Source organism: Paenirhizobium naphthalenivorans (assembly GCF_007992095.1).
Taxonomy (GTDB): domain Bacteria; phylum Pseudomonadota; class Alphaproteobacteria; order Rhizobiales; family Rhizobiaceae; genus Allorhizobium; species Allorhizobium naphthalenivorans.
Map to the genome: position 1 here is coordinate 1 of NZ_BJZP01000001.1, position 55,474 is coordinate 55,474.

General features: G+C 60.8%; 55 protein-coding genes and 1 tRNA gene (1 of these 56 cut by a window edge). 31 read left to right on the plus strand and 25 right to left on the minus strand.

Annotation, left to right across the window (positions count from 1 at the left end):
- The first annotated feature begins 737 nt into the window (after positions 1–737).
- Positions 738–1,961 carry an aminotransferase-like domain-containing protein gene (locus RNA01_RS00005; protein WP_147177667.1) on the plus strand — a complete coding sequence of 408 codons (1,224 nt, stop codon included), beginning with the start codon at positions 738–740 and terminating at the stop codon, positions 1,959–1,961.
- 82 nt (positions 1,962–2,043) lie between these two features.
- Here the strand turns inward: RNA01_RS00005 and RNA01_RS00010 are convergent, their stop codons facing one another.
- Positions 2,044–3,951 carry a CASTOR/POLLUX-related putative ion channel gene (locus RNA01_RS00010; RefSeq protein WP_147177669.1) on the minus strand — a complete coding sequence of 636 codons (1,908 nt, stop codon included), beginning with the start codon at positions 3,949–3,951 and terminating at the stop codon, positions 2,044–2,046.
- A gap of 332 nt (positions 3,952–4,283) precedes the next feature.
- On the opposite strand from RNA01_RS00010, the gene RNA01_RS00015 reads away from it, so the two are divergent.
- Genes RNA01_RS00015 through RNA01_RS00025 form a run of 3 tightly spaced genes read left to right on the plus strand, consistent with a single transcriptional unit; the run spans position 4,284 to position 7,987 of the window.
- Complete coding sequence (locus RNA01_RS00015; RefSeq protein WP_147177671.1) at positions 4,284–5,264, plus strand: ABC transporter substrate-binding protein; 981 nt, start codon at positions 4,284–4,286, stop codon at positions 5,262–5,264.
- Positions 5,265–5,276: 12 nt separating this feature from the next.
- Complete coding sequence (locus RNA01_RS00020) at positions 5,277–6,971, plus strand: ABC transporter permease (RefSeq protein WP_147177673.1); 1,695 nt, start codon at positions 5,277–5,279, stop codon at positions 6,969–6,971.
- Complete coding sequence (locus RNA01_RS00025; protein WP_147177675.1) at positions 6,959–7,987, plus strand: ABC transporter ATP-binding protein; 1,029 nt, start codon at positions 6,959–6,961, stop codon at positions 7,985–7,987. Before RNA01_RS00020 ends, RNA01_RS00025 begins: the two co-directional genes overlap by 13 nt.
- 30 nt (positions 7,988–8,017) lie before the next feature.
- On the opposite strand, the gene RNA01_RS00030 is transcribed toward RNA01_RS00025, so the two are convergent.
- The gene (locus RNA01_RS00030) at positions 8,018–8,389 is read right to left on the minus strand and encodes a DUF4189 domain-containing protein (protein WP_147177677.1); all 372 of its coding nucleotides are present in this window, start codon (positions 8,387–8,389) and stop codon (positions 8,018–8,020) included.
- Positions 8,390–8,551: 162 nt separating this feature from the next.
- Between RNA01_RS00030 and RNA01_RS00035 the strand changes: the two genes are divergently transcribed.
- From RNA01_RS00035 to RNA01_RS00080, 10 genes are all read left to right on the plus strand, one after another.
- Positions 8,552–9,658, plus strand: a complete 1,107-nt coding sequence (locus RNA01_RS00035; RefSeq protein ID WP_147177679.1) for an endonuclease/exonuclease/phosphatase family protein — start codon at positions 8,552–8,554, stop codon at positions 9,656–9,658.
- The gene (locus tag RNA01_RS00040) at positions 9,655–10,398 is read left to right on the plus strand and encodes an NUDIX hydrolase (protein ID WP_147177681.1); all 744 of its coding nucleotides are present in this window, start codon (positions 9,655–9,657) and stop codon (positions 10,396–10,398) included. Before RNA01_RS00035 ends, RNA01_RS00040 begins: the two co-directional genes overlap by 4 nt.
- A gap of 75 nt (positions 10,399–10,473) precedes the next feature.
- Complete coding sequence (locus RNA01_RS00045; RefSeq protein WP_147177683.1) at positions 10,474–11,391, plus strand: PhzF family phenazine biosynthesis protein; 918 nt, start codon at positions 10,474–10,476, stop codon at positions 11,389–11,391.
- A gap of 125 nt (positions 11,392–11,516) precedes the next feature.
- A tRNA-Lys gene (locus RNA01_RS00050) sits at positions 11,517–11,592 on the plus strand.
- Between the two features lie 601 nt (positions 11,593–12,193).
- Positions 12,194–14,716 (plus strand): mechanosensitive ion channel domain-containing protein, encoded by a 2,523-nt coding sequence (locus tag RNA01_RS00055; protein WP_431308586.1) that lies wholly within the window; start codon positions 12,194–12,196, stop codon positions 14,714–14,716.
- Between the two features lie 120 nt (positions 14,717–14,836).
- Positions 14,837–15,100 (plus strand): hypothetical protein, encoded by a 264-nt coding sequence (locus RNA01_RS00060; protein ID WP_147178230.1) that lies wholly within the window; start codon positions 14,837–14,839, stop codon positions 15,098–15,100.
- Between the two features lie 302 nt (positions 15,101–15,402).
- Positions 15,403–16,224: a response regulator gene (locus tag RNA01_RS00065; RefSeq protein ID WP_147177687.1), complete on the plus strand. Its 822-nt coding sequence runs from the start codon at positions 15,403–15,405 to the stop codon at positions 16,222–16,224.
- 117 nt (positions 16,225–16,341) lie between these two features.
- Positions 16,342–17,679 carry a diguanylate cyclase gene (locus RNA01_RS00070; protein ID WP_147177689.1) on the plus strand — a complete coding sequence of 446 codons (1,338 nt, stop codon included), beginning with the start codon at positions 16,342–16,344 and terminating at the stop codon, positions 17,677–17,679.
- A 96-nt stretch (positions 17,680–17,775) separates the two neighbouring features.
- The gene (locus tag RNA01_RS00075; RefSeq protein ID WP_147177691.1) at positions 17,776–18,702 is read left to right on the plus strand and encodes an ABC transporter ATP-binding protein; all 927 of its coding nucleotides are present in this window, start codon (positions 17,776–17,778) and stop codon (positions 18,700–18,702) included.
- Positions 18,699–19,460 carry an ABC transporter permease gene (locus tag RNA01_RS00080; RefSeq protein ID WP_147177693.1) on the plus strand — a complete coding sequence of 254 codons (762 nt, stop codon included), beginning with the start codon at positions 18,699–18,701 and terminating at the stop codon, positions 19,458–19,460. The genes RNA01_RS00075 and RNA01_RS00080 overlap by 4 nt, the downstream gene beginning before the upstream one ends.
- 6 nt (positions 19,461–19,466) lie before the next feature.
- Here RNA01_RS00080 and RNA01_RS00085 read toward each other — a convergent pair whose 3' ends face one another.
- The 3 genes from RNA01_RS00085 to RNA01_RS00095 are packed head-to-tail and all read right to left on the minus strand — an operon-like array spanning position 19,467 to position 21,209.
- Positions 19,467–20,168 (minus strand): TIGR02281 family clan AA aspartic protease, encoded by a 702-nt coding sequence (locus RNA01_RS00085; protein ID WP_170253324.1) that lies wholly within the window; start codon positions 20,166–20,168, stop codon positions 19,467–19,469.
- Complete coding sequence (locus RNA01_RS00090) at positions 20,165–20,386, minus strand: DUF1289 domain-containing protein (RefSeq protein WP_147177697.1); 222 nt, start codon at positions 20,384–20,386, stop codon at positions 20,165–20,167. The genes RNA01_RS00085 and RNA01_RS00090 overlap by 4 nt, the downstream gene beginning before the upstream one ends.
- Positions 20,387–20,426: 40 nt before the next feature.
- The gene (locus tag RNA01_RS00095) at positions 20,427–21,209 is read right to left on the minus strand and encodes an adenosylcobinamide-GDP ribazoletransferase (RefSeq protein WP_147177699.1); all 783 of its coding nucleotides are present in this window, start codon (positions 21,207–21,209) and stop codon (positions 20,427–20,429) included.
- A 128-nt stretch (positions 21,210–21,337) separates the two neighbouring features.
- On the opposite strand from RNA01_RS00095, the gene cobT reads away from it, so the two are divergent.
- Positions 21,338–22,357 carry a nicotinate-nucleotide--dimethylbenzimidazole phosphoribosyltransferase gene (gene cobT / locus RNA01_RS00100; RefSeq protein ID WP_147177701.1) on the plus strand — a complete coding sequence of 340 codons (1,020 nt, stop codon included), beginning with the start codon at positions 21,338–21,340 and terminating at the stop codon, positions 22,355–22,357.
- Entirely contained in the window at positions 22,350–22,754 is a 405-nt protein-coding gene (locus RNA01_RS00105) for a diacylglycerol kinase (protein WP_147177703.1), read from the plus strand. Before cobT ends, RNA01_RS00105 begins: the two co-directional genes overlap by 8 nt.
- On the opposite strand, the gene RNA01_RS00110 is transcribed toward RNA01_RS00105, so the two are convergent.
- Together RNA01_RS00110 and RNA01_RS00115 are read right to left on the minus strand one after the other, a co-directional pair.
- Positions 22,755–23,720, minus strand: a complete 966-nt coding sequence (locus RNA01_RS00110; RefSeq protein ID WP_147177705.1) for an endonuclease/exonuclease/phosphatase family protein — start codon at positions 23,718–23,720, stop codon at positions 22,755–22,757.
- 106 nt (positions 23,721–23,826) lie between these two features.
- Positions 23,827–25,362 (minus strand): sensor histidine kinase, encoded by a 1,536-nt coding sequence (locus RNA01_RS00115; protein ID WP_147177707.1) that lies wholly within the window; start codon positions 25,360–25,362, stop codon positions 23,827–23,829.
- Here RNA01_RS00115 and RNA01_RS00120 point away from each other — a divergent pair.
- The 4 genes from RNA01_RS00120 (at position 25,331) to RNA01_RS00135 (ending at position 27,905) form a co-directional block, all read left to right on the plus strand.
- The gene (locus tag RNA01_RS00120) at positions 25,331–26,053 is read left to right on the plus strand and encodes a thermonuclease family protein (protein WP_147177709.1); all 723 of its coding nucleotides are present in this window, start codon (positions 25,331–25,333) and stop codon (positions 26,051–26,053) included. The two genes, RNA01_RS00115 and RNA01_RS00120, sit on opposite strands and share 32 nt — an antisense overlap.
- Before the next feature lie 21 nt (positions 26,054–26,074).
- On the plus strand, positions 26,075–26,686 hold the full coding sequence (locus RNA01_RS00125; protein ID WP_147177712.1) for a glutathione S-transferase: 612 nt from the start codon (positions 26,075–26,077) through the stop codon (positions 26,684–26,686).
- Positions 26,687–26,698: 12 nt separating this feature from the next.
- Positions 26,699–27,352: a uracil-DNA glycosylase family protein gene (locus tag RNA01_RS00130; protein ID WP_147177714.1), complete on the plus strand. Its 654-nt coding sequence runs from the start codon at positions 26,699–26,701 to the stop codon at positions 27,350–27,352.
- A 64-nt stretch (positions 27,353–27,416) separates the two neighbouring features.
- A complete protein-coding gene (locus tag RNA01_RS00135; protein WP_147177716.1) occupies positions 27,417–27,905 on the plus strand; it encodes an Lrp/AsnC family transcriptional regulator in 489 nt (162 codons plus the stop codon).
- Positions 27,906–27,915: 10 nt separating this feature from the next.
- On the opposite strand, the gene RNA01_RS00140 is transcribed toward RNA01_RS00135, so the two are convergent.
- The 8 genes from RNA01_RS00140 to RNA01_RS00175 all read right to left on the minus strand — a co-directional run bounded on the left by RNA01_RS00140 (position 27,916) and on the right by RNA01_RS00175 (position 34,072).
- Positions 27,916–28,608 carry a DNA alkylation repair protein gene (locus RNA01_RS00140; protein ID WP_147177718.1) on the minus strand — a complete coding sequence of 231 codons (693 nt, stop codon included), beginning with the start codon at positions 28,606–28,608 and terminating at the stop codon, positions 27,916–27,918.
- The gene (locus RNA01_RS00145) at positions 28,605–29,477 is read right to left on the minus strand and encodes an NAD(P)-dependent oxidoreductase (RefSeq protein ID WP_147177720.1); all 873 of its coding nucleotides are present in this window, start codon (positions 29,475–29,477) and stop codon (positions 28,605–28,607) included. Before RNA01_RS00145 ends, RNA01_RS00140 begins: the two co-directional genes overlap by 4 nt.
- Positions 29,478–29,566: 89 nt before the next feature.
- The gene (locus RNA01_RS00150) at positions 29,567–29,833 is read right to left on the minus strand and encodes a hypothetical protein (protein WP_147177722.1); all 267 of its coding nucleotides are present in this window, start codon (positions 29,831–29,833) and stop codon (positions 29,567–29,569) included.
- An 83-nt stretch (positions 29,834–29,916) separates the two neighbouring features.
- The gene (locus tag RNA01_RS00155; RefSeq protein WP_147177724.1) at positions 29,917–30,732 is read right to left on the minus strand and encodes a class I SAM-dependent methyltransferase; all 816 of its coding nucleotides are present in this window, start codon (positions 30,730–30,732) and stop codon (positions 29,917–29,919) included.
- Positions 30,733–31,082: 350 nt separating this feature from the next.
- Positions 31,083–31,349, minus strand: coding sequence for an usg protein (locus tag RNA01_RS00160; RefSeq protein ID WP_147177726.1), 267 nt, complete (start codon positions 31,347–31,349; stop codon positions 31,083–31,085).
- Between the two features lie 207 nt (positions 31,350–31,556).
- Positions 31,557–32,387, minus strand: a complete 831-nt coding sequence (locus RNA01_RS00165) for an ABC transporter permease (protein ID WP_147177728.1) — start codon at positions 32,385–32,387, stop codon at positions 31,557–31,559.
- Positions 32,384–33,187, minus strand: coding sequence for an ABC transporter permease (locus RNA01_RS00170; protein ID WP_147177730.1), 804 nt, complete (start codon positions 33,185–33,187; stop codon positions 32,384–32,386). Before RNA01_RS00170 ends, RNA01_RS00165 begins: the two co-directional genes overlap by 4 nt.
- Positions 33,188–33,295: 108 nt before the next feature.
- A complete protein-coding gene (locus RNA01_RS00175; protein ID WP_147177732.1) occupies positions 33,296–34,072 on the minus strand; it encodes an ABC transporter substrate-binding protein in 777 nt (258 codons plus the stop codon).
- Positions 34,073–34,441: 369 nt separating this feature from the next.
- On the opposite strand from RNA01_RS00175, the gene RNA01_RS00180 reads away from it, so the two are divergent.
- Entirely contained in the window at positions 34,442–36,601 is a 2,160-nt protein-coding gene (locus RNA01_RS00180) for an OmpA family protein (protein ID WP_147177734.1), read from the plus strand.
- A 75-nt stretch (positions 36,602–36,676) separates the two neighbouring features.
- Here the strand turns inward: RNA01_RS00180 and mobB are convergent, their stop codons facing one another.
- The 5 genes from mobB to moaA all read right to left on the minus strand — a co-directional run bounded on the left by mobB (position 36,677) and on the right by moaA (position 41,136).
- Positions 36,677–37,201, minus strand: coding sequence for a molybdopterin-guanine dinucleotide biosynthesis protein B (gene mobB, locus RNA01_RS00185; protein WP_147177737.1), 525 nt, complete (start codon positions 37,199–37,201; stop codon positions 36,677–36,679).
- Complete coding sequence (mobA, locus tag RNA01_RS00190; protein ID WP_147177739.1) at positions 37,198–37,827, minus strand: molybdenum cofactor guanylyltransferase MobA; 630 nt, start codon at positions 37,825–37,827, stop codon at positions 37,198–37,200. The genes mobB and mobA overlap by 4 nt, the downstream gene beginning before the upstream one ends.
- A complete protein-coding gene (locus RNA01_RS00195; protein ID WP_147177741.1) occupies positions 37,824–39,044 on the minus strand; it encodes a multidrug effflux MFS transporter in 1,221 nt (406 codons plus the stop codon). Before RNA01_RS00195 ends, mobA begins: the two co-directional genes overlap by 4 nt.
- Before the next feature lie 43 nt (positions 39,045–39,087).
- Positions 39,088–39,999 (minus strand): DMT family transporter, encoded by a 912-nt coding sequence (locus tag RNA01_RS00200; protein ID WP_147177743.1) that lies wholly within the window; start codon positions 39,997–39,999, stop codon positions 39,088–39,090.
- 147 nt (positions 40,000–40,146) lie between these two features.
- The gene (gene moaA, locus RNA01_RS00205; protein WP_147178231.1) at positions 40,147–41,136 is read right to left on the minus strand and encodes a GTP 3',8-cyclase MoaA; all 990 of its coding nucleotides are present in this window, start codon (positions 41,134–41,136) and stop codon (positions 40,147–40,149) included.
- A gap of 207 nt (positions 41,137–41,343) precedes the next feature.
- Between moaA and RNA01_RS00210 the strand changes: the two genes are divergently transcribed.
- Positions 41,344–41,697 (plus strand): gamma-butyrobetaine hydroxylase family protein, encoded by a 354-nt coding sequence (locus RNA01_RS00210; RefSeq protein ID WP_147177746.1) that lies wholly within the window; start codon positions 41,344–41,346, stop codon positions 41,695–41,697.
- Between the two features lie 25 nt (positions 41,698–41,722).
- On the opposite strand, the gene RNA01_RS00215 is transcribed toward RNA01_RS00210, so the two are convergent.
- Entirely contained in the window at positions 41,723–42,190 is a 468-nt protein-coding gene (locus tag RNA01_RS00215; protein ID WP_147177748.1) for a MarR family winged helix-turn-helix transcriptional regulator, read from the minus strand.
- Positions 42,191–42,237: 47 nt separating this feature from the next.
- Here RNA01_RS00215 and RNA01_RS00220 point away from each other — a divergent pair, with 47 nt between their 5' ends.
- The 3 genes from RNA01_RS00220 (at position 42,238) to RNA01_RS00230 (ending at position 44,731) form a co-directional block, all read left to right on the plus strand.
- On the plus strand, positions 42,238–43,176 hold the full coding sequence (locus tag RNA01_RS00220) for an alpha/beta hydrolase (protein WP_147177750.1): 939 nt from the start codon (positions 42,238–42,240) through the stop codon (positions 43,174–43,176).
- A gap of 50 nt (positions 43,177–43,226) precedes the next feature.
- On the plus strand, positions 43,227–43,835 hold the full coding sequence (locus RNA01_RS00225; RefSeq protein WP_147177752.1) for a pyridoxamine 5'-phosphate oxidase family protein: 609 nt from the start codon (positions 43,227–43,229) through the stop codon (positions 43,833–43,835).
- 95 nt (positions 43,836–43,930) lie between these two features.
- Positions 43,931–44,731 carry a M15 family metallopeptidase gene (locus RNA01_RS00230; protein WP_170253310.1) on the plus strand — a complete coding sequence of 267 codons (801 nt, stop codon included), beginning with the start codon at positions 43,931–43,933 and terminating at the stop codon, positions 44,729–44,731.
- Between the two features lie 15 nt (positions 44,732–44,746).
- Here RNA01_RS00230 and RNA01_RS00235 read toward each other — a convergent pair whose 3' ends face one another.
- Positions 44,747–45,814, minus strand: a complete 1,068-nt coding sequence (locus RNA01_RS00235) for a GGDEF domain-containing protein (protein ID WP_147177754.1) — start codon at positions 45,812–45,814, stop codon at positions 44,747–44,749.
- 222 nt (positions 45,815–46,036) lie between these two features.
- Complete coding sequence (locus RNA01_RS00240) at positions 46,037–47,644, minus strand: fumarate hydratase (RefSeq protein WP_147177756.1); 1,608 nt, start codon at positions 47,642–47,644, stop codon at positions 46,037–46,039.
- 177 nt (positions 47,645–47,821) lie between these two features.
- On the opposite strand from RNA01_RS00240, the gene RNA01_RS00245 reads away from it, so the two are divergent.
- Positions 47,822–48,385, plus strand: coding sequence for a hypothetical protein (locus RNA01_RS00245; protein ID WP_147177758.1), 564 nt, complete (start codon positions 47,822–47,824; stop codon positions 48,383–48,385).
- 7 nt (positions 48,386–48,392) lie between these two features.
- Here the strand turns inward: RNA01_RS00245 and fumC are convergent, their stop codons facing one another.
- Positions 48,393–49,784, minus strand: coding sequence for a class II fumarate hydratase (gene fumC, locus RNA01_RS00250; protein WP_147177760.1), 1,392 nt, complete (start codon positions 49,782–49,784; stop codon positions 48,393–48,395).
- A gap of 155 nt (positions 49,785–49,939) precedes the next feature.
- Here fumC and RNA01_RS00255 point away from each other — a divergent pair, with 155 nt between their 5' ends.
- From RNA01_RS00255 to RNA01_RS00270, 4 genes are all read left to right on the plus strand, one after another.
- Positions 49,940–50,272 (plus strand): ArsR/SmtB family transcription factor, encoded by a 333-nt coding sequence (locus RNA01_RS00255; protein ID WP_147177762.1) that lies wholly within the window; start codon positions 49,940–49,942, stop codon positions 50,270–50,272.
- An 11-nt stretch (positions 50,273–50,283) separates the two neighbouring features.
- Entirely contained in the window at positions 50,284–50,778 is a 495-nt protein-coding gene (locus RNA01_RS00260; RefSeq protein ID WP_147177765.1) for an arsenate reductase ArsC, read from the plus strand.
- Between the two features lie 44 nt (positions 50,779–50,822).
- On the plus strand, positions 50,823–51,869 hold the full coding sequence (gene arsB, locus RNA01_RS00265; protein WP_147177767.1) for an ACR3 family arsenite efflux transporter: 1,047 nt from the start codon (positions 50,823–50,825) through the stop codon (positions 51,867–51,869).
- A 327-nt stretch (positions 51,870–52,196) separates the two neighbouring features.
- Positions 52,197–54,071, plus strand: coding sequence for a L,D-transpeptidase family protein (locus RNA01_RS00270; protein ID WP_147177769.1), 1,875 nt, complete (start codon positions 52,197–52,199; stop codon positions 54,069–54,071).
- A gap of 44 nt (positions 54,072–54,115) precedes the next feature.
- Here the strand turns inward: RNA01_RS00270 and gph are convergent, their stop codons facing one another.
- Positions 54,116–54,790: a phosphoglycolate phosphatase gene (gph, locus tag RNA01_RS00275; protein ID WP_147177771.1), complete on the minus strand. Its 675-nt coding sequence runs from the start codon at positions 54,788–54,790 to the stop codon at positions 54,116–54,118.
- A gap of 162 nt (positions 54,791–54,952) precedes the next feature.
- Between gph and rpiA the strand changes: the two genes are divergently transcribed.
- Positions 54,953–55,474, plus strand: partial view of a ribose-5-phosphate isomerase RpiA gene (rpiA, locus tag RNA01_RS00280; protein WP_147177773.1) — the 5' portion only. Its footprint extends 177 nt past the window's final position; the window shows 522 of its 699 coding nt (coding positions 1–522); the start codon lies at positions 54,953–54,955; its stop codon lies beyond the right edge, outside the window.

The window sequence follows — 55,474 nt, forward strand, 5'->3', positions numbered from 1 at the left end:
GCTTTTTCGTTGGCTGCTCAGCAGCCGCTGTCGGCCCGGATCGACTTGATGAAGGCGCGGCCATCTCGGTGGGTGGTGGTGACGGTGGTGCGGCCATCGCAGACCCTTTCGCCGTCGCGAAATCGATAGGACGAGAAACCTGCGGTCGGCATGCACGCGGCTGTCGCGCAATGTCCTCATGCCCGTGTTGGTTTCTTCGGTCGGCACGAGCTGCACTTCATCGAAGCGGACCTTGGGATCGGCGAAATCGGCGTTTCCCGCCAGGCAGATGTCCTCGTCGAGCTTGAGGATATAATATAGCCGGGTTCGGGCGTGTCGCCCTTCTGGACATCCTCGAAGTTCGGCGGTCCCGGAAAGATGTGATGGGTGAGCACGCCGCTGAGGCTCGACGGCTGGCTTTTGGCGAGGTCGAAACAGCCGGCAAACGCAGATGTGGGGAATAGCGATGCGGCCGTCAAAATGAAAACCGAAAGCCTCTTTTGCATCTTTTAGCCTCCGTGTTGCGCCGTCGCTTTTCTAGCACCTTTGCAACCGGATCGCATCCGCTGCCCAAAGACGTGGCACACGACCGAAATCGACGTAATCTTGCTTCGTGGATACTCCGAGAGAGGGATTGTTGCGCAACTCGCATCCGTTTTTCTGGTAAAGTTTCAAAATACGATAGGTCAGTATTGTTGACATATCGAGCTATTCATGGTTATCTGAGTGTATTCTAAAAACACTTCGAGGAAACTCCCGTGCTGAATTGGGACCATATCTTCGCGACGCGGTCGTCGCGCATGCGTGCATCCGAAATCCGAGAACTACTGAAGCTTCTTGAGCGTCCGGACATCATCTCGTTTGCCGGCGGCATTCCCGATCCGGCACTCTTTCCCGACGAGGCTTTCAAGGCGGCTTATGCCGATATCTTTAGTTCCGACCAGGCTGCGGCAGCACTCCAGTATTCGGTGAGCGAGGGCTACAAGCCACTGCGTGACTGGCTGAAGGGCGAGATGGCCAAGATCGGCATTCCGTGCACGGCCGACAACATCTTCATCACCTCCGGCTCACAACAGGCGCTGGACTATCTCGGCAAGCTGTTCCTGTCGCCGAAGGATACGGCGCTGGTTGGCTGGCCGACCTATCTCGGCGCGCTTCAGGCCTTCAATGCCTATGAGCCTAATTACGACCAGCTCACACTCGGCAACCGTACGCCGGAAAGCTACAGGGCGGCAGCGGAAAACCTCGGCGGCGAGGTGAAGTTCGCCTATCTTTCCGCCGATTTCGCCAATCCCACAGGCGAGACCGTCGACCTCGACGGACGCCGCCGCCTGCTCAAGCTGGCCGATGAACTCGATATCGCCATTATCGAAGATGCCGCTTACCAGTCGCTGCGCTATGACGGCGAGGCGATCCCGCCGATCCTGGCGCTGGAGATCGCCAAAAAGGGCTCGATCGAGAACACTCGCACGATTTACAGCGGCTCCTTTTCCAAGACGCTGGCGCCGGGCCTCCGGGTCGGCTTCGTGGTCGCGGCAATGCCGGTTATCCGCAAGCTCGTGCTGATGAAGCAGGCCGCCGACCTTCACTCGTCCACCATCAACCAGATGGCTGTCGCCCATGTCGCGACACGGCATTTCGACCAGCAGGTCGCCAAGATTCGCGCCGCCTATAGCGCGCGGCGCGACGCCATGCTGAAGGCGCTGGAGAAATATATGCCGGCCGGCACGACCTGGACGCGGCCGGAGGGCGGAATGTTTATATGGGTGACCTTGCCGGTGGGAATGGATGGGGCCGAACTGCTGGCGCGCTCAATCGAAACCGAGAAAGTGGCCTTCGTGCCGGGGCAGGCGTTTTTCGCCGACCGCTCGGGCGCCAATACGCTCAGGCTGTCGTTTTCCTGCGCCAATGAGGCGGTGATCGACGAGGGCATCAAGCGGCTCGGCCGGCTGGTCAGCGGTGCAATGGCCGTTGCGGCTTGAGCGGGTAGGCAGTCATCCAGTGAAGGTGTAAAGGGCTGCCGCTGACCCGGCGCCTGCTTCGCTCCCGGGGTAGCGCCGACCCTTAATCGGGCGCCAGTACAATGACCATATCCTGGGCGCTATAGCTCAGCATTTCCGAACGGGACGGGTTGACGGTCACACCGCCGAGATTGCGGTGATCCGCGTCGTCCTCGCGCTGGCGGCGGTAGCCGATGGCGATTTCGCCGCGCCGGAGGGCCGCGAGCGCGATGGTGAAGAAGTTCACCGGGCGGTCGATGGAGACATAGTCACTCATCGGGCGCATGTAGATCTCCGAACCGTCCTCATCGAGCAGTTCGGCGAAGATTGCCGCCATGAAGGCGTTCTCCGAGGCTTGGGCGAGCATCAGGCTGACCAGCTTGTTGCTGACGACGAAATCGTCGGCACGCGTCACCTCGGCAAGTTCCCTGTTCCTGACATCCGTCATCTCGCTGACGACGTTGATGTGGAGGCCGGCGCCCTCGGCGATCTTGCGGATGTGCAGAAGGGTGATCAGGGTCCGGGTGTCGGCCGACTGCATGGTCATGTGGTCGCTGTAGCCGAGCACCAGCACATGGTCGAATCCGGGGATGTTCAGCCCATCGAGAGCGACGCGGCTGCTGGTGTCAATTACATGGTGCTCCATCGCCATATTGCCGTTCGGCAGGCGAAGGCCCGCGATGTCTGCCTCAAACTCGGGCGTGTCCGCGGCGATCGTCAGGTGGGAGCCCGGGGCGACGTACCGGCAAAGCTCGGTGGCGATGATCGGGCCGCGTCGGTTCCAGCCGAGAATCAGGGTGCGTTCCGGGCCCAGAGGATGCTTCACCGGCGGCAGAATGGCATCCTTGGCGAAGTTGACCTCTTTACCCCATGTGCGGATCGAGGCGTCATCCTCGGCGATGATCACGGCGCGCTCGCCTGGCTCGATGACGCGGTTCGGAGCCGGGTTGAGATGGACCTTACCGGCGCGGTCGCAAAGCCCGATCAGCGTGCAGTTCTCATAGGTCATGACGCCGGCGGCAAAAGGTTTGCCTTCCAGCGCCGGCTGCTCCAGCGTGTAGATTTCGCATCCATCGAAGTCGAGCAGTTCGGTGTAGACGGCGGAAAGGCCGGATTGGCGGCTGGTATGGACGACGATGCGCGAAATCAGGTCATCGGCCAGAACCATCTGCATTTCCTTGCCGCCGACGATGCAGGCGACTTCGGCATTCTGCGCATCGCGGATCTCTGCGGCGATCATGTAGGGTTCGGGTCGGCGGTGCGGATCGTTGACCAGCGCCAACACCGACTTGATAACCTGCGAATCCGGATCCTCGTCGTCCGGCGATAGCACGATGATCGAGCGCGAGTCTTGCGGATTGACGATGGCGAGGTCGTAGAGATCGGTGGGATCGCCATTGCGACAAACGACCTTGGTGTTTTTCAGATCGCCGACCTTGGTGGCGATCTCGTCCTCCATCTCGACCTTGTCCTTGTTCGCCATGATGACGATGCGCGGGCGGCGCCGGCTCTGGTTGGCGATCACCAGTTCGGAAATGACATCGAAAATCGACGAGGACCAGTTGAGGATGATGGTATGGTCTTGTTCCAGGACGCGCGAGCGGCCTTTGCGAAGTTCGTCGAGCTTGCTCTCCAAGCCGGAGCTTAGCACACCGATCAAGGCCGAGAACACGAAGATGCCGGCGATTGTCACGAACAGAGATACGCCGCGGAACGGCCAGCCGACGTCACCGCCCATGGTGCCGGCGTCCATGGTTCGCATCAGTGATTCCCAGGCGCCTTCGACGAAGCTGACCGGTTCACCGCCGTCGGGGGCAATGCCGGTGAGGGCCAGGAAAAGGGCGGCGACCAAAATGACGACGAGCGAAATCACACTAAGCCAACCGATCAGTGCGATGGCGCCGCCAGCCATGCTTTTGTCGAACTCATAGCGTAGCCGCGCCCGCAAATTACTGCCGCTATTCTTCGTCATATTATCGGTCTGTCCTTGAAAATACTGTAATTCCGCATTGCAGGAATTGCGCCTCGCCGCAATAACCAAGCGTGAGAGAGCGGTATATGACCGATAAAAGTCTGAAAAAGAGGGTCTATCTGCCAGGTTTGCCGAACATTTCTCGTTCGGGGCGAGCCGCCCGCCAGATGTGACGATGGAGATCGGCGACCGGTGACTGGAGGATCATCATCGGTCGGCCAGGCTACGAAAAGCGGCGAGGGCGCCGCTCGGCGGCAAACGAGCCTGAGTGTCATTTGCCTGTTATATCCCGGCACTAAGCAGCGACCTCTTATCCACACGAGGACGTTCCGATGAAAATCATGCTCTCCGCCTTTACCGCTCTGGCCGCTTTTGGCTTCATGGTGGCCTCCGCCAACGCTGAAAACCTGGTGCTCTACACAAGCCAGCCCAACGCGGACGCACAGGCGACGGTCGACGGCTTCATGGCCGAAAATCCCGACATCAAGGTGGAGTGGGTGCGCGACGGCACGCCGAAGATCATGGCCAAGCTGATGGCCGAGATCGAAGCCGGTAACCCGGCAGCCGACGTGCTGTTGATTGCTGACACCGTCACGCTGCAGCGGATGAAGGAAGCCGGTCAGCTGATGGCCTACAAGTCGCCGGAAGCGGCAAATTACGACGCCAGCCTCTATGATGCCGACGGCGCCTATTACGCGACGAAGCTGATCACCACCGGCATCATGTACAACACGGCCGCCACGATGAAGCCGACCAGCTGGGCCGATCTCACCAAGCCGGAAGCCAAGGGCCTCGTAGCCATGCCGAGCCCCCTGACCTCGGGCGCCGCCCTGATCCACGCCCAGACCCTTGCCGGCGTTTCTGGTCTCGGCTGGGATTACTACAAGGCGCTGCAGGCCAATGGTGCGGTCGCCGCTGGCGGAAACGGTGCCGTGCTGAAGGCAGTCGCGTCGGGCGAGAAGGCCTATGGCGTGGTCGTCGACTACATGCCGATCCGCGAGAAGGCCAAGGGCGCCCCGGTCGAGTTCGTCTTCCCGACAGAAGGTGTCTCCGCCGTGACCGAGCCGGTTGCCATCCTGTCGACCACCAAGCATGCAGAGGCGGCCAAGAAGTTCGTCGACTATGTGCTGTCGGAAAACGGTCAGCAAGGCTTCCTCAAGCTCGGTTATATCCCGGCCCGCAACGGCATGCCGGTTCCGGAAGGCTTCCCCGCCCGCGACACGATCAAGGTCCAGTCGCTTGACGCCGCTGCCGCCCTCAAATCGAGCGAAGCCGATCTGAAGACCTTCTCGGGCATCTTCGGCACCAACTGATCGAACGGATCAATGCCGCAACCCCTTGCCAAAGCGAACAGCCAGCCCCGCTGGCTGTTTCCTTTTGTTGTCTCCTTCGTCGCCCTCTTGTGCGTCCTGCCGCTGGCGCGACTTGTCGCCGCCGGCGTTTCCACCTTCTTTTCCGGCCGGGCTCTGGACCTGCTGCTGGAGCCGGCCGTCTGGTCGGCGGCTGTCAACACGCTCAGCACTTCCTTTTTTGGCATGATCGCGGCCGTTGTCATCGGCGGGCTCTTCGCTCTTTCACTGACGCTCGCCGACGTGCGCGGCAAGTGGCTGATGAGCTTCCTCTTCATGCTGCCGACGATGATCCCACCGCAGGTCCAGGCGCTGGCCTGGGTTGGTATGTCCGGCCCGTCGAGCCCGCTCTTGAAGGCGCTCGGTATCGCGCCGCCAATGGGCAGCCCCCAGCCGCTCTATTCGGTTGGCGGTATTGCGCTACTCTACGGTGTGCAGCATGCACCTCTCGTCTACCTGTCGCTCCGGGCGGGGCTTCTGGCGCTGCCGCGGGACGGCATCGAGGCGGCCAAGCTCGCCGGTGCCTCGCCGCTACGGGTTCTGAGAGACATTATCCTGCCGCTGTCCCTGCCGGGCATCGTTGCAGGCGCGGCGATCGCTTTCGTTTCAGGTGTAGGTAATTTCGGCATTCCGGCGATCCTTGGAATCCCGGCGCAGATCTACACCCTGCCGACGCTGATCTACTCGCGTCTCGCCAGCTTCGGCGGTAGTACCTTCGGTGATATTGCGGTCCTGTCGGCGATGATCGGTCTGATGGCGGTGGCTGGCCTGCGTGTCCAGGAACGGGCGCTGAGGGGCAAGGACTACCGCGTGATCGGGCTTTCCGGCGCCGCTGCGACCTTCCGGCTTGGACGCTGGCGGCCGCTGCTCGAGGCCTTGCTGTGGATCCTGCTGTTCGTCATGCTGATCGCCCCCTTTGCTGCCCTTGTCTCGGCTTCGCTGGTGCCGGCTTATGGCATCGTGCTGACGCTCAAGACCGCCTCGTTCTCGGCCTACGAGGAAATCCTGTTCCGCCAGAACGTCACCCAAACCGCCTTTGCCAATTCCCTTTTCCTCGCGAGCACCACCGCGTTTGGCCTGCTGGTGATCGGGGTGCTGGCCGGTTACACCCTGACCCGCGGCGGGAGCCGCTGGACAGGCCTGCTGTCGGCGATGATCGAGATCCCCTATGCGCTGCCGGGCATCGTGATCTCGGTCGCCTTTGTGCTGCTTTTCGCCGCTCCACTGCCGCTCCTCGGCGTGACCATTTACGGAACGATCTGGATCATCCTCGCCGCGTATTTCGCCAGTTTCCTTGCCGTCGGGCTGAAACCGGTGGTGAGCGCATTGCGTCAGCTCGACCCGGCGCTTGAGGAAGCGGCCCGGCTGTCGGGCGCCAGTTTCTACCGGCGGCTGTTCGACATCATCGTTCCACTGATCGCGCCAGCCGCCGGCGCCTCGGTGATCCTGGTCTTTCTCATTTCCTGCAACGAATTGACTGTCTCGGCCCTTCTCTGGTCGGCCGGTACTCAGACACTCGGCGTTGCGATCTATAATCTCGATGACAGCGGCTCCTACGATCTCGCCTCGGCGCTTTCCGTTCTGGTGGTGCTGATGGTCGTGGTGCTGATGCTGCTGCTCGAACTCGTGGCGGCCCGGCTGCCGAAAGGAGTCGTCCCATGGCGAAACTGATCCTGCACAAGCTTTGCAAGGACTATGGCACCGGCAAGCCGGCGGTGAACGACGTGTCGCTGGAGATCCGCGAGGGTGGATTCCTCGCACTGCTCGGCCCGTCCGGCTGCGGCAAGACCACTGTGCTCAGGATGATCGCCGGTTTCGAAACGCCCAGCGACGGTTCCATCCTTTTGGGCGAGCGGGTGCTGGCGGACGCCAGCGGCGTCGTTCCGCCGGAGCGACGCAACATGGCCATGGTCTTTCAGTCCTACGCGCTGTGGCCGCATATGACGGTTGCCGACAATGTCAGCTATCCGCTCAAGGTCCGCGGCATTTGCGGTCAGAGCTATCGCGACAAGGTCATGGAGGCGCTGAAGGCGGTACGGCTTGAGGCTTATGTCGAACGGCGGCCGGCCGATCTCTCGGGCGGTCAACGCCAGCGTGTTGCGCTTGCCCGTTGCCTGGTGACGGCGCCGGATGTGGTGCTGCTCGATGAGCCGCTAGCCAATCTCGACCGGCACCTGCGCCAGGAAATGGAGGAGACTTTCCGAGAATTCCACGCCCGTTCCGGCGCGACGATGGTCTATGTCACCCATGACCAGGCCGAAGCCATGGCGTTGGCCACCGATGTGGCGGTTATGTCGGAGGGCAGGCTGTTGCAGGTCGCGCCGCCGGCCGAGATCTATGCCCGGCCGGAAGGCCGCCTCGTTGGCGGCTTGATCGGGCAGGGGGCGGTCATGACGCTGCCGGACAATGGCGGCGACCATCGTAATCTCGGCTGGGATGAGATCCTCGCCTTGTTCGTCGATGCCAGTGCCGGGCACCCGACCATGGAAATGCTGGTCAGGCCGCAGGACGTGGTGATTGGCGGCAGTGGTCTTCCCGCTGTGGTCGAGGGGGTGCTCTACGAAGGCGAACGCTATGCGGTCAGGTTGACGCTCGGCGATGGCCAGAGACTGAGGGCCTATAGTCGGACGGCCTGCGCCGAGGGCGAGCGTGTGGCGGTGATAATCAGTGCGGGCTGGCGCCTGTGAGCCGTCAGCCGGCTGGCTGTAGCGTGTCGACTATTGCGCGCCAGAGCAGACCCAGCGCGTCACGCGGCATTGCGCAGCATGCTGGTTACATACGCTGATCGCTTCCAGTTCGGCGCGCCGGCGATCTCCTCCCCATCCGGATCCCCATCCGCCATCCTGCCCGACGGCAAGCGCGCCGCAGCCGTTCTTGAACCAGATTGCCACGCGGCAACCGCTGGCGCGATTTGAGCATTCGCGCAAGGCCCGCCGCTCGGCATCGGCGCGCGTCGAAAAGGAATGCGACCAGCCGTCGGCGCGGGTGGAGGGTGAATAAGCGATCGCGCCGTAGCTGTCGGCAAAGGCCGCAGCCGGCGTCAGTATAGTGAAGGCGAGGACGGCAAGGCATGACTGTGGTTTGCGCATGTACAACTCCCCGGTTATGCAGATTGGTCTATCATAGGATGATCAACGGGTTGGGTGGAAGGACGTTTTTTGGGCGCCGCGTCCAACTGGAGGTGCGCCGACACTGGCGTGTCGCTGTTCATGCGCTAGGTTGGGGGCAACGGCACCGAGAGGACGAGAAGCATGGCGATCAGGCTGGGCACTTTCAACATAGAGAACTTGATGGCACGGTTCGACTTCAGCGGCTACCGCAATCAATTGCACAAGGACCGGGTGTTGCATCTGTTCGACGTGCGCAGTGAGGAAGACTATCAGCGGCTTGAATCGGCTCGGGTGATCGCCTCGACCGACGATACCCGCCAGCTCTCGGCGCTCGCCATCGCCGATTGCACCGCGGACATCCTCTGTCTGCAGGAGGTCGACAGCATGGAGGCGCTCAAGGCTTTCGAGTACGGCTACCTGTTTCGCATGGTTGGCTCCGGCTATCGCCACAAATACCTCGTCGAGGGCAATGACAGCCGGGGCATTGATGTCGGCGTGATGATGCGCGACGAGACGCATGACGGGGAGAAAATCGAGATCGTCGACATTCGCAGCCATGCGGCGCTGACCTATGGCGACCTCGATCTTTTCACGCCGGCGCTCGCGGCCAATGCGAAGCCCGACGACCGAATATTCAAGCGCGACTGCCTGGAGCTTGACCTAAGGATTGGCGGGCGGCCCCTGGCGATTTATGTTGCGCATCTGAAATCGATGAGCAACGGTCGCGACGGGATCGACGGGCGAAGCTACACGATGCCGGTGCGCGAGGCGGAGACCAAGGCCATCCGTCACATCATCGAAACGCGTTTCGGCAAGGGCGAGACGGCTGACAAGAACTTCGTCGTCTGCGGTGACATGAATGATTACCAGGCCCGCGTAGACGTGATCGGCGAGCGGCGTGGAGGGTATCATTTTGAGCCCAGCGGTGCGCTGCCAAGCGCGCTCGACGTATTCTCGCATGATGGTTTCGCCGAGAATGTCATGCTGCGGCGCGACCCGCTCGACCGCTGGACGCTCTATCATGCGCGCGGGCCAGAGGAGCAGCATCTCTGTCAGCTCGACTATATCTGGTTGTCGCCGGCGCTCGCCCGCCGGAACGCGGGCAGGGCGCCGGAGATCATCCGCAATGGCCAGCCGTTTCGCACGCCCTTTCCGCCCGGGCAGGCTGTGGATCGCTATCCGCGCGTCGGCTGGGACAGGCCGAAGGCGTCCGATCATTGCCCGATCGTCATGGAGTTGGAGCTTTGATCTTAGTGCCGGAAGACGTGCCGTCGGGAGGATTTCCGGCCGGAAGTGGCGTCTTCCCCGTGGGCGGGGTACGCCTGCGCGTGCTCGAAGGCGATCATCCTTTTCATCTGGCGAGCCGGGAGGCGGCCGCGGCGAACTGGCAGGCGGAGATCACCGCCAATCCGGCACTCTTCAACGGCCGTATGGTGTTCCAGCACCGTCTTTCGTTTTTCGATGGAATCGTTGTCGGTGAAGGCTATCTGGTGCCCTATTCGACGTTCCTGTGGTGGCGACGGCAGCCCGGCGGCGCGGGCGGGTTTCATGTCTTCGGCTTTCCGGTGATCGTCTCGGCCGATGGTGCGCTGATCGCGGTAAGGATGGCACGACATACCGCGAACGCTGGACAGGTCTATTTTGCTGCCGGGTCGCTTGATCCGAATGATATCGTCGAGGGCTATTGCGACATAGCCGGAAACATGGCGCGCGAGGTTTTCGAGGAAACCGGATTGAACCTTGCAGAGGCTGAAAGCGATGGCCGTTATTTCGCCACTTATTCCGGTCGGCGGCTGACAATCCTGCGGCTTTTTCGTTTCTCTCTCTCCTCCGCCGAGCTTCTGGAGCGCATCGCGGCGCACATGGCGGTTGACGAGGAAAAGGAGATTGCCGGCGCCGTTGCCATTCATAATGCTGATCCGACCGCCCATCCCTACAATCGGGCCATGTTTCCGGTTCTCGACTGGTTCTTTGCCAAGACGCGCTGACCATCGCTGGCTTGCACGGCAGGCGAAGGTCGGGCAGTCTCTCGGCCTTACGATCATCATCCTGCGGAGGGGCTTTTGGCACGGCACTATTCGATCTACGACGTTTTCACCGATCGCAAGCTGGCTGGGAATCCGCTGGCGGTGATTTTCGACGGCGAAGATCTTTCCGACGCGGCGATGCAGGCGATCGCGGCGGAGACAAATCTGTCGGAGACGGTTTTCGTGCAGAAGTCCGCCAATCCGGCGCATTCCGCCCGTATCCGCATTTTCACCCCAACCCGTGAACTGCCGTTTGCCGGCCATCCAACCGTTGGAACGGCGGTGGCGCTTGCCGAACGGACCTATGGCAGGGACAGCGGCGGGCTCGATCTCGTGTCGGTGCTTGAGGAGAACGTCGGGCCGGTGCGCTGCGCCGTGCGGTTGAGGGATGGAGAGGCAAGTTTTGCCGAGTTCGACTTGCCAAAGACATCGGTGCGCTACGAGCTTGGATTGGACCGACAAGGGATCGCCGACGCCCTTTCGCTGAAACTGGCCGATATAGGCTTCGAGAATCACGTTCCGTCGGTCTGGGGTGCCGGTGTACCGTTTCTCATGGTGCCGGTGCACAGTCTCAGCGCGGTCGAGGCCCTGGAATTTGATGGGCAGCTCTGGGAACGCATTGCCCCGCTTTGCGAGGGCGGACTGACCTCGGCCTATGTCTACTGCCGTGGTGGCGTGCATCATGCCGCCAGATTCCATGCCCGTATGTTCTCCCCCGACATGGGGATCTCCGAGGATCCCGCGACCGGTTCGGCGGTGGCGGCGCTGTCCGGTGCGATCCATCATTTCGACGGATTGCCCGATGGACATTACCCGATAATGGTCGAACAGGGCGTGGAGATGGGGCGCCCGTCCTATATCCATCTCCATGTCGACGCCAAGGATGGAGCCATCAGTCGGGCGCGGATCGGCGGGGAGGCGGTGCGCGTCGCGTCTGGAATTTTGGACCTTTGAAAATAAAGGGATTTTTCGTTTCTTTGAATTTTTTTTGAAAATCAGCGAAGTTTTTTGGATAGGGCGCTGGACAACATCGGAGATGCTGTTTATACGCCCTCTCACACCGCCGGAAGGCGCTGGTCGGGTGATTAGCTCAGTTGGTAGAGCAGCTGACTCTTAATCAGCGGGTCGTAGGTTCGAGCCCTACATCACCCACCATTTTCAATTAGATAGCGTTGCTGTTTGATCTAGTACCGTAAGGTGCGGGTCAACGCTTCGTTGTCTGACGCGCGATGCGCGCTACGCCCACCTTTTTCTGTCTATCCAGGACTGTCGTCAGCGTTGATGTCAGGCCATCATTATCGGCAGTGGCCTCGATTGGGAGGTTAGTGGGGCTGCGGATATGAACATCACCGGCGACGACAGAATCTCTGCGAACTGTGCTCCTGCACAGTTACGCGCGATCCTTTGGCCTTCTGCGGTTAGCCAGCAGCAGGAGCGGTTCCACCCAGGCTAGGTTCTATGGGGGGCACTTCAGCGCCTGTCGATCACCGGATGCTCGTTTGTTCCCGCACTGCCCGCCTATGTTCCGTCGACGTTCACGGTTTTGCCGCCAAACTTGGTCGTTCTGCCTGTGGAATGCTGTGGATAACCTGCTTAGCCGGCTTATGGGATGGGGTGAAGCCGAGACCATGGTTTTCGCCGGCTTCGTGTTGGCAATGGTTATGATCTGGGTGCCCGTGGGAGGCGAGGCGCTCGGCCGGGTCGGTTCACCATGAAGCGGGCCGTCGCGTTCTTTCTTTTGGCCAAAACACTGACTATGGTCCGCGCAGTCTCCCAATCAGCGCAAGGACAGATCTTGTTCCCCACCAGCCGTTTCCGCAGCCTCGTTCTTGCCTTGTTGCTGGCGATCCAGCCGCTGGTGCTCGCACACGGCATCACGCCGGTCTTCGCTCAGGACAGCCCACTGGCGCGCGATGAGGTCGTAGAACGGGCAAACACCCAGATTGCCGAGGCGGAGAAGGCGCTTGACGTGTTGCAGGGCCAGGTCGAGGCGCGCAAGAGCGACGAGGCGGCGCTTATCGACATCAATGTGAAGGCCGACGAGCTGATTCAGCAGCTGCTGAGCATTTCGGTCGATCTGCGCCCCCGGTTCAACGACGTCAAGGCGCGGCTTGCGCAGCTTGGTGAACCGCCGGCGCAGGGGCAACCGGCAGAGGCGTCCTCGGTTACCGAGGAGCGCGCACGTTTGAATGCGGTGCGCCTAGAGATCAATGCGTTGACTGGGCGAGCGGAGGACCTTTCAATCCGCGCCTCCAATCTTTCCAACAGTGTCACTGACCTCAGAAGGCAGCTGTTCACCGAACGGCTGTTCGAGCACACCGAAATCTCCGGCGCGGTGATCAACGAGGCTCTCGGCGCCTTCTCGACGGAAGTCAGCGATTTGACGCGCACCGTCAGCAGCTGGTTCTCTTTCATCTGGAAGTTCAAGCGAGTGCCGCTCGGCACAGCCGTCATGCTGTCTCTGTCACTGGCCCTTGTCTTGGCGGCTGTCGAATATCGCTTGTTCGGATCCTTAATCCGTCGTGATCCTGACGAGCCAAACCCGGCTTACATGAGCCGCTTCTCGGTTGCTTTCTGGTCGACCATCCTCCCGGCGATGGCGCTCGGTGCCTTCCTGATAGCGAGTTTTTTCTTTCTGGATACATTCAATGTCCTGCGGTCGGACATTGCGCCGATCGCTGCGGCGCTTTTCGGTTTTATCGGGTTGGTCTATTTCGTCGCCATGCTTGGTCGCGCCGTCCTTGCGCCCAAGGCGCCAAGTTGGCGGCTCGTTCGCCTGTCCAACAAGGGCGCCCGGGATCTGAATTTTGCCGTTCTGTCCATGGCCATCGTCAATGGCTTTGATTATGTACTCGGCACCATCAGCGAGACTATCAACTCTCCGGTGGTCCTTACCGTGCTCAAGAGTTTCGTCTCGTCGGTTGTCGTCGGGCTGATCATCTTTGTCGTGTCCTTCCTGCGCCCGGTGCTTTCCGAAAACGGCGATCCGGCGACGCGGGGCCGGTCGTGGCCGAAGGTGGTCGCTGTGACGCTGCGTCTGATTGGCGCGGGCCTCATTTTCCTGAGTGCCATCGGTTATGTCGGTCTATCCCGCTTTCTCGCGACGCAGATCGTGGTGACAGGCGCCGTCGCCGCCACGATGTATATCGGCATTCTGTCAGGCAAGGCGATCTCGGCACGCAACAAGTTCGGCGAGACGCGGGTCGGCAAATATCTTGGGACGCGCTTCGCCATGAAGCCCGTGGCGCTCGATCAGGCGGGCATTGCGGCTGGCTTGCTGATCTATGCTTTTGCGCTGTCAATCGGCCTGCCATTGATTTTGATGTCCTGGGGCTTCCAGCTGCGTGACCTGCAGATGTGGGCGGTCAATGTCTTCACCGAGATCCATATTGGTACGATTCGCATTTCGATCTTCGGCATTATGGGCGGCATCCTGCTGTTCAGCCTCGGTCTCGCCGTTACGCGCTGGCTGCAGAAATGGCTCGACGGCAATGTCATGGCCCGCTCCCATGTGGACGCCGGGGTCCGCAATTCGGTCAAGACCGGGGTGGGCTACCTCGGTACGGGGATTGCCGGACTGATCGGCATTTCGGCGGCGGGAATCGATCTTTCGAGTCTTGCGCTGGTCGCCGGCGCCCTGTCGCTGGGCATTGGTTTCGGCCTGCAGAACATCGTCTCCAACTTCGTCTCCGGCCTTATCCTGCTGGCCGAGCGGCCCTTCAAGGTCGGCGACTGGGTGGCGACCGGCACGACGGAGGGCTTTGTTCGCCGCATTTCCGTGCGCGCCACCGAGATCGAGACTTTCCAGCGCCAGTCGATCATTGTGCCGAATTCGGAATTGATAAACGCGCCAGTCGGCAACTGGACCCATCGCAACACGCTTGGGCGTGTCGAGGTTCCGGTTAGCGTTTCCTACGATAGCGACCCACGCCGGGTTCTGGATGTCTTGAAGGAGATTGCTCTCTCCAATTCGGGGCTGCTGCGCAATCCGGAGCCCGTTGCTTTGTTCAGCGGTTTTGGAGAGTCCTCTCTCGATTTCGAGCTTCGCGGCTTCGTCGGTGACGTCCTCGGCGGTTTGGCGGTGCGCAACGAACTCCGGCTGGCGATTTTCGAGCGGTTTCGTGCCGAGGGCATTCAGATGCCCTATCCACACCGGGAGGTGAGACTGCATCTGGACGAGGAAGCTCGCCGCATCCTGTCGGGGGATATGGACAGGAGTCCGCCGAAAAATGCGGCGGATTTGCGTGAGCCGCCGGATGATGACAAGATCCTGCCATGAACGGCACGTTCAGCCGGCGTTCAGGGGCGGCGGTTTAGAAGAGGGGCATGTCCTGTTCCAGCGGCGAGGATCGATGGAGCGGGCAAAACGAGAGGACGGCGCTTGAGCGCCGCAAGCGCAATGGTCAAGTTTCTAGCAGCGTCTGTGGTTTTCTTCGGTGCGGCCAGCGGTGCGTTCGCTGCATCGGTGTCGAATGTCGGCACAGGAGCAGTCGTGCTCGTGATCGTCGAAAATGGCAACCGCACCGAAGTGGCTATCGATGCGGGGGCATCCGAGACGATCTGCCCGTCGGGGTGTTTCGTGACGCTGCCGAACGGTGACCGCATCGGGCTGGAAGGTGGCGAGACTATCGAGATCCAGGATGGAGCGGCGACCATCAAGTAAGGTCAGCCTGCGGCTCACCACACCTAGCGCAAAACCAAGCGCTCGGCCTTCCGGGGTGCTTGTCTTTGCGGGTTAATCCTCGTTGACGATGGTAGGCGCAGTGTGTTCGAGTTCGGAGGCATGGCGCTTAGTCCGGTTGTTCCTTCTTTGAATGATCAATTGTCAAGAAAAGCGGAAGATCTGGCTGTATACCCTTTGTTTTTCAATAATAATCATGTGCTTTTCTCATGTGGGCCGGATTAACCGATCTGCAAGCTGGACGCACTAATGTGCCAGTAGTTCTCATAGTTTAAAGGCGCATCATGGCTTTCCTAGGTATTTCCGGAATGCAGTATTCTGGGGAAACGTTTCCGAATGTTCGCATCCTCGTCGGCGAGGATTCGAACGTCTTCACCTCCATGATCAGCGCCCGGATGAAGGAGCTTCTCGGCATTGATGTGGAAATCTGCCGAACCTTCGAGGATCTCCAGGCGGCGAACGAGTTGTCTGACGATGCCGTTACCCTGGCGATCTCCAATATCAACCTTCCGGGGGCAGAAAACGGCGAGGCTCTCGAGTACCTGGTCGATCTGGATGTTCCGGTGATCGTCTTCACCGGGACGTTCCAGGAGCAGACCCGCGAGAAGCTGCTGGCCCAGGACATCGTCGACTATATCCTCAAGGACAATATCTTCGCTGTCGAGATGCTGTGTGAGTCGGTCTATCGTTTCCTGACGAATCATCGCCATCATGTGTTGATCGTCGACGACAGTCCGACTGCGCGCGCGCTGCTTTCAAGCCGCCTGAAGCGCTACAATTTCCGCGTCAGCACTGCCGATAGCGGCGCCAAGGCGCTCGAGATCCTGAAGGCCAATTCGGACATCGGCTTGGTCGTGACCGACTATAACATGCCGGATGTTGACGGTTTCGAGTTGACGCGGCGTATTCGCGGGGCGCGCGGCAGCCATGAGTTGCGAATCATCGGCGTTTCGTCTTCAACCAACCGATTGCTGTCGGCCCGTTTCCTCAAGGTCGGTGGTAACGACTTCATGCTGCGTCCTTTCATCGACGAGGAATTCTACTGCCGTGTGAACCAGAACCTGGACACACTGGTGCAGATCAAGGCGGCGAATGGGCGAAAATAGCGCGCGCGATAGCGTCGCTGGGTTTTGGACTTTGTCCAATCCGGACGAGTTCCGGGTTGGTTCGCATATAGAATACCGTTGATCTTTAAAGCCAATTGTTTTTCGAAGGCGAGAATGATGTCTCTGTCCAAAGGGTCTTCACAGGAAGGACATGCCAAATCGCGCAAGCGGGCTCATGTTCTGGTGATCGAGGATTCACGTACCTTTTCATCGCTGCTCTGTCACCGTTTCGAAAAAGAGAATGGCTTGCTGACGACACACTGTGCGTCGACGAGAGACTTCCATGCTGCGGCAAAGACGGCCGAAGGGGAGTTCGATGTCGCCATCGTCGACCTCAATCTGCCGGATTCTCCCGATGGTCAGATTCTCGACGAAGTTGTTGCCATGGGAATTCCGGCGGTGGTGTTCACCGCTGACTTCAATCGACATATGCGCGAACGCCTGGTCGAGCGTGGTGTCGCTGACTATGTCATCAAGAACAACGAACGTGCCGTCGATATGGTGGTTTCCGCCGTCGAGCGCATCCTCTCCAACCGTCATGTGCGGGTTCTTGTTGTCGATGATGTCGCCTCGGCGCGTAAAATGTTGACCGACATGCTGGCTGTCCAGCAGTTCCAGGTGTTCGAAGCGACGACCGGGACCGAGGCGCTGGGTATGTTGGCCAACCATCCTGGAATCGATCTGGTGATTACCGACTACAACATGCCCGACATGGACGGATACCAGTTGACCCGTCGCATCCGGCGCGAGCATGGTTCCGACCGGTTAAGGATCATCGGCATTTCCTCCTCGTCCGACCGGCTGCTTTCCGCCAGCTTCCTTAAGGCGGGAGCCAATGATTTCGTCTATCGGCCGTTTGTGGTCGAGGAGTTGCAGTGTCGAATCGGCCACAATGTCGAGACGCTATCGCAAATGCGGCAGCTCCGTTTGGCGGCTTCCAGCGACTTTCTCACAGGTCTGCACAACCGTCGCTACTTCTTCGACGAGGGCCCGGCGCGGGTCGCCAGTTGCCTCGAGCGCGGCGAGTCCTGCAGCATGGCCATGCTCGACATCGACCATTTCAAGCGGCTCAATGACACCTACGGCCACGAGATTGGCGATCGTGTGTTGAAGGCGGTCGCCACATGCTTGTCGCGCCTGGTGAAGGACAGCGACTATCTCCTGGCGCGACTCGGCGGCGAGGAATTCGGCATGTTGCTCACCGGTATGGACGGTGAAGAGGCAAGCCGTTTTTGCGAGACGGTGCGCACGTGTGTCGCCGGCTTACGGGTTGCTGTCGATGAAAGTGATATCGCCGTGACGGCCTCGATCGGGGTTGCCGAGGTCGCGGGGCAAGAGAACTTCAGCAACTATCTCAACGCGGCCGATCAGTTCCTCTACCTTGCGAAGCGCTATGGTCGCAACCGCGTCTATTCTGACAATGCGCTGTTGAATATGGCCGCCGGCAGTCTCTGAACGCGGTACGTGACAAGAAATCGGCGCGACTCTGGCAAAAGCTGGCACAAGACCCATATAGGTCTGACAATCCTCCTTCCATCCGGAGCCCCGGGCATGGCCCCCATCATTTCCGTGAATTCGCTGTCGAAGACCTATGCCAACGGCTTCAAGGCACTCGACAATGTCTCGCTCGACATCGAGGAGGGGGAGATCCTCGCGCTGCTTGGTCCCAATGGCGCGGGCAAGACCACGCTCATCTCGATTATCTGTGGCATCGCCAATCCGAGCGAGGGCTCGGTCACGGTGGACGGACATGACGTCGTCAGGGACTTTCGCAAGACCCGCGGGGTGATCGGCCTTGTGCCGCAAGAGTTGACGACCGACCAGTTCGAGAGCGTGGTCAATACCGTGAGTTTTTCGCGCGGCTTGAACGGCAAGAAACCAAACCCGGCCTATATCGACGGCTTGCTGCGTGAACTGACGCTCTATGAAAAACGCAGCAATGCACTGCGCGAACTGTCTGGGGGGATGAAGCGGCGGGTGCTGATCGCCAAGGCGCTGTCGCACGAGCCGCGCATCCTGTTCCTTGATGAGCCGACAGCCGGCGTGGATGTCAGTCTGCGTAAGGATATGTGGCAACTCGTCAAGCGACTGAGGGAAGGGGGCGTCACCATCATCCTAACCACCCATTACATCGAGGAGGCGCAAGAGATCGCCGACCGGATCGGCATCATCGATCGCGGCAAGTTGATGCTGGTGGAAGACAAGAACACACTGATGCGCAAGCTCGGAGGCAAGCAATTGATCATCGAGTTACGCGAGCCGCTTGCCGAGGTTCCCAGCGCGCTTGGCGTTTGGAAGCTAACGCTTTCGCAAGGTGGCCGGCAGTTGGTTTACGAATATGACGAAGAGAGCGACCACGGCGGCATTGCGCAGCTTCTGGCGGAGGTCGAGGCGGCAGGGATCGTCTTTGCCGATATCGCGACCAGACAGACGTCGCTGGAGGACATTTTCGTATCGCTGATTGGAGAAGGTCGATGAATCTCGAAGCCATCAAGGCGATTTACTACTACGAGATGGCGAGGATGCGCCGAACCTTGCTGCAAAGCGTGGTGTCTCCGGTGATTACCACGGCACTTTATTTCATCGTCTTCGGCGCTGCCGTCGGTTCGCGCATGGAGCCGGTTGATGGGGTGGGCTACGGTGGCTTCATCACACCGGGACTGATCATGCTGACGCTGATCACCCAATGCGTGATGAACGGCTCGAGCGGCATCTATTTTCCGAAATTCACCGGGACGATCTACGAGATTCTCTCGGCTCCGATCGCCATGGCGGAAATCCTGATCGGCTATGTCGGCGCCGCGACGACCAAAGGCATGATGATCGGCTTGATCATTCTGGCGACTGCCGCCTTCTTCGTCGATCTGCGGATCGACCATCCGGTGCTAATGCTTGTCTTCATGCTGCTGACGGCCGTATCCTTCAGTCTGGCAGGCTTCATCATCGGCATTTGGGCGAAGAATTTTGAACAATTGAGCATGGTGCCGATGCTGGTGATTCCTCCGCTCACCTTCCTTGGCGGGACTTTCTATTCCATTGATGTGCTGCCCCCCTTCTGGCAGACGGTCAGCCATTTCAATCCGGTTCTTTACCTGGTGAGCGGTTTCCGCTGGAGCTTCTTCGGGGTCTCCGACGTACATCCGTTGATCAGTCTGGCGATGATCGGGCTGTTTCTTGCCGTTTGTCTCGGCTTTCTCTCGTGGGTCTTCCGCACCGGCTATAAGCTGAGGACGTGAACGGGATCAGTCACGTAGCCTGAGTTCGTCGCTCTGCATTTGCAGCGAGCCAAGGGTCGAGAGAAAACTCATGCCGAGCAGGCTCTGGTCGAGCCGACCCCGCTCGATGACCGCCGCCTGGACATTCTCGCGCATGATCGGGCCGAGTGCCAGTTGGCGAAGACGCAGCGGGGCGGCCATGGCACGGCCGTTGGCGGTCATGATCGTCTGGGTGAAGCTCAGATCGGCAGGGTTTATTCCGATCCGCATGGCATCCTCATAGCGCAGCGCAACCGAACTTGCGCCCGTGTCGATCAGCACGGATACGGGTACCCCGTTGATGGCGACGGAGGTCTCGAAATGTCCGCCCAGGGACTTATGCAGCATGACTTCGGAAACACCCTCGCTGGTGGTGACGACGACCGCTCGGCCTGGCACGAGGCCGGCGAGCAGCCGGTCGCCGATCGCCTGCAATTCAAACCGGTAGAGGTAGCCGGTGGCGAGCGCGAGCACGATCAGCAGCCACACCGCCAGTTGGCGAACGCTCTCACTGAGAGAGCGCCGGGAGGCGAGCAGCCCGACCGACAGCATCGCGGCGAAGGGCAGGAGGCGGATGAGGTGGCCAAAATCCTCGTTGTCCATACCAAAACTCTGGCCGCTGTCGTGGTTGAGGAAGAGAACAGTGAGGCCGAAGCCGAGAATGGCAAGTACGATGATCAGGCGCATCAGTTCGTCTCTTGTTCCCGTGCCATGCGAGCGCGGCGCGTCTCACGTCGCGGCTTGCGCTCGACGGTCTGGAGCCGTGCGGGGAGCATCTGCATGATCAAGCGCCGTTCGCCGTCACTATAGCTCATCCATCCGGCGATCTCGTCCCGTGTGCGGCCGCAACCGAAGCAATAGCCGGTTTTCATGTCGATCGAGCAGACGAGGGTGCAGGGCGATTCCATTCAGCGGCCTTGGTTTCTGGATGGGCTCTATATCGGGTTGTCAGCTCGCCATGGCAAGGGCAACAAGGCTCGCGATCTCGGCCACCTGCTGGGTTGCGCCGATCGTGTCGCCGGTATGGCCGGCGATGGCGCGGCGGACTCTGGCGGTAAAGGCGGCAACCGCGAGGGCAGCGGCAAGAATGGCGAGGAAATAGGCAAATAGCGAGGCGACCGGGATGAGCAGGATAGCGGCCAACGCCGCGCCGGTGATCAAGGTGCTGTTGAGCGACGAGCGCAAGGGGGCTCCCGCGCCGGCCGCAACGCCATTGGTGCGGGCCGGGGGCAGGGATGACCAATGCCAGACCATCAGCGCGCGGCTGAGTGCCGCTGTGGCCGGCAGGCACAACGCTGCGCTTAAGGGGGCTATATGGGTGGCAATCTCCGCGATCGCTGCTGCGCGCAAGCCGAAGGTGAGGACGAGCGCCACGGCGCCATAGGAGCCGATGCGGCTGTCTTTCATGATCGCCAGCGCATGGTCGCGGTCTCGTCCGCCGCCAAGCCCATCGGCGGCATCCGACAATCCGTCCTCATGCAGAGCGCCCGTGACGACGGCCTGCACGCCAAGGGCCGCAAATGCGGCGAGCAGCGGGCTAGCGTGGAAAACCAGCATGAGGCACAGCGCGGCGGCGGACGGAAGGGCGATCAGGGCACCCGCCAGCGGGAAGGCGCGCACGGCGCGCGACAGGTTTCCGTCGTGGCCCACGAAGATACTTGCCGGCACGGTAATGCGGCTGAGGAAGGATACCGCCCGGGCGGTGTCGGTCAGATAGTCGCGCCAATCCATCGGATCGGGTCACTCCATTGCAAAGACGACGGTGCGCACCGCTTTTTGGCTTGTTGCGGTAGGGCGCGGTCCGTATTAGAGGAGCCACAAAGCCCGATTTCGACGCAGATTACAAGGAAGCCTTCCTCATGACCGTGACCGGCCTGCCCTTCGATGATTTCCGCGCACTGCTGCGCGACCTGCCCGGTCCGAACACGGCGGCCCTGATTGCGGCCCGCGAGCGTGACAAGCAACTGACAAAGCCGGCCGGCTCGCTTGGACGTCTGGAAGAGATTGCCATGTGGCTCGCCGCCTGGACTGGACGTCCGCCGGCGGTGACGCGGCCGCTGGTGGCGATCTTCGCCGGCAATCATGGCGTCACCAAGCATGGCATCACGCCTTATCCGTCGTCGGTGACGCAGCAGATGGTCGAGAACTTCGCCGCCGGCGGCGCCGCGATCAACCAGATCTGTGCGACCTATGACCTCGGCCTGAAGATCTTCGATCTGGCGCTCGATTATCCGACCGGTGACATCACCTGCGAGGCGGCGCTTTCCGAGCGCGATTGCGCCGCGACCATGGCCTTCGGCATGGAGGCGATCGCCGGCGGCACCGACCTGCTGTGCATCGGCGAGATGGGGATTGGCAATACGACGATCGCCGCGGCGATTAATCTTGCGCTCTACGGTGGCCCCGCCGAGGAATGGGTCGGTCCCGGTACCGGATCGGAGGGAGACGTGCTCCTGCGCAAGGTCGAGGCTGTCAAGACTGCCGTCGCGTTCCACAAGGAACATCTCGACGATCCGCTGGAAATCCTGCGCCGGCTCGGCGGGCGCGAGATCGCCGCCATGGCGGGTGCTATCCTTGCCTGCCGTGTGGAGAAGATCCCGGTGCTGATCGACGGCTATGTCGCGACAGCGGCTGCGGCGATCCTCAAGGCCGCCAATCCCTCGGCGCTTGATCACTGCCTGATCGGCCATGTCTCCGGAGAGCCTGGCCACCTGAAAGCGATCGAGAAGCTCGGCAAGACTCCGCTTCTTGCGCTCGGCATGCGGTTGGGTGAAGGCACGGGTGCGGCACTTGCCGCCGGCATCGTCAAGGCCGCCGCCGCCTGCCATTCCGGCATGGCGACTTTTGAGACAGCCGGGGTGTCGACCAAGGATGGCTGAGGGAGCGCGTGACAAAGCCGCGGACGAGCAGGCCGCGGCGACGATCAAGAAAAACACCGGCGTCGCTCATTTTTTCGCGGCCGCCCGCTACTCCTTCCAAGGGTTCCGCCGTCTGATTGGTGAGTCGGCGTTCCGCCACGAATTGCTGGCGCTTGCTCTCGGACTCGCACTGTTTGCGCTGGTTGGCGCAAGTCTTGCCGAGTATGTCGGGTTTCTCGTGCTGATGCTGGTGCTGTTCTGCATCGAGGCGATCAATACGGCAATCGAGGAACTGGTCGACCGCATTTCGCCGGAAATCTCGACGGTCGGTCGCAATGCCAAGGATCTCGGCTCGTTTTCCGTGTTCTGCCTGCTGGTGGCCAACGGCGTCTATGCCGGTTATGTGGTCTTCTTCTGATCAGAAGTGGACCTTGGCGACGACCGCACGGTGGTTCGACGGCCATGGCGTTACGACGATGTCCGCGTCCGGCGATTTTTCTCCAACGACGGAAACGCTGAGCGTTTCCAGTTTTTTTCCGCGCGCAAAGATGTAGTCGATGCGATCGTGGTGGTCTTGTGGGTCGTTCGGTTCCGTTGTCGGGGTCCAGGTGAAGGCCGGCTTGGCCACTTCGTCGGGATAGGCCGCGCGCAGCAGATCGGTAAATCCGCCTTGCTGCTCGATGCGCAAGGCTGAGGGATATTTCACCACCATTGGCTGGTGGCCAGCCTTGACGGCCGCCTCGGTCCAGTCCCGGTAGGATGGCTCGCGGAGATCCCCGAAGAGGAAGACAGCGTCGGCGGCTTCGGTCCCCTTGAGTTCCTTCATCAGCAGATCCAATGCCGGGCCGCGTGCGGCTGCGGCAGCCTTGATGGCTTCGTCGGCTGTCTTGAGGAAGGGCGCCGAACCGTAGTCGATGCCGAGCAATTGGTAGGGTTGGTAGGGATAGTCCGTCAGTTGGATATTGAAGGCATAGATCTTGCGACCACCGACGTCGATCTCGGCCCCGAGATCATTGGCGGTCGGCTTGCCGATCGGATAGCGGCTGAGGATGGCGTTAGCCCACAGCGCCGGGTTGGTCTTCGTTTGCTCGTAATAATGGAAGCCGAGTGCCTTGGCGAGGTCGCTGGCGACACTCTCTCCGGTTGGCACGCAGTCGTCGGCATCACAGACGTCCGGTTCCGGCTTGGTTTCCTGGATGCCGATAATGTCCGCGCCTGAGGCCCGGATAACAGCGGCCGTCTCGGAGATGTCCTTGTCCTCGTTGGCGCCGCCGCCCCAGATATTGAAGCTCATCACCGTCAGTTCGGAGGGCGCGTCGGCAGCAAGGGCCGGTGTGGCGGCAAGCACCGTCGAGAATATAGTCGCACGCAGCAGTCGCGTCATGGGGGCATCCCGAATCCGTGTAGGTCGCCAGAAGATAGGCTGGATGAATGACGGACGCACGAAAGAAATCGGGCTGCTATGCCCTTGCCGAGGGGATGGATTGCCGTCAGGCGAACTGGCGCCGGCGCGGTTCGACCGCCCGGGTTTCGCTGACGGCCGGCAGGCTCTCCAGTACACGGCGCGCCGGCAGAATGGCGATGACCTCGGTTCCCTCGCGCAGCTTCGACTTGAGCTTGAACTCGCCGCCGTGCTTGGCGAGGATCGCCTGGACGATTGGCAGACCCAGTCCGGTGCCTTGTTCGGCGCTCTTGATGGCGATGGACCCCTGTCCGAAGGCGGAAAGCACGACCGGGATTTCCTCGGCCGGAATGCCCGGGCCGTTGTCGCGGATGGAAACGTATTGGCCTCCACCGGCCGTCCAGCCGACCTTGACGTGAACCTCGCCGCCCTTTGGGGTGAATTTGACGGCGTTCGACAGAAGGTTGAGCACGACCTGGCGCATGGCCTTCTCGTCGGCCCAGACGGCGGGCAGGTCAGGCTCCAGCTGCTCGCTGATCGTGATGTTCTTGGCCTTGGCGCGCAATTGCACCATGCCCACGCAATCCTCGGCTAGGTCGAGCAGCGATACCACTTCCTCGTTCAGTTCATACTTGCCGGCCTCGATGCGCGACAGATCGAGGATCTCGTTGATGAGGTCGAGCAGGTGCTGGCCCGAACGGTGGATATCGCCGGAATATTCCTTGTAGAGCGGATTGTTGAGCGGCCCGAGAACCTCGCCTGCCATGACTTCGGAAAACCCGAGGATGGCGTTGAGCGGCGTGCGCAGCTCATGCGACATAGACGCAAGGAAGCGGGACTTGGCGAGGTTCGCTTCCTCCGCCCGCCGTCGCGCCTCGTCGGAGAGCGATTTGGCGACCTCGAGCTCGGCGATGAGGTCATCCTTCTCCGTCTGGTAGGACAGGAGCTTGAGGTTGGCCTGGTGCAGTCGGCTGGTGATGTAGGTGAAGAAGACCAGTGCGGTGGTGAAGAGTGCCGCAACGGCAATATCAAGCGGTTGGCGGGAGGTCGTGGCATTATAGACGAGCGCGGCGACAGTCGGCAGGAACCCGACCAGCACGGCTTGGCGCAGCATCATGTTCGACATCGCCGTGACCGAAAGCACGATCAGGAGGGCTGCCCCCTTGTAGAGTACGAATGTGTCTCCGCCGCAGGTCGCGCAGGACTGGAGCGAGAAGAGGGCCCAGCAAGCACCCATGGCGGCCTGACCGAGGAGTAGCAGACGGTGCCACTTGATGGCATTGCTGGCGGAAAGGTCACGGTTGGAGGCGCGTTTGACGAGGATGATGTCAAGGGCGTGGACGGTGAGCGTCGCTAGCGCCCAGAGGAAAAGTGTCGGGTCGGGATTGATGTAGGCACCGAATCCGGTGACCATGAGTATGATGATCGGCATTACTGCCGCGCCCTGCAAAGTGGCGCCAATATGCATGGCGAGGATTTCGCTCTCGAACAGCATTGAGCCGGTCTTGCTCGACTGCAAGCGCTCACGCGTCGTGCGCACCGCTTTCGCCACGGCCTTGTTGCGGTGGTTTCGCGAGAGGTCGACGATATTCTTGTCTGTCGAGGACGGGACGCCTTTACTCATATGCCGGAAAATCACTCGTGAAAGATCAGGGAAATCTATCCGGTATTCCTTAAAAAGATACTGTCGAAAAGGATTTGTTTGCCATGATCGCCAAGGTTTCGTTGTTGAAATGGGCGAAAATGTGAAGCTTACCGGACGCGGTGCACACGATGCAATCGTCGGCTTTTCGATGCTGTTTCTCGGGCTCTTGATCGCGGCCAAGCTGCAGCAGCAGAACAGCCAGGTTCTTACCGGCCGTTTCGTCGTCATCGACGGGGATACGTTGGTGGTGGATGGATTGCACATCCGGCTTGAAGGGATCGATGCGCCGGAGATCGGCCAGATGTGCCATGCGGGCGGGCAAGTGACGGCCTGTGGTGACGCAGCGCGGCGGCGGCTGGCCGTCTGGGCGGCGCTGGACAAGTTTGCATGCGTCGGCGAGGATCGCGACCGCTACAATCGGCTGCTGGTCCGGTGCAGGGTTGGCGATACCAATGTCAATGCGGCGATGGTGCGCGAAGGACGTGCCGTGGCTTACGGCGACTACATGGCCGAAGAAGCGGCGGCAAGGCGGGACGGGAACGGCATCTGGGCTGGTGATTTCCAGCGGCCGCAGGACTGGCGGCGCGAGAAGCACCTGCCGGCGGCTGGGGAGAGTTACGTTCCCGCGGGATTTTGGGCTTTCGTCGGGCGCTGGCTTGGTGTCAACTGAGGCTAAACAACGGGAGGTTTCATGAAGCTCTATGACGGCGGGCGTGCGCCCAATCCACGGCGGGTGACGGTTTTTCTCAAGGAAAAGGGGATCGAAGTCGAGACGGTTCCGGTCGACATGGGCTCGCTCGGCCACAAGTCGGCGGAGATCACGACGAAGAACCCGCTACAGCGGCTGCCGGTCCTTGAGCTCGATGACGGCACGGTGATCTGCGAATCCGTTGCCATTTGCCGCTATTTCGAGGAGATCCAGCCGGAACCTGCGCTGTTCGGCATCGACGCCAAGGACAAGGCGCTGGTCGAGATGTGGAACCGGCGCGCGGAACTGAACTTTCTCGCATCGGTCGCCGCTGCCTTCCGCCACCTCCATCCGGCCATGGCCACCTGGGAAGTACCGCAGGTTCCGGACTGGGGCGAGGCGAACAAGCCCAAGGTGCTTGATTTCCTGCGCTTCCTTGATGGCGAGCTTGCAAAACGCGAATTCATCGCCGGGCCGCGCTACACGATCGCCGACATTACCGCGATGATCGCCTTTGAATTCATGAAGCCGGCGAAGATTTCCTGCCCGGAGGACCTCACCCATGTCTGGCGCTGGTTCAAAGCCGTGCAGGCGCGGTCGAGCGCGGCGCTCTGACCGGGCGTGACCATGCGTGACGGAGCAAGTGCCGGGATTGACGAAGCGCTTGACCGGCTGAGGTGCGCGATTGCGGCTTGCCGGATCTGCCGTGATTGCCCGGCGGGCGGGCCGCAGAACCGTCTGCCGCATGAACCGCGCCCCGTCGCCACGATCTCGGCGAGGGCGCGTATTCTGATCGCCGGCCAGGCGCCGGGACTCAAGGTGCACCAGACCGGCTTGCCGTTCAACGATGCCTCGGGGGACCGGTTGCGGCAGTGGCTGGGTGTGGACCGGGAGCTGTTCTATGATCGCGACCGTTTCGCCATCGTGCCGATGGGATTCTGCTTTCCCGGCTACAACGCGCAGGGCCATGACCTGCCGCCACGGGCTGAGTGCGCGCCGCAGTGGCGCGACATGGTGATGGCCGCCATGCCGCAGATCGAACTCGTGCTGGCGATCGGGCAGTACGCGCAGGGCTGGCATCTGGGCGACCGTCGGAAGAAGACGATGACCGAGACGGTCGAGCATTGGCGGGACTACTGGCAAGGCAATGTCGAAGGGCCGAAGGTTTTGCCGCTGCCGCATCCGAGCTGGCGTAATACCGGCTGGCTGAGACGCCACCCCTGGTTCGAGGCCGAAGTTCTTCCGATTCTGAGAGTGGAAGTGGACAAGCTGATCCAGTGAAACGATTTTCTTTGCTTTAATAAAATTCGAGCTATATCGAGAAAATTATTCGAAAGGCTTTGCCATGGACCGACTCGACCGAAAAATTCTGCGCATCCTCCAGGAAGACTCGACGCTGGCCGTTGCCGATCTGGCGAAAAAGGTCGGTCTGTCGACCACGCCGTGCTGGCGTCGCATCCAGAAGATGGAGGAAGACGGCATCATTCGTCGCCGGGTCGCGCTGCTTGATCCGGTTAAGGTCAATACCAAGGTCACCGTCTTCGTTTCGGTGCGCACCGGCAGCCACTCGATTGAATGGCTCAAGCGCTTTTCCGAAGTCGTGGCGGAATTCCCGGAAGTGGTCGAATTCTATCGCATGAGCGGAGACGTCGATTATCTGCTGCGCGTCGTCGTGCCGGACATTGCCGCCTATGACGCCTTCTACAAGCGGATGATCGCCAAGATCGAAATCCGCGATGTCTCATCGGCGTTCGCCATGGAGCAGATCAAGTACACGACGGAACTGCCGCTCGACTACATGTTGCTCGACAACCAGAAGAACGCCGAGGACTGACGCGGAGGCCTCAGGGCTTCAGGCGCTTGAGGATATTCTCGCTTTTCAGCTCGCGAACGGCATCCCTGCCGATCCAGCGGGCTGTTTTGTCGGTGCTTGCCGCAAGGCGTTCGGCCAGCGCCAGCGTCGGGCCGTAGCAGGCGCGATTGCGCTTTCCGATATTGCGCAGCGCCCAGTTCACCGCCTTTTTGACGAAATTGCGCGGATCTGTCGCGTGCTTTTCGATCAGCGGCAGATAGGCAAGCAGGGTCTCGTCCGGCTCCGTCTTGCGATGGACCGAGGCACCAGCGATCATGGCAAAACCCGTACGCCGCACATATTCGCGTGGATCTGCGGCGAATTCTTCGACCAGCGCCCGCCAGAAAGGCGTCTCGGTAAACAGATCTGCGGCGGTGTCGACCACTTCCCAGGAATTGAAATCGCCGGCCCAGGTCCGCGCCTCCTCGACCTTCAGCCGCTTTGGCTCGGCGGTGAGGATCGCCAGCATGCGCGCATCGCGAAGGCCGGTGCGCCACAGGGCAAGCGCTCTGGCGTGATCGCGCTTCACCTGCTTCACGACCGCCCGCATTTGCGGTGTCGTGATGCCCAGCGCGGTTGCAGTCTCGATGCCGTAACGAGCCATCCCCGCTATGTTCGCTTCGTTGCCGAGTGCGCGCAGATGAACGAGGATTTCTTCGACTGACGCGCCGGGCGTAAGCGTCATTTCTTTTCGAGCCGCGCGAGCAGGGAGGATGTATCCCAGCGATTGCCGCCCAGCTTTTGCACTTCGCCGTAAAACTGGTCCACCAGCGCAGTGACGGGAAGGGCCGCACCGTTGCGGCGGGCTTCCGACAGCACGATGTCTAGGTCCTTGCGCATCCAGTCGACGGCAAAGCCGAATTCGTACTTGCCTTCATTCATCGTCTTGTGGCGGTTTTCCATCTGCCATGAGCCGGCTGCGCCCTTGGAGATGACTTCTATAACCTTTTCAAGGTCTAGGCCGGCTTTCTTGCCAAAATGAATCCCCTCGGCAAGCCCCTGGACCAGGCCGGCGATGCAGATCTGGTTGATCATCTTGGTGAGCTGACCAGCGCCGACCGGACCCATCAGGCCGACCATGCGGGCGAAAGCATCAATCACGGGTCGGGCCTTGTCGAAAAGAGCCAGGTCACCGCCGCACATGACGGTCAGGACGCCGTTCTCGGCGCCGGCCTGACCACCGGAGACGGGGGCGTCGATGAAGCCGCAGCCCTTGGCGCTCGCTGCTTCCGCAAGTTCGCGGGCGACTTCCGCCGATGCGGTGGTATTGTCTATCAGGATCGCGCCTGGTTTCATGCCGGAGAGTGCGCCGTTCTCGCCGATCGTGACGGAACGCAGGTCGTCGTCATTGCCGACGCAGGTGAAGACGAAGTCGCAGTCGCTGGCGGCCTCTGCGGGTGTTGCTGCCGCCTGGCCGCCGAACTCGAAGACCCATTTCTCCGCCTTGGCGGCGGTGCGGTTGTAGACGGTCACGTCATGCCCGCCCTTCGTCTTCAGGTGCCCCGCCATCGGGTAACCCATGACGCCCAGTCCGATGAATGCCACCTTGGCCATATTTGTAATTCTCCTGCCTCGTGTTTCGTGCCGGCAGGATTAAAGCATCGCGCGGCGAAGGAAAAGCGTGTCGGGCGGACCGGCCGTCCTCAGAGGCCGGAAACTTTGAGAAGATAGGCGATCAGGTCGGCACGCACCCGCGGATCAGGCGCTTTGTGACCGGCGAGGAAGTGCTCCAGATAGGCGGTCTTTGCAGTCGCATCGGCGCCCGAAATCATCGGAACGATCCGGGCAACGGATCTGTGGCAGTGCGCGCAGGCTTGTGCATAGGCGGCTTCTCCCGCAGCGGGATCGCCGCCGGCTTTGGCCGGCATGGCAAGACAGAGAAGAGCGGCAAAAGGAACGATGCGGATCATGGCGGAGCCTCCGAGGAAATGCGACGGATCAGGAACCTGGCTGCCCGTCACATTCTCATCAACCGCGCCAGCCGGCAATCCGTTCAACGTTTCAGGCGAGCGATCACCAGATGCCCAGGCGTCGGATTGCCATCCTGCATGCGGACATTGATGTCGGAGATCTCGACGATCTCGAAACCGGTCGCGGCCAGGCGTTCGCGGACATAGGCTTCCGAATGAGCGAAACGCTGGTGGGGGCCGACCATGTAAGGTCGACCGGCCAGAATATCGTCGGGCAGTGTTTCCGACGAGAAAATGAACAGGCCGCCATCGGCCATGTTCTCGGCGGCGCCGAAGAACAGCGGTTCCAGCGCGCCGAGATAGGGCAGCACGTCGGTTGCGGTGATCAAGTCGAAAGCCTCTTCGTCATTGTCTTCGAGAAAATCCTCGACCTCGGCGACGTAGAGGGTCTCGTAGAGATCCTTTTCGTGGGCGATCTCAACCATGTTCTCGGAAAGGTCGATGCCGGTTATGCCGTCGACCATATCGCGCAGTGTGCCGCCGGTCAGGCCCGTGCCGCAGCCTAGATCGAGCATGCGCTTGAACGGGCCGAGACTGAGTGCCTGCAGCTTCTGGCGGACCATGACCGGCACCGCATAGCCGAGTTGTTCGACGAGAATGTCCTCGAAGGCTTCGGCGTGCTGGTCGAACAGGGTCTCGACATAGGCGTCAGGGGCCTTCGGTGGGGCTTCGCCCCGGCCGAGCGAGGCGATGCGGACGGATGCGCCGCCATGGTCTTCCGGGTCGATCGCCAGTACTTCATGATAGGCTTTGACGGCGGCGTCTATGTCGCCGTCTTTCTCTAGCGCGAGCGCCCGGTTGTAGGCTTCTGCCAGCGCATCTTCGTCGATCTTGGCCATGGAGAACTCCACTCGCGGCGCGCCGACAGCCGGCGCCCCTTTGGGCCAGCCTCTAAAGGGTCCTCCTGGTTTTGGCAATGCGTGCGGTGCGGAACGGAGAGCCTTAAGGTGCTTCGCTGACGCGCGGCGGGGCCCATGAAAGCAGGAAGGACTGGCGGCGGGGCTGGTGGATCGCAGAGGACTTTTCATCCAGAGGGCGGGTTCGTCTGCTCCTTCGGCGAACTGGTGGCCAACGTGACGCTCGGCTCCTTTCTCGGGAGATGCTTTCGATCGGTATTGCACGGGACCGTCGCTCCGCACCGCGAACCGGACGACACTGAGTTCGTCCGGAGCGAAGTGCTTGCTGAGCGTCAGTGCAGGATAAGTTCGCCCTTTAGCGCGCGCCATTCATTGGCGGCCACCAGTCGCTTGTGCACGTAGCTCACGGAATGCAGCGGCCCGTCGAGTTTCTCCTGCCAGAACTTGAGGAAGCCCTTCATTTCGGGGAAATCCGGCGCCAGATCATAGTGCTGCCAGACATAGCTCTGGAGCAGGGTCGGGTGGTCGGGCAAGCGATAGAGGATTTGCGCCGTCGTCAGGCCGTAACCCTTCAGCATCAGTTCCATTTCGTGGTTCATGACAACCTCGTCTTCGTTCCCTTATCCAGAGGACCGGAGCCGGCGGTGTTCCGCTTCGGCGGACCGATCGGCCGCGCCACGGGAGCGGCCTATCTGATAGGGAAACATTGCAAGGTTAACTGAAGCTTAACGTGCGGCTTTTCCGTTCGGAATTCTCAAGAGAAAACAGAGTGTTGGCAGCCTTCCTAGTGGAGTGCTGCCAACCGCCTAGCGCTTGAGGTGGCGCGTCAGGCGCGCTTCCATGGCCGCCCAGATATGGCGCATAGCCTCGACGATCGATAGATAGAAGATCGCTGCCCACAGATAGGCCTGGTAGTCGAAAGTGCGCGAGAACGTGTAACGGGTCTGTCCCATGAGGTCGAGAACGGTCACGACTGCCACGATGGCCGAGCCCTTGATCATCAGGATGATCTCGTTGCCGTATGGCCGCAGCGCCACGATCAGGGCCTGCGGCAGAATGATCTTGCGGAAGGTGATAAAGGGCCCAAGGCCCAGTGACTTGGCGCCCTCCGTCTGGCCGCGTGACACACTCTGGATCGCACCGCGCAGGATTTCCGCCTGATAGGCCGCGGTGTTGAGCGTCATCGACAGCAATGCGCAATACCACGCCTCGCGGAAGAACCACCACAGGCCAATCGCTTCGATTTGCGGCCGGAACGAGCCCAGTCCGTAGTAGATCATGTAGATCTGGGCGAGCAGCGGCGTGCCGCGGAAGACATAGACATAGGAATAGGAGAGAATGTTAAGGACCCGGTTCTTCGACATGCGGGCGAAGGCGATCGGGACGGAAAGAAGTGCGCCGCATGTGATTGAGGTGATGACCAGCGTCATGGTCACCCAAAGCCCGGACAGGTAGCGTGGTCCGTATTTGATGAATTTATCGGTGTCCCAGTTGCTGACCATCATATAGGCGAGTGCCAGCCCGAGGAGGAGCCAGAGCATCAGGCCGGCCAGTCCGAGGATTCGCGTACCGTTCAATGCGGTACTCTGTTGCGGCGGCGCAGGACGTGGGGGAATGAGGTGTGTGGCGTAGCTCATCGGCGGGCTCCGGCGCGGTTGCTCCAGCGATCGATCGCGCTGATGCCGATAGATGAGACCATGGCAAGGACGAGGAAGAGGGCGCAGGCGAGCAGATAGAAGAAAAAGGGCTCCTTGCTAACCTTTGCGGCGATGCCGGTCTGGCGCAGGATGTCGGAAAGTCCGATGACCGAGACGAGCGCGGTGTCCTTCAATAGGTTCATCCAGAGATTTCCGAGGCCTGGTAAGGCAATGCGGATCAATTGCGGCAGGATGATCAGCCGCATGGTCCGGGCTCGATGCAGGCCAAGCGCATCGCCGGCCTCATACTGGCCTTTTGGAATGGCACGGAAAGCCGAGAGCAGCACTTCAGAGCAATAGGAGGAGAAAACCACGGAGAGCGCGATCATGCCGGAAGCAAAGGCGTTGATCTCGATACGCTCATTGTAGCCGAACCAGGCAAGGATCGACTGGATGCCCATCTGCACACCGTAATAGACGATGAACAGCGTCAGCAGCTCGGGCAGGCCGCGGAAGATCGTCGTATAGATGCCGCCGGCAAGACGCAGGGTCTTTTCTTCTGATTGCATGGCCAAGGCGACCAGAAAGCCCAGCAGCAGTCCAATTGGCAAGGTTGCAAGGGCAAGGGATATGGTGACCTTGACGCCGAAAGCGATCTCATCGCCCCAGCCGCTCGCACCGCAAGCGACGATTGAGGAACTGCCAAACAGGGTGAAGACGCCGGCCGGACCGCATAGCGGATCGAAGACATACTGAAACCAGGTCCAGAACGACCCGAGGGCGGAAAATAATCCGCTCATGCTGAAATTCCCCTCTGCGGTTCGAGCCGCAAATTATTGTCGTTTGTTGTCAAACAGAAATGGCGGAAGTGCAAGCCTTCCGCCATCCGAGGCTCTGATTTTCGGCGCTTAGTCGCCGTAAACGTCGAAATCGAAGTATTTGTCGTTGATTTCCTTGTACTTGCCGTTGGCGCGGATCGCTTTGATCGCAGCATTGAACTTTTCAGCAAGTGCGGTTTCGCCCTTGCGGACGGCAATGCCGGCGCCCGGGCCATTGATTTCGACGTCAGGTGTCAGCGCCGTGGCGATCTTGCAGCAGGCGCCGGCCTCGGACTTCACCCATTCCGACAGAACGACGACGTCGTCGATGACGGCGTCGACACGGCCGCCTTCGAGGTCGAGCTTGTATTCGTCGGTGGTCGGGTAGAGCTTGAGTTCCGCGCCGGTGGCGTATTTTTCAGCATAGTTGGCATGGGTCGTGGAGGACTGGGCGCCGAGCACCTTGCCCTTCAGATCGGCCAGGCCGGTAATGGTTGAATCCTTCGGCACGGCAAGGGCCGGTCCGGTGTTGTAGTACTTGTCGGTGAAGTCGACCTTTTCCTTGCGCTCCGGCGTGATCGACATGGAGGCGATGATGGCGTCGAACTTCTTGGCCTGAAGCGCCGGGATGATGCCGTCCCAATCCTGGGTGACGAATTCACAGGTGACCTTCATTTCATCGCAAAGGGCCTTGGCGATGTCGATATCGAAGCCGACGAGCGTGCCGTCCGATTCGAGATTGTTGAAAGGCGGATAGGCGCCCTCGGTGCCGATGATCAGCTTTTCGCCTTCGGCCATTGCTGTGCCGGCAAAAAGCGACAGTGCGGCAATCGAGGCTGCGGCAAAGAAACGTGTCGAAATACGCATGAGATCCTCTCTGTTGGTTGTTCGCGCGGTTGTTATGATTCCTGCGCTGAACCGGGCAAGCGCGGCAACCCCGTGCCGTACCTTCGTCGATATTCCTACTCTTTCTCGCGGAAAATCAACTGCAAAGACATACGCTCGGCAAAAATTGTACGGCTGAGTAATAGCGGGAGCGCTTGGGATCGGGGTCAATGGATCGGAAAATGCACAGGCGGGGCGCATTTTTTTCGTTCAGCCAGGGTTAATTTAGGTAGCGCTAGCTTCTGCCCCGATCGGGGTGAGAGACTTGTGCGGCCTCAAAAAAGCCGCCTGTCCATTGGCTCCTGCAAGCAAGAATGTCCGCGTGGTTACGCGTTTCGCAAGGAAACGAATATGAATCTGAGATCCCGATTGTTCGCCACCGTCACGGTGCCGGTTTTGACGGCCGCCGCCATGGTCGAGCCAAGCGCGGCGGCCGCCGCCAGCCACGCGAGTTCGAGCTTGTCCACAGCCGTGCTGGTCGCGCAGACTGCCGTGACGTGCAGCGACGGAAGCCAGGCTGCCGATCAGGCGAGTTGCGATGCGATCGACGTCCAGCGTGTTGCCGAACAGCAGGCCGCCGATGAGGCGCAAAAAGCTGCCGAGCAACAGGCGGCGCAGGAAGCCCAGCAGGCCGCTGAGCAGCAGGCAGCCGAGGAGGCCCAGAGGGCGGCCGAACAGCAGGCCGCCGATGAGGCACAAAAGGCGGCCGAGCAACAGGCGGCGGAGGAAGCCCAGCGGGCCGCTGAGCAACAAGCAGCCGAGGAGGCCCAGCAGGCCGCTGAGCAACAGGCGACCGATGAGGCGCAAAAGGCAGCCGAGCAGCCGCAGGTGGAACAGCCGACTGCGGAAGCCGTGAGCTGTGCCGACGGATCGCAGGCGGCGTCCGCCGATGCTTGCCCTGCGGCAGAACCGCAGGCGCCTGCAGAAGCCGCGCCGGTTGATCAGGTGCCGTCGGAGAAAGCTCCGGCTGAAGAGGCTGCCCCGATCCCGCAGGCTCCGGTCGATGAGGCCACCCCCTCGGATCAGCCTGCTGCGGATCAGGCCCCGGCAGAAGAACCGGCCCCGGCCGAACAGCCGGCGGACAGTCCACTCACCAATGACGCGATGAAACCTGCGCCGGATTCGACGCAGGGCGACATGCCGGTCGAACCGCAAGCCCAGTCGGCGCCCGCGCCGGATCAGCAGCCCGCTGGTGAACAGGTTCTCGTTCCCGCAGTCGAGCCGCCGGCGGACGCGCCTATCGTAGATGTCATTGACAAGCGCAGCGAGGAGGACAAGCTGCAGATTGCTGAGGATCCGGCCAAGACCGCCGAGACCGTGGTCCTGCCAGTCGATAACGGTGCTGCCGTTCTCGACAGTGACAAGGACGCCGACAACACCGGGGGCGCCGACGTGCGCGATGCGCGCACCATGCTGCGTGAGGAGATCCCGGTTGTCGCCGCGCCGACAAGCGATGCCGAGGCCCAGGGAACGTCGCCGAGATTCGAACCGAAGGTGATGGAGGCCATCATTGGTGAAAAGGGCAAGACGACGGATACTGCCCCAACCTTCGACGTGCCGACCTCCGTCACCAATGTGATGAACGTGACCAATGTCACCAATGTGACGAACAATGTTTCCAACGTCACCAACCAGGTGAACCAAGTGAACGAGGTGCGCGTGATCGAAGAAACCGATAACCGCACAATCATCAACGTGGGCAACCATGAGGTGGTTCGCGGAGACGATCGTTCGCGTCTGCGCTATGATGAGGGGCAAACGTTTTACGAGGAACTCTCGCGAGGGCGGGTTCGCGAGACCATCGAACGTCATGACGGGTCGCGTCTGGTGACCGTCTACAACCGCTACGGAGACATCATCCTGCGTTCGCGCTTCACTGTGGGCGGTGACGAATATGTGCTGTTCTATGCGCCGGAGGCCGACCGTGCAGAGCCGCATGTCTATGTCGACGTCGGATCCAGCCTGCCGCCGATGCGGCTCAGCATTCCGGTTCAGGACTATATCGTCACCACCTCGAACGCACCCGATCGCGATTACTACGACTTCCTCGCCCAGCCACCCGTCGAGCGCGTCGAGCGCGTCTATTCGATCGAGGAGGTGAAGTCGTCCGCCCGTCTTCGCGACAAGGTCCGCCGTATCGACCTCGATACGATCACTTTCCCGTCGGGCTCGGCTGAGGTGCCGCTCGCCCAGGCGAAGACGCTTCGCCGGGTAGCCGAGGCGATGGAGCAGGTTCTTGCCAAGGATCCGGGCGAGACCTTTCTGATCGAAGGCCATACCGATGCAGTCGGCTCCGACCGGTCGAACCTGATCCTGTCCGACAAGCGCGCCGAGACCGTCGCCAACCTCTTGAGTGAAGTCTACGGCATCCCGCCGGAAAACCTCTCTGTCCAGGGCTATGGCGAGCGCTACCTGAAGATCCGCACGGCGCAAGCTGAACAGCAAAACCGTCGCGTCGCGATCCGTCGTGTGACCTCGCTGGTTCGTCCCGCTGCGGTGGATAACCGCTAATCAAAGCGGTCGGTATCAATGCAAAGGCCGCCGACGATTTCGGCGGCCTTCTCTACATTGCGGTTCGTTCGCCAATCAGGGGTTGAGTTCTGGCAGACCGGTGATGTGGGCGATGAAATCGGCGATCGCGTGGGTGTCGTCGAGATCGAAAACCGGTAGGTTCTTGTCCGCAACCGCGTGATCGGCGGCGATTGCGACGATGTATGGATCGGAGGGCGCGAGTGGTTCGCGATTTTTCGATTCAAGTCGACGGGCCTCGATCTTTGGCACTGGTTCGCGCTTGTAGCCTTCGATCAGCACGAGGTCGCAGGGGGCCAGCCGGGCGAGGATCTCCTTGAAGGTTGGCTCCTCGCGGCCACGCAATTCGTGCATGATCGCGTAGCGGGTGCCCGACACGATCGCCACTTCATGCGCGCCGGCGCCGCGGTGGCGATAGCTGTCGGCGCCGACCTTGTCGATGTCGAAATCGTGATGGGCGTGCTTGATGGTCGAGATGCGATAGCCGCGCCGGGTGAACTCATCGACAAGCCGTACGGCTAAACCGGTTTTGCCGGAATTCTTCCAGCCGGAAATGCCAAAGATGCGGGGGAATGTGGTCATCGCGACAGGACCTCGATGAAGCGCTCGGCCGTAGCGAGATCTTCCGGAGTGTTGACGTTGAAGAACGGGTCAAGGGTACCAGCCGGTGTGTCGACCAGGGCAAAGTCGATGGCGATCGCGGGGTGGCGGGCGATGTAGCTTTGCAGGCGGCGATTGTCCGACGAAGCCATCCAGCCTTCCAGATCGTCGGCAAGTGACAGCGGCCAGAGGGCGATGACCGGATGGATCTGGCCGGCGGACGAGGCAAGGACGATACGCGTGCGGTCGTCGGCTTGGCCTACAAGCCGCAAAACAAGGTCCGTTGGCAGAAAGGGTGTGTCGGCCGGGACGGTCAGCAGGTGGCCGGGCGCATCCGGCAAGGCCGCCGCATGGCGCAGGCCGGCCAGCACGCCGGCAAGAGGTCCGGGGCGATCCATATGCAGATCAGGGACAAGCGGAAGGTCGCGCACACCGGCAAAGCCCTCGCAGGCGTTGAGCGCCAGGCTTGACACCTGCGGCCGCAGCCGTTCCGCGATGCGATCGATCATCGGGCGGCCGGCAAGCAGTGCACTCGCCTTGTCACGCCCCATCCGGCGGGACAGGCCGCCGGCAAGGATAAGGCCTGGGGGATTGCCGTCGCCGGTCATCTCTCTTCGCTTCTCCAGCTGTCTGTCGGGTCAGAATAACGCAGCAAGAGGAGTGCCGCGAGTGCGAGTACGCCACAGGTCAGCATGACCAGCAACAGTGGCATGGCGCCTGTCTCGACGCTGAGGATCGCCGAGGCGAAAAGCGAGCTCGCCGCGCCGCCACCCATGGAGATCGCGCCGCTGAGGCCGGAGGCCGAGCCGGCAAGATGCGGTCTGACGCTGACGACGCCGGCATTGGCGCTCGGTAGCGTCAGGCCGTTGCCGAAGCCGACGATGACCTGCGGACCGAAGAAGGCAAGCGCCGATTTTGCGCCCGCCAGCAGGAGCAGCATCGGAACCAGCGTGCCAAGGATCAGTGCGAGGGTGCCGGCCAGCATCATGATGAATGTGCCGAAGCGTCGCGCGTAGCGGCCGGACAGGAAGTTCCCCATCATGTAGCCTGCGGCGATGAAGACGAACTGAAGTCCGAGTGTGCTCGGGTTCATCTCCAGCAGTGTCGCGCCGACGAAGGGCGCTCCGCCGAGAAAGGCGAAGAAGGCGCCGGAGGTAAAGGTGACGACGGCGGAATAACCCCAGAATTGCGTCGAGGCGAGCAGTCCGGGCCAGGCCCTGAACTGCGCCGAGAAGCTGGCGCTGCGATTGTGGTTGGTCTCGCCAAGGTCGGTCCAGACCAGGGCCAGAACGACCGCGGCGAGAAGGACGAGCGCTGCGAAATTGGCGCGCCAGCCGAAGGCGTCGCCGAGTACGCCGCCAAGTGTCGGGCCGATCATCGGCACGATCGTCATGCCCATGGTGACATAGCCGATCATCGAGGCGGCCTGCTCCATCGGTACCATGTCGCGGACGATGGCGCGCGACAGGACGATGCCTGCGACGACGGCGGTTTGCACCATGCGGGCGGCGACCAGGGTGTAGATGTCCGTCGCCAGCATGCAGACGAGTGAGGCGACCAGCAGCAGGCAGAGACTGCCCAACACGGTCGGGCGGCGACCGAATCGGTCGGACAAGGGGCCTATGACCAACTGGATGAGCGCCGTCATGGCGATATAGCCCGAGATCAGGATCTGGATCGTGCCGTAAGATACGCCAAAATCCTTGGCCATGCTCGGCAGCGCTGGCAGGAAGATGTTCATCGTCAGCGCCGAGAGACCGGCGATCGCCACCAGCGTGACGATATGGGGCGGAGACTGTCGGTCGAGAAAGCGTGCGGTCTTCAAGCTTTGGTTTCCTGCGTCAGCAACGGTCGCGCGGTTGTCGGTATCATGCCGCCGTCTCCGACGACGGGACCTGTCTGCTGGCCATCTCCGAGCGACGCTTGTTCTCTCGATAGAAGGCATAAAGACCCGAGCCGATGACGATCACCGTGCCTGTCGCCATCCACATGTCCGGAACCTCGCCGAAGAAGATCATGCCAAGCGTTACGGCCCAGAGCAGGCTGGTGTAGCGGAACGGGGCGATGAAGGAGATCTCGCCGGTGCGCATGGCCATGATGATCGCCAGATAGCCGATGGAGATCAGGCAAGAGGCAAGCAGCAGAATACCCCAAGTCGACACGCTCATTGGCTGCCAGCCGCCGAGCGGCCCGATCAGACAGCCACCGACGATAGTGATCCCAACCGCGGTGCTAAGCGTGACGGTAAGGGAGGAGATGCCAGGATCGATCCTCTTGGTAACGAGGTCGCGGGCGGCGGCAAAGAGAACGCTCAGCGACACGTAGAGCGAGGCCATGGTGAAGCCTTCCGGGCCGGGCCTGATGATGATCAGGACGCCGAGGAAGCCGATGCCTATGGCCATCCAGCGCCGCCAGCCGACGGGCTCACCGAGGAAGAGCGCCGCCCCGAGCGTCACCGCCAGCGGCAGGGACTGGAGGATCGAGGAGATATTGGCGAGCGGCATGACGCCCAGCGCGTTCAGGAAGGTCACTGCGGCCAGAGTTTCGAACAGCATGCGCAGCAGCACCGTGGGTTGCGTCAGCATGCGGATGTGGCCGATAGCACCCATATGGCGAGCCACCCCATAGACCAGGATCGTGGTGATCGCGCCGCGCACGAACATCAACTGGCCGACATTCATCAGCGGGGTTACCCCCTTGGTAAGTGCATCGTTGAACGTGAAGCCTGCCATCGCGAGCGCCATCAGCAGCGCTCCCGTCGTATTCTTGGACAATGCCATGCGCGGTGTTCCTGGACTCTGGGAGACCTGTTCTAACGGAAGCGGTGAGCGAGCGGTATCGCCTTTGTTGGCCGATGAACGGGCGGTCGCAAAAGCAATGTGCGACGTGTTTGGGGACTGTTGGGGTAGGGTGGGACGGACGACGATTTAGCCCCCGGTGACGCTCATGTGGCGGGCGACGGCCGGGCGGCGGTGATTCCGGTCTATGATGAAATCATGCCCCTTCGGCTTGCGTCCTATGGCCTCGTCGATCGCTGCCGAGACAAAGGCGTCGTCGTCGGAGGCACGCAGGGCCATGCGCAGATCGGCCGCGTCGTCTTGACCTAGGCACATGTAAAGCGTTCCGGTACAGGTAAGCCGCACGCGGTTGCAGCTTTCGCAGAAATTATGCGTCATCGGTGTGATCAGACCGAGCTTGCCGCCGGTTTCCTTCACCGCGACATAGCGCGCCGGGCCGCCTGTCGAGAGTGGCAGGTCGGTGAGGGTGAAGTCTTCCTCGAGACGTTGCCGCACCAAGGAGAGTGGCAGATACTGGTCGGTGCGGTCCTCACCGGTCTCGCCCATCGGCATGGTCTCGATCAGCGTCAGGTCCATGTCATTTGCATGGGCATAGCGCATCATCTCGGGGATTTCGTCCTCGTTGAAGCCCTTGAGCGCCACAGCATTGAGCTTGACACGGATCCCGGCGGCCTGGGCGGCGCGTATGCCCTCCATCACCTTGTCGAATTCGCCCCAGCGGGTGATGGTACGAAATTTTTCCGAGTCGAGCGTGTCGAGCGAGACGTTGATGCGGCGGACGCCGCAGCCGGCGAGCTCGGCGGCAAAACGCGCCAACTGCGAACCATTGGTGGTCAGTGTCAGTTCTTCAAGCGCGCCGCTGTCGAGATGGCGCGACAGACTACGGACAAGGAACATGATGTTCTTGCGGACCAGCGGCTCGCCGCCCGTCAGCCTGAGCTTCTTCACGCCTTTGGTGATGAAGGCGGAACAGAGCCGGTCTAGCTCCTCCAGCGTCAGTAGATCCTTCTTCGGCAGGAAGGTCATGTTCTCCGCCATGCAATAGGTGCAACGGAAATCGCAGCGGTCGGTGACTGACACGCGCAAATAGGTGACCGCCCGTCCAAACGGGTCGATCATCGGTGCGTCGCTCGACTGAAGTGCAGTGGCGTCCTGCCACGGCCCGGCGCTGAAATTCACGGTAAGACCTCTCGTTGTTCAGCTAAGATGGTCAGCAGGGCGCGCCGCGTCAAGCAAATGGGTGCGCGCGTCGCTGGCAAAATGTCTTGCGCCGCACAATAGGTGGGCATAGTGCTCGAGGATCAGACAAAATTGACGGATGCGAAAATGAGCGAATTCTGGCCGACCGAACTCAAGGTGTCGAAGGACCGGCGCACATTGTCGGTGACCTTCAACGACGGCGTGATTGCCGCGCTGCCGGCCGAGATGCTCCGGGTCCTGTCACCCTCGGCGGAAGTGCAGGGCCATGGCCCGGGCCAAAAGGTGACCGTGCCGGGCAAGCGGCAGGTGGCGATTTCCGCCGTGACGCCGACCGGGAACTATGCCGTGCGAATCGCGTTCGACGACGGCCATGACAGCGGCATCTTCACCTGGAGCTATCTGCGCGAACTGGGCGAGGCCGGGGAGAGCAAGTTTGCCGATTACGAGCGGGAACTGGCGGACAAGGGACTGAGCCGGTAGGCCCGGTCTTGCCGGCGGGTTGGGTTCAGCTCTCTGTCTCTTCCTCGCTCAGTAGCCGGGTGATCAGTTTTTCCATGGTGCCGGCCATCAACAGGCAGTCTTCGATCGGTGTCGCCGATAGGGTCCGCTCGATCAGATCCGTCTGGATCGCCATGGCGCGGGCCGTCAGTTCGCGGCCGTTCTCAGTGAGGAACAGGCGCAGGATGCGTTTGTCCCGGGCGTCGGCGCGGCGTTCGATCAGTCCGCGCTTCTCCATCTGGGGCAGCAGCATGCTCATGTTGGAGCGCCCGACCAGCAGTTTGCGGGCCAACTCCTGCTGCGAGATGGCCTCGAAGCGGTAGAGATTGACCAGAATATCGAGGTGTGGCGGCTTGAGGTCGAGCGGTGCAAGCGCCCGCGTCAACGCCTGTTGCATGAGTTGGCAGGCGCGACCGACACTGACCCAGCTCTTGAAACGCGGGTGGTCCCAGGGCAGGGCTTGATTTTTGTTCATTGCTGTACTTTATTGTTCATCGTTGAACATTTATGGGGAATCCGACTATGCCATCCTTTGCTGATAAGGTCACCCGATTCGGTTTCTCCCGCCTCGGGCGAATCTCGCCGGAGCTTGCAAGCCAGCTCGCGCTCACCCTGTTCTGCCGCACGCCGGCGAAGCGGCCGAAAGTGGCCAAGGCGAAAGCCACTTTCGCTGAAGGCGCTCGGAAACTCGCGCAGGCCGAGAAAATCCTCGTGCAAGGTCCGGAGATGACTATCGGTGTCCAGCGCATCGCGGCATCGGGCTGCTCTGCGCCACGGGTGCTGGTGATTCATGGCTGGGGGTCGCGTGCCGAATATCTTGCAGATATGGCCCTGGGATTGCGCGACGCGGGCGCCGAGGTGTTTGTTGTCGATCTTCCCGGCCACGGCCGGTCGTCCGGCCGTCGCCTTGACATGCGCATGGCGGCCGAAGCTATGGCCACGGTGCAGGAACGTTTCGGGCCGTTTGATGCGGCCGTCGGACACTCTTTCGGTGGCGCGGCGCTGATGACGGCTGCTGGAGGCAGTTTTCCCGGTATCCCCGCGCTTTACGCCGGGCGGCTTGCGGTGATCGGATCGCCGTCGCGCATTGAAGACGTGTTCGACGGTTTCTCCTGGATGGTCGGCCTGACCAAGGCCACGCAGCGGGCGCTGGTCGACAGGACGCAACGGCTGGTTGGCTGTGGTGTGGATGCGCTGGATTGCGTGCCGATTGCGCTTCGGCTTGGCAAGCCGTTGCTGGTCGTCCATGCCGAGGATGACAAGGAGGTCAGCGCCGCCCAAGCCAAACGTTATGTCGGAGTTTCCGATCTTGTCCGCCACTACTGGGCGAATGGGCAGGGACATCGCCGGATTGTCAGCGCGCCGGGCGTCATTTCCGAGGTTTCGGCCTTTCTGCTTTCTGATCATCTGGCTGTTGGTCTCGGCAATCCCTTGCCACTGCGCGCGGCGTCATCATACTGATAAGGTCCGTTCGTATCTGGGGCATTGTCAATGAGCCGGAAAGAGAGACCATGACGATCATCCGCACAGTCGAAGCCCTGAGGGAAATCTATCAGGGCGTGAGCGAGGCTTCGCTGGTCAAGGTGACGGACAGGCTGACGCTGGAATACCGTCGGATGATCGAGGCGTCGCCCTTCTTGGCGCTGGCGACCGTCGGGCCGGAAGGGCTCGACTGCTCGCCGCGCGGTGATCGTGGCGCGGTCGTACGGGTAGAGGATGAAAAGACGGTCGCCATCCCGGACTGGCGCGGCAACAATCGGATCGATTCGCTTCTGAACATCGTGCGTGATCCGCGTGTGGCGTTGATGTTCCTCATTCCGGGCTCGAACACGGTGATGCGAATCAATGGCCGGGCCGTCGTTTCGGCCGATCCCGCTCGGCTCTCCAGCTTTGAGATGGACGGAAGACATCCGCGCACCGTCGTGTTGGTGACCCTCGACGAGGTCTATTTCCAGTGCGCCCGCGCGATTATGCGGGCGGGGTTGTGGCAACCGGAGAACTTTGTCGACCCGAAGGACCTGCCATCGCCGGGTGACCTGTTGCAGGCCGCAAAGGCCGATTTCGACAAGGAAAGCTATGACCGCACGTGGCCTGAGCGGGCCGCGAACACCATGTGGTGAAGCTGTCGCGCGGTAGTCTCCACCTGACGCATTGTCGTGCAAGCCGCATCATGCGAACCTTGCCGTTGCAAAGGGGCTTTGGGCGGGAGCGCGGCATGGAAAAATCTGGATATTTCGCGGCGGTGGTCGCTGCCTGTCAAATGTTCGCTCCTGGGCCGGCCCAATCTGTCGAACTGAGCCTCTCCGACAAGCTCGGATTACTCGTCGCCGCTTATCCGGAAACAATCAGCGGCGTCGAGGACGGTCGCTTGATGTTTCGTGATGGTAGCGCTCCATTGCTGATCGACGACGGTAAGGCGAAGGACCACTTTGCCAAGCTCGCGCAGGGCGATGTCGAAGACAGCCTCTCTCAGGACTATCCGCTCGGACCCTGTGAAATGAAGCCGGATGTCAATTTCGATCCAGGACGCATTCGCAGCGATTCATTGATGATGCGGCTTTACGGGGCGTCGGCACGTGAAGTGGAGCGGTCGCTCGTCAGGGTCGCATGGTTTGGCAAAAGCGTGCGGCTGACGAAGAGACAGGGCGCGGCGGCAGCCCTTGAAAAGGTTCGCGACGAACTTGCGGCAAAGCCTGCCCTGAAGAAATACCTGTCCCCCTCTGCCGGCACTTTCAACTGGCGCAAGGTGGCGAACGCCCCCAACATGTCGGTGCACAGTTTTGGCGCGGCGATCGACATCAATACGAAATATGCCGACTACTGGATCTGGTCGGGTGGCAAGCCGGGCAATGTTCCCAATTATGCGAACAAGTATCCGATGGAGATCATCGACGTTTTCGAGCGCCACGGGTTTGTCTGGGGCGGCCGCTGGTATCACTATGACACCATGCACTTCGAGTATCGGCCCGAGCTGATTGCCATCGCCAAGGCCAGCGGTACCTCCGCTTGTCCTTGAAGCTTCAGGCGAGGGTCATCGCCTGTAGATCAGCCAGCTCTTGGTGAAGTCCTTCTTCATGCCGTCCTCGAAGATTTTTGTCCGATTGCGACCGGCATGCTTGGCGCAATACAGAGCGATGTCCGCTTTCGAGTAAAGTTCACCGGGGTCGTCGGCGCTGCCGGCCATGCAGAAGCCGAGCGAGAGGGTGATTGGACCATAATTGACGCCTGTTCGGGAATTCTTGAACGGCGTCGTCTCGAGCGCGCTGCGAACCCGCTCGCACATTTGATTGACCTCTTCGGCCGTGTTGCCGTCGATGATGATGGCAAATTCCTCGCCGCCGGTGCGGGCGACGAAGCAGTCCTTGCGGACATTGGCGCGGATCACCGTGGCGACGGTGGCGAGGATCTTGTCGCCCACGGGATGACCATAGGTGTCGTTGATCTTCTTGAAATTGTCGATGTCGGCCAGCACCAGGGAGGTCAGTGGTGCGCTGGTGGAAGCATTGTATATCGATGCCAGACGTTCGTCGAAGGCGCGGCGATTGGCAATGCGCGTCAGCGAATCCGTATTGGCGATGCGCTTGTACTCGTCCAGCTCCTTGCGGACCTGGTCCATTTCCTGGGACTTCTGAGTGACCTGTTCGACCGTTTGCTCGCCATGGGCCATGGTCGTGTCAGTGGCCTCGGTCAACAGCGTGATGGCGCTGCGCAGGATGTCGACGCTTGCCGTGTTCTTCGTATTGATGCGGCTGTAGGTCTCGCCGAGCAGCTTGTTGTAACTTTCGAGTGAAGTCTGCTCCTGTTTCAACAGATGCAGCAGGCCATCGAGTTCGGAGATGATCTTGGAATGGGCGTTCTCTATCACCCGGCTCTGGTGATTGCCGAAATACTGTTGGCCGAGTTCGTCGAGTTCTTCCTGAGTCGCCTTGCTGCCGAGCGCGGCAAGTTCTCTGGTCAGGGTCGGATTGGAGCCGATATAGGCTTCATAGAACAGCTCATAATTCCGCGGAATAGGGGGGACGCCCATCGTGCGCATGGCATAGGTGATCTGCGCCGCGATGTCGGGAATCTGTGCCTTGGGCGTCGTTGCCGTGTTCATCGGCGAACTCCATTTGTCTGTCGGATCCACGATCCTTTTTGATAGTTAGACGGAAAATGTTTGAAAACATTTAAAGTCCGGAGTGCCAGAAATAGTCTGGTAATCTTTGCAGCCTCTGGGAGAAATGCCATAATCTATTGTTTTTAAATGTAAAAATTACCGCAAATAGAAAAGGACGGCGCATTGGCGCCGCCCCTTGTTGTTCATTTTTCTTCTGTTGGTTCAGCCCAGATTGAATTCCTGGAAGAAATCATTGCCCTTGTCGTCGGTGACGATAAAAGCCGGGAAATCCACGACTTCGATCTTCCAGACGGCTTCCATTCCGAGTTCCGGATACTCGAGAACCTCCACCTTCTTGATGCAGTCTTGGGCAAGGCGGGCGGCCGGACCACCAATGGAACCCAAGTAGAAGCCGCCATGTGTCTTGCAGGCTTCGCGCACGGCGCGCGAGCGGTTGCCCTTGGCCAGCATGACCATCGAACCGCCGAAGGACTGGAACTGGTCGACATAGCTGTCCATGCGGCCGGCCGTCGTCGGTCCGAAGGAGCCGGAGGCGTAGCCGGCCGGGGTCTTGGCCGGGCCGGCATAGTAGACCGGGTGGTTCTTCAGGTATTCCGGCATACCTTCGCCCTTCTCCAGCCGCTCGCGAATCTTGGAGTGAGCGAGGTCGCGGGCGACGATGATCGTGCCGGTCAGCGACAGGCGCGTCTTGACCGGGTGCTTGGTCAACTCGGCAAGGATCGCGCTCATCGGCTGGTCGAGGTCGATCTTGACCACCGACGAGGACAGTGCGGTCTCGTCGATTTCTGGCATGTACTTCGACGGATCGGTCTCGAGCTGTTCGATGTAGATGCCATCCTTGGTAATCTTGCCAAGTGCCTGGCGGTCGGCGGAACAGGAGACGCCAAGGCCGATGGGCAGCGAAGCGCCGTGACGGGGCAGGCGGATCACCCGGACGTCGTGACAGAAATACTTGCCGCCGAACTGGGCGCCGACGCCGAGCGACTGAGTCAGCTTGTGGATTTCCTTTTCCATCTCCAGATCGCGGAAAGCGTGGCCGCTTTCCGAACCTTCAGTCGGCAGGCTGTCGAGATAGCGGGCGGACGCGAGCTTGACCGTCTTCAGGTTCATCTCGGCCGACAGACCGCCGATGACGATCGCCAGGTGGTAAGGAGGGCAGGCGGCTGTGCCGAGCGACAGGATCTTGTCCTTGAGGAAGTCGATCATCCGGTCGTGGGTGAGCAGCGAGGGTGTGCCTTGGTAGAGGAAGGTCTTGTTGGCGGAGCCGCCGCCCTTGGCCATGAACAGGAACTTGTAGGCGTCCTCGCCTTCCTCGTAGATGTCGATCTGCGCCGGCAGGTTGGTCTTGGTGTTCTTTTCCTCGAACATCTTGAGCGGCGCGAGTTGCGAATAACGCAGGTTCTTATGCTCGTAGGCATCCATTACACCCTTGGCCAGCGCCGCATCGTCGCCGCCTTCGGTCCAGACCTTGCGGCCTTTCTTCGCCATGATGATCGCCGTGCCGGTATCCTGGCACATCGGCAACACGCCGCCCGCTGCGATATTGGCGTTCTTCAAGAGGTCGTAGGCGACGAAGCGGTCATTGTCGGTCGCTTCCGGATCCTGAAGGATCGAGGCGAGCTGCTTGAGGTGGCCGGGGCGCAGCAGATGGTTGATGTCGGCAAATGCCGTCTCGGCGAGCAGGCGCAGGCCCTCCGGATCGACGGTCAGGACCTCCTGGCTCTTGAACGTGTCGACGGACACGTAGTCGGAGGAAATCTTGCGATAAGGGGTGGTGTCTTCGCCAAGGGGAAAGAGAGCGTCAGCCATCAGTCAAAAGCCTTTCGGAGGCGGGTTGTCGGATGGCCGTGGTTTAAGAGGCGGAGGTCGGTTTTGCAATCATTCTAAAGCTTATGCTTGCTGCCATTTTTCGCTTATTAGATAGGATCCCATCTAGTAGCTTTGGTTTCGCGGGTGCCGCTTATCGAGATTGGTGAGGAGCCTTTCATGGATTTCAAACTGGTATTCGATGGCGATCTTCGACCACATCAACAGATAGGCCTGAAAGAGATTAATCAAATAAGGAGGGAGCTTGCGCCTCAAATAAGAGCCGCTTGGTCATATCCGCCGTTGAGTGATGTGCTTCATTGGAAAGATGAACAACGTGATGCCGCTCAGCTTACTTGTCGGATGACAATCGACGGGGTCCTCTTTATTCCAATGATCTCTGCCAAAACCAGCCTTTTTGCCGAAATCGACGTCCTCTTATTGAGGGCGCAGGCCCCCGGCAGATTGATCTCGAACCATGGTGACATTGACAACCGTCTTAAGACGCTCCTTGACGCACTAAGGGTTCCCTCAAAAGACCAAGTCCAGAAGTTAAAGGCATGCAATGCGTTCGACGATGAACCCCAATATTGTCTGCTGGAGGACGACAATCTTGTTACAAAGCTAAGCGTATCGACCGACAGATTGCTTGGTGAGCCTCATGGCAGCCAACGGACACTTGCCGTCCTCAGCATTCGTGCAAAGCCGTCTCGAGTGGTTTGGGACAACCTCGGATTCACGTGAGCCGCTCTCACTTCGGTCCGATCATCAGCTCCGGCCGCACCAGTTCGTCGAACTCCTCGTTGCTGAGATAGCCGCCGCCGACCGCTTCCTGGCGCAGCGTCGTGCCGTTCTTGTGGGCGGTCTTGGCGATCTTGGCGCAGGTGTCGTAGCCGAGACGGGTGTTCAGCGCCGTGACCAGCATCAGCGAGTTTTCCACGCCCTTGCGGATATTGTCCTCGCGCGCCTTGATGCCGGTCACGCAATTGTCGGTGAACGAACGCGCCGCGTCGCCGAGCAGTTGCACCGACTGCAGGAAATTGTAGGCCATCATCGGATTGTAGACGTTCAGCTCGAAATGGCCCTGGCTACCGGCGAAGGTGATCGCCGCCTGATTGCCGAAGATGTGGGCGCAGACCTGGGTGAGGGCCTCCGATTGGGTCGGGTTGACCTTGCCCGGCATGATCGACGAGCCAGGTTCGTTCTCGGGCAGGGCCAGCTCGCCAAGGCCGGCGCGGGGGCCGGAGCCGAGAAATCGGATGTCGTTGGCGATTTTGAAGCAGGCGGCCGCTGCGGCATTGATCGCGCCGTGGGAAAAGACCATGGCGTCATGGGAGGCCAGCGCCTCGAACTTGTTGGGCGCCGTGACGAAGGGCAGGCCGGTGATCTTGGCGATCTCCTCGGCCACCTTTTCGGCAAAACCGATGGGGGCGTTCAGGCCAGTGCCGACGGCGGTGCCTCCTTGGGCGAGTTCGTACAAACCGGGCAGCGTCAGCTCGATCCGCTTGATCGCCGAGGCGACCTGGGCGGCATAGCCGGAGAATTCCTGGCCGAGCGTCAGGGGGGTGGCATCCTGGGTGTGGGTGCGGCCGATCTTGATGATATGGGCGAAGGATTTCGCCTTGGCGTCAAGGGCCTGGTGCAGGTGCTTCAGATTGGGAATGAGGTGGCGGACGATCTGTTCGGCGCAGGCGATGTGCATGGCCGTCGGATAGGTGTCGTTCGAAGACTGGCTCATGTTGACATGGTCGTTGGGGTGAACGGGCTTCTTCGAGCCCATCACGCCGCCAAGCATCTCGATTGCCCGGTTGGAAATCACCTCGTTGGCATTCATGTTCGACTGGGTGCCGGATCCGGTCTGCCAGACGACGAGGGGGAAATGGTCGTCGAGCTTGCCGTCGATCACCTCCTGCGCCGCCGCAACGATCACTTCGCCGAGGTTGGGGTCAAGGCCGCCGAGTGCCATGTTGGCCCGCGCGGCGGCCTGCTTGACGATGCCGAGCGCATGCACGACCGAAAGGGGCTGCTTCTCCCAGCCGATCTTGAAGTTGCCACGGGATCGCTCGGCCTGTGCGCCCCAGTAACGGTCGGCTGCCACCTCGATCGGGCCGAAGGTGTCGGTTTCGCTGCGGGTATTGCTCATAGTCTCGAGACCTTGTTGTTGGTTTCTGGCGATAGGGGATATTTAGCCCTCGATCAGGCCGCTGCAATGTCTGTTCCATTAATTGAAAAAGCTACTCATGTTAATTTCTCGGAAGCCTCCCTTGAAAACTTCGACAATTCATGATTTATGGAAATATGAATACGAAACAGACACTCGATGCGCTTTCGGCGCTTGGTCATGACGGACGGCTGGCGATTTTCCGGCTGCTGGTGCGTCACGCGCCGGATGGTCTCAACGCGGGCGAGATTGCGTCCGCGCTCAATTTTCGTGCCAACACGCTGTCGGCCAATCTCACCGTGCTCGCCAATGCCGGGCTGGTCAGCGGCGAGCGGGAGGGGCGCCATATCCGTTACCGGGCTGATCTCGACGCAATGCGTGCGCTGATGGCCTTCCTGCTTGAGGACTGCTGCGGCGGCTCCGCCGACATTTGCCGTCCGATTCTCGATGAAATCACCTGTCGTTGCTAGAGGCTTCTTTAATGACACAAGATCATTTTAATGTTCTGTTCCTGTGCACCGGCAATTCGGCGCGTTCCATCCTCGCCGAGTCCTGCCTTAATCGTGAGGGGCGGGGACGTTTCACCGCCTATTCCGCTGGCTCGCATCCCAAGGGTGAGGTTCATCCGATGGCGATCGAGCTCCTGAAGCGGGCAAATTACGATACATCTGGCCTGCGCTCGAAAAGCTGGGAGGAGTTTGCCGTGCCCTGTGCACCGAAGATGGATTTCGTCTTCACGGTCTGCGACGCGGCCGCCGCCGAGGCTTGCCCGGTTTGGCCAGGGCAGCCGATGACCGCCCATTGGGGTGTTCCTGATCCTGCGGCGGTGGAAGGGTCCGACACTGAAAAGGCACTCGCTTTCGCCGATGCCTACCGCATGCTCAACAATCGCATTTCGATTTTCGTCAACCTGCCGATCGCCAGCCTCGACAGGTTGGCGCTGCAGAAACGGCTGACCGATATCGGTCAAGCCTGAGGCCGTATTTCCGTCTACTATCTGCCAACGATCGGTTTTCCATCATGTCCTCTGCCTCGGCTGCATCTCCGCTCGGCTTTTTCGAGCGCTATCTGTCGCTCTGGGTCGCCCTTTGCATCGCCGCAGGTGTCGGTCTGGGGCTTTCCTTTTCCGGCGTTTTCCAAGCGATCGCCGGGATCGAATATGCGAACGTCAACCTCGTCGTGGCGCTGCTGATTTGGGTGATGATCTATCCGATGATGGTCAGCATCGACTTCGCTTCGCTGAAGGACGTCGGGCGCAAGCCCAAGGGGCTTTGCGTGACACTGGTGGTCAACTGGCTGGTCAAGCCCTTCACCATGGCGCTGCTCGGGATACTGTTCTTCAAGTATGTCTTCGTCGGGCTCGTCGCGCCGCAGGATGCCAAGGAATATATCGCCGGGATGATCTTGCTCGGCGTCGCGCCCTGCACGGCCATGGTCTTTGTCTGGAGCCAGTTGGTCAGGGGGGATGCGAACTACACACTGGTGCAGGTCTCGATCAACGACCTGGTGATGGTGGTCGCGTTCGCCCCGATCGCCGCTTTCCTGCTTGGCGTCACCGAGGTCGTCGTGCCCTGGGAGACCTTGCTGCTCTCGGTCGTACTCTACGTCGTGATCCCGCTCGCTGCCGGCTATGCCACTCGACGTCGGCTGGATGCCCGCCATGACGGGCAAGCCGTCGCGCGTTTCACCGCAGCGCTCAAGCCGTTCTCGATTGTCGGCCTGCTGGCGACGGTCGTGCTGCTCTTCGGCTTCCAGGCCGAAACGATTGTTGCCTCGCCCGTCGTGATCGTGCTGATCGCCGTGCCACTGCTCTTGCAGAATGTTCTGATTTTCGCTGTCGCCTACGGCTGGGCCTATCTGTGGCGCTTGCCGCATAGTGTCGCGGCGCCTGCAGCCCTGATCGGCACGTCGAATTTCTTCGAGCTTGCCGTTGCCGTTGCCATCAGCCTTTTCGGTCTGAACTCCGGTGCGGCTCTGGCGACTGTCGTCGGCGTATTGGTCGAGGTTCCGGCCATGCTGGCGCTGGTGGCTTTCGCCAATCGCACGCGGCGCTATTTTCCGGTTTGATGCGTATGAGGCGGTGAGCTGTGTGGGCCGTGTCATATTTGGCACGTGTCCTTGCTAAAATGCGCGACGGCTCTTGACCATTCTCGGCTGGTCCGCAGCTTGGCTGCGGTCGGTAAAGGAAAATTTAACGAGTATTTTCATTAAAGTCCGCACAGATGCCGGCAATTCGGCATTGGCGGATTCACGTAGAATTGAAATCGCTCGGCTTCGTTGGCGAAGCGCCAGCAACTTTTCAATGATATGCCTTTGGGCTAGTGAAACGCGCCATGAATGGCGGCGGCCTCCGGTGCGCTGCTTCGCGACGACAGATCTGGAACGAGTGCGAGAATGAAAAACTATACAAAGATCGCAGCAACAACGGCGCTTGCTGCGATAACGGCCTTCAGCGCCCTGCCGCGGGCGTCCGAGGCAGCCACGCTTCTCGATCTGCTGCGCGGTGGTCCGGGCAAGACCAGCCAGAAGTCCGGCATGAGCACGATCATCGAGCCACAGGCTCGAGGCGGGCTTGAAATGGGTGATCCGGAGCCGCTGCCCAAGGTTGCCGGCCCACGCTACTATACTTACAAGGCCGAGGCGACGCGCGCCATTGTGCTCAAGGCTTCGGCTGCGCTTGCTGGCCCGAATACGGATAATGCGACGCCCACCGTTACCACCGACCTGCCACAGGTGCGCCGCTTCCTTGGCGATGCCGGCGTCCGGGCGCCCGATGAGGTCGCCAAGGCGGTTGAGGCCTATTACAACGACGGAAAGCCGCTCATCTGGGTGAACGAGACCGGTATCACCGAGCGCGCGCGTCAGGCCGTCGCGGGGCTCGCGGCTGCCGACACAGTCGGGCTGACGCCAGAGGACTATGTCGTGGCGCTGCCGGTGCAGGCTGGCGAACCGTCCGACCCGGACAGGCTCGCCCGCGATCTCGCCCGGTTCGAAGTGGCGCTCTCGGCCAAGCTTTTGACCTATGCCATCGACACGGCGCGCGGGCGGATCGATCCGAACGGGATTTCCGGCTATCACGACTTCAAGCGCAAGACGGTCAATCTCAAGCCGGTGCTCAACATGCTGCGGCTCAGCCCCGATGTCGCCGCCTATCTGCGCTCCCGCGATCCGGATAATAGCCAGTTCCAGGCGATGAAGGCGGAGCTGGCGCGACTGCGCGCGGCGGACAGCCAGGCAGGTGCCCAGATTGAGATTGCGCCCGGAACGCTGCTGAAGCCCGGCCAGAGCAACCCGGAGCTCGCCAATATTCTGGCGGTGATCAAGGCTGTGGGTTCCGAGGATCTGAAGACCGAACATGGTGCCGTTCTGGCCACCTATGCGGGGACGCCCGATTATGCGCCGGAACTCGTGGCAGTGGTCGAAGCCTTCCAGAAAGAAAAGGGCCTGAAGCCGGACGGAGTCGTCGGGCGCGCGACGATCAGGGCGCTTACGGGCCATAGCAATGCCGAGAAGATCGACAAGCTGGTGATCGCGATGGAAGAGCTGCGCTGGTTGCCGGATGATCTCGGCGCGCGCTATGTCTTCATCAATCAGCCGGCATACACCGCCTACTACATCAACGAAGGCCGTGAACAGGTGGCGATGCGGGTGGTTGTGGGGTCTAAGTCCAACCAGACCTATTTCTTCCAGGACCAGATCGAGACCGTCGAGTTCAATCCCTATTGGGGGGTGCCGAAGTCTATCATTATCAATGAGATGCTCCCGAAGCTGCGCCGTGACCCGTCTTATCTCGACCGTCTTGGCTACGAGGTCAGCCACCAGGGCCGCAAGGTGTCGTCCACCCAGATCGACTGGAACACGACGCACAGCGTAGACGTGCGCCAGCCGCCGGGCGGTGACAATGCGCTTGGCGAGCTGAAGATCCTGTTCCCCAATTCGCATGCCATCTACATGCACGACACGCCGTCGAAGAGCTTTTTCAAACGTGACATGCGGGCACTCAGCCACGGCTGTGTTCGTCTTGCGGAGCCGCGCGTCATGGCGGCGGCCGTGATGGGGACGACGACGTCAGAAATCGCCAAGCAGATAGCGTCGGGCCAGAACCGCGCGGTCCAGGTGCCGCAGAAGGTCCCTGTCTATGTGTCCTATTTCACCGCCTGGCCGAACAAGAACGGCACGATCGAGTATTTCGATGACGTCTACGGCCGCGACGACGCGACCCGCAAGGCCATCACGATAACCAGCGCCGCGCGCGCGCCGCGCAGCTGATCAGGAAAAAGGCGGGTTCAAGATCCGCCTTTTTCGTTCCCGTCTTAAGGCCGCATCATTTGCCGGAGCATGACCGGCGTCAGTTCGTCGAAGTGGTCGATCTGCCGGTCGGCACCGAGTTCGGCGATCGGAACGTCGGAATATCCGAATGGGACGACGATCGATGGAATGCCGGCATTGCGGGCGGCGAGAATGTCGTTGACGCTGTCACCGATCATCACGGCATGTCGCGGGTCGCCGCCGGCCTTTTCGATGGTGGCAATGATATGGCCCGGGTCGGGCTTGCGCACGGCAAAGGTATCACCACCGGCGATCGCGGAAAAATGCCGGCCAAGACCCAGTTTCTCCACGAGCGGTACAGCGAGCGCTTCCATCTTGTTGGTGCAGACGGCGAGAATGAAGCCGGCCTCAGTCAGGCGATCCAAGGCGTCGATCAGGCCAGGGTAGGGGCGGCTTTTGCCCGGCATCTCCGCCATGTAGTGGGCGATGAAGCGATCTAGCAGCGGCTGAATCTCTTCTTCCGCCAGCGGTTCTCCACGAAGCGCGAATGCGCGTGCGATCATGGCGCGGGCGCCCTGGCCGACAAGATGGGTCAGATCGTCGTAGCCGACTGGTGCGAGACTGGCCGCGGCGATCGTGTGGTTGAGGCTGGCGACAAGGTCCGGAGCTGTGTCGACGAGCGTGCCGTCGAGGTCGAAGACGATGGTGGGGGCTTTCAAGTTCCGGGCTCCTTCGCTGAGACATGGTCGCGGGATCTCTTAAGCGCGGTAGGGGAAATGCTGCAAAAAGGCAACCTATACGCCGGTATCGGAAAGGGGCTTTCGTTTGACTGACGAGGCGTGTAAACAGCTGACGACGAAACGGACAGGAGCTTTTGGCGCATGGACGCCCGCGAAATGAAGATTAAGGCTGCGGCTGCGGCTTTGGAGCATGTCGAGGACGGGATGCGTCTGGGCATAGGCACCGGCTCTACCGCTGAGGAGTTTGTCCGGCTTCTGGCGGAAAAGGTGGCTGGGGGCCTCAAGGTCGAAGGCGTACCGACTTCCGAGCGTACGGCGCGTCTGTGCCTCGAGCTCGGGGTGCCGCTGAAGTCCCTCGACGAATTGCCGCAACTTGATCTCACCATTGATGGCGCGGACGAGGTGGATGGCCATCTGCGGTTGATCAAGGGCGGTGGCGGAGCCTTGCTGCGCGAGAAGATCGTGGCGGCGGCATCCGAGCGCATGATCGTGATTGCTGACGAGAGCAAGGTCGTTGACCTGCTCGGTCGTTTTCCCCTGCCGATCGAGATCAACACTTTCGGTCAGGTCTCCACCCGGATCGCGGTCGAAAAGACCGCCGAGCGGCTGGGACTGACCGGTGAGATGAAGCTACGCGCATCTGACGATGGTTTCTTCATGACC

Excerpts from the sequence above, each read along its gene's own strand:
- RNA01_RS00010 (WP_147177669.1), bottom strand. The coding sequence starts at position 3,951 with ATGACGAAGAATAGCGGCAGTAATTTGCGGGCGCGGCTACGCTATGAG.
- RNA01_RS00015 (WP_147177671.1), top strand. The coding sequence starts at position 4,284 with ATGAAAATCATGCTCTCCGCCTTTACCGCTCTGGCCGCTTTTGGCTTC.
- RNA01_RS00020 (WP_147177673.1), top strand. The coding sequence starts at position 5,277 with ATGCCGCAACCCCTTGCCAAAGCGAACAGCCAGCCCCGCTGGCTGTTT.
- RNA01_RS00025 (WP_147177675.1), top strand. The coding sequence starts at position 6,959 with ATGGCGAAACTGATCCTGCACAAGCTTTGCAAGGACTATGGCACCGGC.
- RNA01_RS00030 (WP_147177677.1), bottom strand. The coding sequence starts at position 8,389 with ATGCGCAAACCACAGTCATGCCTTGCCGTCCTCGCCTTCACTATACTG.
- RNA01_RS00035 (WP_147177679.1), top strand. The coding sequence starts at position 8,552 with ATGGCGATCAGGCTGGGCACTTTCAACATAGAGAACTTGATGGCACGG.
- RNA01_RS00055 (WP_431308586.1), top strand. The coding sequence starts at position 12,194 with ATGGTCCGCGCAGTCTCCCAATCAGCGCAAGGACAGATCTTGTTCCCC.
- RNA01_RS00060 (WP_147178230.1), top strand. The coding sequence starts at position 14,837 with ATGGTCAAGTTTCTAGCAGCGTCTGTGGTTTTCTTCGGTGCGGCCAGC.
- RNA01_RS00065 (WP_147177687.1), top strand. The coding sequence starts at position 15,403 with ATGGCTTTCCTAGGTATTTCCGGAATGCAGTATTCTGGGGAAACGTTT.
- RNA01_RS00070 (WP_147177689.1), top strand. The coding sequence starts at position 16,342 with ATGTCTCTGTCCAAAGGGTCTTCACAGGAAGGACATGCCAAATCGCGC.
- RNA01_RS00075 (WP_147177691.1), top strand. The coding sequence starts at position 17,776 with ATGGCCCCCATCATTTCCGTGAATTCGCTGTCGAAGACCTATGCCAAC.
- RNA01_RS00080 (WP_147177693.1), top strand. The coding sequence starts at position 18,699 with ATGAATCTCGAAGCCATCAAGGCGATTTACTACTACGAGATGGCGAGG.
- RNA01_RS00090 (WP_147177697.1), bottom strand. The coding sequence starts at position 20,386 with ATGGAATCGCCCTGCACCCTCGTCTGCTCGATCGACATGAAAACCGGC.
- RNA01_RS00095 (WP_147177699.1), bottom strand. The coding sequence starts at position 21,209 with ATGGATTGGCGCGACTATCTGACCGACACCGCCCGGGCGGTATCCTTC.
- cobT (WP_147177701.1), top strand. The coding sequence starts at position 21,338 with ATGACCGTGACCGGCCTGCCCTTCGATGATTTCCGCGCACTGCTGCGC.
- RNA01_RS00105 (WP_147177703.1), top strand. The coding sequence starts at position 22,350 with ATGGCTGAGGGAGCGCGTGACAAAGCCGCGGACGAGCAGGCCGCGGCG.
- RNA01_RS00110 (WP_147177705.1), bottom strand. The coding sequence starts at position 23,720 with ATGACGCGACTGCTGCGTGCGACTATATTCTCGACGGTGCTTGCCGCC.
- RNA01_RS00115 (WP_147177707.1), bottom strand. The coding sequence starts at position 25,362 with ATGAGTAAAGGCGTCCCGTCCTCGACAGACAAGAATATCGTCGACCTC.
- RNA01_RS00125 (WP_147177712.1), top strand. The coding sequence starts at position 26,075 with ATGAAGCTCTATGACGGCGGGCGTGCGCCCAATCCACGGCGGGTGACG.
- RNA01_RS00130 (WP_147177714.1), top strand. The coding sequence starts at position 26,699 with ATGCGTGACGGAGCAAGTGCCGGGATTGACGAAGCGCTTGACCGGCTG.
- RNA01_RS00135 (WP_147177716.1), top strand. The coding sequence starts at position 27,417 with ATGGACCGACTCGACCGAAAAATTCTGCGCATCCTCCAGGAAGACTCG.
- RNA01_RS00140 (WP_147177718.1), bottom strand. The coding sequence starts at position 28,608 with ATGACGCTTACGCCCGGCGCGTCAGTCGAAGAAATCCTCGTTCATCTG.
- RNA01_RS00145 (WP_147177720.1), bottom strand. The coding sequence starts at position 29,477 with ATGGCCAAGGTGGCATTCATCGGACTGGGCGTCATGGGTTACCCGATG.
- RNA01_RS00150 (WP_147177722.1), bottom strand. The coding sequence starts at position 29,833 with ATGATCCGCATCGTTCCTTTTGCCGCTCTTCTCTGTCTTGCCATGCCG.
- RNA01_RS00155 (WP_147177724.1), bottom strand. The coding sequence starts at position 30,732 with ATGGCCAAGATCGACGAAGATGCGCTGGCAGAAGCCTACAACCGGGCG.
- RNA01_RS00160 (WP_147177726.1), bottom strand. The coding sequence starts at position 31,349 with ATGAACCACGAAATGGAACTGATGCTGAAGGGTTACGGCCTGACGACG.
- RNA01_RS00165 (WP_147177728.1), bottom strand. The coding sequence starts at position 32,387 with ATGAGCTACGCCACACACCTCATTCCCCCACGTCCTGCGCCGCCGCAA.
- RNA01_RS00170 (WP_147177730.1), bottom strand. The coding sequence starts at position 33,187 with ATGAGCGGATTATTTTCCGCCCTCGGGTCGTTCTGGACCTGGTTTCAG.
- RNA01_RS00175 (WP_147177732.1), bottom strand. The coding sequence starts at position 34,072 with ATGCGTATTTCGACACGTTTCTTTGCCGCAGCCTCGATTGCCGCACTG.
- RNA01_RS00180 (WP_147177734.1), top strand. The coding sequence starts at position 34,442 with ATGAATCTGAGATCCCGATTGTTCGCCACCGTCACGGTGCCGGTTTTG.
- mobB (WP_147177737.1), bottom strand. The coding sequence starts at position 37,201 with ATGACCACATTCCCCCGCATCTTTGGCATTTCCGGCTGGAAGAATTCC.
- mobA (WP_147177739.1), bottom strand. The coding sequence starts at position 37,827 with ATGACCGGCGACGGCAATCCCCCAGGCCTTATCCTTGCCGGCGGCCTG.
- RNA01_RS00200 (WP_147177743.1), bottom strand. The coding sequence starts at position 39,999 with ATGGCATTGTCCAAGAATACGACGGGAGCGCTGCTGATGGCGCTCGCG.
- moaA (WP_147178231.1), bottom strand. The coding sequence starts at position 41,136 with ATGATCGACCCGTTTGGACGGGCGGTCACCTATTTGCGCGTGTCAGTC.
- RNA01_RS00210 (WP_147177746.1), top strand. The coding sequence starts at position 41,344 with ATGAGCGAATTCTGGCCGACCGAACTCAAGGTGTCGAAGGACCGGCGC.
- RNA01_RS00215 (WP_147177748.1), bottom strand. The coding sequence starts at position 42,190 with ATGAACAAAAATCAAGCCCTGCCCTGGGACCACCCGCGTTTCAAGAGC.
- RNA01_RS00220 (WP_147177750.1), top strand. The coding sequence starts at position 42,238 with ATGCCATCCTTTGCTGATAAGGTCACCCGATTCGGTTTCTCCCGCCTC.
- RNA01_RS00225 (WP_147177752.1), top strand. The coding sequence starts at position 43,227 with ATGACGATCATCCGCACAGTCGAAGCCCTGAGGGAAATCTATCAGGGC.
- RNA01_RS00230 (WP_170253310.1), top strand. The coding sequence starts at position 43,931 with ATGGAAAAATCTGGATATTTCGCGGCGGTGGTCGCTGCCTGTCAAATG.
- RNA01_RS00235 (WP_147177754.1), bottom strand. The coding sequence starts at position 45,814 with ATGAACACGGCAACGACGCCCAAGGCACAGATTCCCGACATCGCGGCG.
- RNA01_RS00240 (WP_147177756.1), bottom strand. The coding sequence starts at position 47,644 with ATGGCTGACGCTCTCTTTCCCCTTGGCGAAGACACCACCCCTTATCGC.
- RNA01_RS00245 (WP_147177758.1), top strand. The coding sequence starts at position 47,822 with ATGGATTTCAAACTGGTATTCGATGGCGATCTTCGACCACATCAACAG.
- fumC (WP_147177760.1), bottom strand. The coding sequence starts at position 49,784 with ATGAGCAATACCCGCAGCGAAACCGACACCTTCGGCCCGATCGAGGTG.
- RNA01_RS00255 (WP_147177762.1), top strand. The coding sequence starts at position 49,940 with ATGAATACGAAACAGACACTCGATGCGCTTTCGGCGCTTGGTCATGAC.
- RNA01_RS00260 (WP_147177765.1), top strand. The coding sequence starts at position 50,284 with ATGACACAAGATCATTTTAATGTTCTGTTCCTGTGCACCGGCAATTCG.
- arsB (WP_147177767.1), top strand. The coding sequence starts at position 50,823 with ATGTCCTCTGCCTCGGCTGCATCTCCGCTCGGCTTTTTCGAGCGCTAT.
- RNA01_RS00270 (WP_147177769.1), top strand. The coding sequence starts at position 52,197 with ATGAAAAACTATACAAAGATCGCAGCAACAACGGCGCTTGCTGCGATA.